At 47.0% G+C, this 47277-nt stretch carries 43 protein-coding genes, 9 tRNA genes and 1 rRNA gene (1 of these 53 running past the window's edge); 5 read left to right on the top strand and 48 right to left on the bottom strand.

Going from position 1 to position 47277, the window contains the following annotated elements; all coding sequences use genetic code 11:
• The 5 genes from gpmI to ACQ5BJ_RS16560 all read right to left on the bottom strand — a co-directional run.
• Positions 1 to 271, bottom strand: partial view of a 2,3-bisphosphoglycerate-independent phosphoglycerate mutase gene (gpmI, locus tag ACQ5BJ_RS16540; RefSeq protein ID WP_005545803.1) — the beginning only. The gene continues 1268 nt to the left of window position 1, outside the view; only the first 271 of its 1539 coding nucleotides appear in the window; it begins with the start codon at positions 269 to 271; the stop codon falls past the left edge of the window.
• A 1-nt stretch (position 272) separates the two neighbouring features.
• Positions 273 to 1025: a triose-phosphate isomerase gene (gene tpiA / locus ACQ5BJ_RS16545; RefSeq protein WP_005545801.1), complete on the bottom strand. Its 753-nt coding sequence runs from the start codon at positions 1023 to 1025 to the stop codon at positions 273 to 275.
• 60 nt (positions 1026 to 1085) lie between these two features.
• Positions 1086 to 2267: a phosphoglycerate kinase gene (locus tag ACQ5BJ_RS16550; RefSeq protein WP_005545800.1), complete on the bottom strand. Its 1182-nt coding sequence runs from the start codon at positions 2265 to 2267 to the stop codon at positions 1086 to 1088.
• 282 nt (positions 2268 to 2549) lie between these two features.
• Positions 2550 to 3554 (bottom strand): type I glyceraldehyde-3-phosphate dehydrogenase, encoded by a 1005-nt coding sequence (gene gap, locus ACQ5BJ_RS16555; protein WP_005545799.1) that lies wholly within the window; start codon positions 3552 to 3554, stop codon positions 2550 to 2552.
• A gap of 42 nt (positions 3555 to 3596) precedes the next feature.
• Positions 3597 to 4646, bottom strand: coding sequence for a sugar-binding transcriptional regulator (locus ACQ5BJ_RS16560; protein ID WP_430111561.1), 1050 nt, complete (start codon positions 4644 to 4646; stop codon positions 3597 to 3599).
• Between the two features lie 571 nt (positions 4647 to 5217).
• On the opposite strand from ACQ5BJ_RS16560, the gene ACQ5BJ_RS16565 reads away from it, so the two are divergent.
• The 3 genes from ACQ5BJ_RS16565 (at position 5218) to ACQ5BJ_RS16575 (ending at position 9029) form a co-directional block, all read left to right on the top strand.
• Positions 5218 to 5292, top strand: a tRNA-Arg gene (locus ACQ5BJ_RS16565).
• Positions 5293 to 5496: 204 nt separating this feature from the next.
• A complete protein-coding gene (gene clpP, locus ACQ5BJ_RS16570; protein WP_005545797.1) occupies positions 5497 to 6078 on the top strand; it encodes an ATP-dependent Clp endopeptidase proteolytic subunit ClpP in 582 nt (193 codons plus the stop codon).
• A gap of 638 nt (positions 6079 to 6716) precedes the next feature.
• Positions 6717 to 9029 (top strand): helix-turn-helix domain-containing protein, encoded by a 2313-nt coding sequence (locus ACQ5BJ_RS16575; protein WP_430111563.1) that lies wholly within the window; start codon positions 6717 to 6719, stop codon positions 9027 to 9029.
• Positions 9030 to 9134: 105 nt separating this feature from the next.
• Here ACQ5BJ_RS16575 and ACQ5BJ_RS16580 read toward each other — a convergent pair whose 3' ends face one another.
• The 3 genes from ACQ5BJ_RS16580 to ACQ5BJ_RS16590 form a co-directional block, all read right to left on the bottom strand.
• On the bottom strand, positions 9135 to 10733 hold the full coding sequence (locus tag ACQ5BJ_RS16580) for an extracellular solute-binding protein (protein ID WP_005545795.1): 1599 nt from the start codon (positions 10731 to 10733) through the stop codon (positions 9135 to 9137).
• Positions 10734 to 10900: 167 nt separating this feature from the next.
• Positions 10901 to 11815, bottom strand: coding sequence for a carbohydrate ABC transporter permease (locus ACQ5BJ_RS16585; RefSeq protein WP_005545794.1), 915 nt, complete (start codon positions 11813 to 11815; stop codon positions 10901 to 10903).
• 18 nt (positions 11816 to 11833) lie between these two features.
• Positions 11834 to 12790, bottom strand: coding sequence for an ABC transporter permease (locus tag ACQ5BJ_RS16590; protein ID WP_005545793.1), 957 nt, complete (start codon positions 12788 to 12790; stop codon positions 11834 to 11836).
• Between the two features lie 450 nt (positions 12791 to 13240).
• On the opposite strand from ACQ5BJ_RS16590, the gene ACQ5BJ_RS16595 reads away from it, so the two are divergent.
• Entirely contained in the window at positions 13241 to 13921 is a 681-nt protein-coding gene (locus ACQ5BJ_RS16595; RefSeq protein ID WP_005545791.1) for an alpha/beta fold hydrolase, read from the top strand.
• 65 nt (positions 13922 to 13986) lie between these two features.
• Here ACQ5BJ_RS16595 and ACQ5BJ_RS16600 read toward each other — a convergent pair whose 3' ends face one another.
• The 28 genes from ACQ5BJ_RS16600 to hprK form a co-directional block, all read right to left on the bottom strand.
• Positions 13987 to 15033, bottom strand: coding sequence for an ABC transporter substrate-binding protein (locus tag ACQ5BJ_RS16600; protein WP_005545790.1), 1047 nt, complete (start codon positions 15031 to 15033; stop codon positions 13987 to 13989).
• 90 nt (positions 15034 to 15123) lie between these two features.
• A complete protein-coding gene (locus ACQ5BJ_RS16605) occupies positions 15124 to 15942 on the bottom strand; it encodes an ABC transporter permease (protein WP_005545789.1) in 819 nt (272 codons plus the stop codon).
• Positions 15939 to 16790 (bottom strand): ABC transporter permease, encoded by an 852-nt coding sequence (locus tag ACQ5BJ_RS16610; RefSeq protein WP_005545788.1) that lies wholly within the window; start codon positions 16788 to 16790, stop codon positions 15939 to 15941. The genes ACQ5BJ_RS16605 and ACQ5BJ_RS16610 overlap by 4 nt, the downstream gene beginning before the upstream one ends.
• The gene (locus tag ACQ5BJ_RS16615) at positions 16787 to 17758 is read right to left on the bottom strand and encodes an ABC transporter ATP-binding protein (protein ID WP_005545786.1); all 972 of its coding nucleotides are present in this window, start codon (positions 17756 to 17758) and stop codon (positions 16787 to 16789) included. Before ACQ5BJ_RS16615 ends, ACQ5BJ_RS16610 begins: the two co-directional genes overlap by 4 nt.
• A 7-nt stretch (positions 17759 to 17765) precedes the next feature.
• Positions 17766 to 17906, bottom strand: a complete 141-nt coding sequence (locus ACQ5BJ_RS16620; RefSeq protein WP_157266721.1) for a hypothetical protein — start codon at positions 17904 to 17906, stop codon at positions 17766 to 17768.
• A gap of 434 nt (positions 17907 to 18340) precedes the next feature.
• Positions 18341 to 19108 (bottom strand): SIMPL domain-containing protein, encoded by a 768-nt coding sequence (locus ACQ5BJ_RS16625; protein WP_005545784.1) that lies wholly within the window; start codon positions 19106 to 19108, stop codon positions 18341 to 18343.
• Between the two features lie 235 nt (positions 19109 to 19343).
• On the bottom strand, positions 19344 to 19610 hold the full coding sequence (locus ACQ5BJ_RS16630) for an HPr family phosphocarrier protein (protein WP_005545782.1): 267 nt from the start codon (positions 19608 to 19610) through the stop codon (positions 19344 to 19346).
• Between the two features lie 119 nt (positions 19611 to 19729).
• On the bottom strand, positions 19730 to 20662 hold the full coding sequence (gene whiA, locus ACQ5BJ_RS16635) for a DNA-binding protein WhiA (RefSeq protein WP_430111569.1): 933 nt from the start codon (positions 20660 to 20662) through the stop codon (positions 19730 to 19732).
• 6 nt (positions 20663 to 20668) lie between these two features.
• Positions 20669 to 21655 carry a gluconeogenesis factor YvcK family protein gene (locus ACQ5BJ_RS16640; protein WP_005545777.1) on the bottom strand — a complete coding sequence of 329 codons (987 nt, stop codon included), beginning with the start codon at positions 21653 to 21655 and terminating at the stop codon, positions 20669 to 20671.
• Positions 21656 to 21667: 12 nt separating this feature from the next.
• Positions 21668 to 22564: an RNase adapter RapZ gene (gene rapZ / locus ACQ5BJ_RS16645; protein WP_163979413.1), complete on the bottom strand. Its 897-nt coding sequence runs from the start codon at positions 22562 to 22564 to the stop codon at positions 21668 to 21670.
• Between the two features lie 30 nt (positions 22565 to 22594).
• Positions 22595 to 23545 (bottom strand): ROK family glucokinase, encoded by a 951-nt coding sequence (locus ACQ5BJ_RS16650; protein WP_005545773.1) that lies wholly within the window; start codon positions 23543 to 23545, stop codon positions 22595 to 22597.
• 364 nt (positions 23546 to 23909) lie between these two features.
• Positions 23910 to 24875, bottom strand: a complete 966-nt coding sequence (gene trxB, locus ACQ5BJ_RS16655) for a thioredoxin-disulfide reductase (RefSeq protein WP_430111571.1) — start codon at positions 24873 to 24875, stop codon at positions 23910 to 23912.
• 39 nt (positions 24876 to 24914) lie between these two features.
• Positions 24915 to 26726 (bottom strand): tetratricopeptide repeat protein, encoded by a 1812-nt coding sequence (locus ACQ5BJ_RS16660; protein ID WP_005545769.1) that lies wholly within the window; start codon positions 26724 to 26726, stop codon positions 24915 to 24917.
• A 405-nt stretch (positions 26727 to 27131) separates the two neighbouring features.
• Positions 27132 to 27842, bottom strand: a complete 711-nt coding sequence (hisIE, locus tag ACQ5BJ_RS16665; RefSeq protein WP_430111573.1) for a bifunctional phosphoribosyl-AMP cyclohydrolase/phosphoribosyl-ATP diphosphatase HisIE — start codon at positions 27840 to 27842, stop codon at positions 27132 to 27134.
• Positions 27839 to 28597: an imidazole glycerol phosphate synthase subunit HisF gene (hisF, locus tag ACQ5BJ_RS16670; RefSeq protein WP_005545765.1), complete on the bottom strand. Its 759-nt coding sequence runs from the start codon at positions 28595 to 28597 to the stop codon at positions 27839 to 27841. The genes hisIE and hisF overlap by 4 nt, the downstream gene beginning before the upstream one ends.
• A gap of 20 nt (positions 28598 to 28617) precedes the next feature.
• Positions 28618 to 29361: a 1-(5-phosphoribosyl)-5-[(5-phosphoribosylamino)methylideneamino]imidazole-4-carboxamide isomerase gene (hisA, locus tag ACQ5BJ_RS16675; protein ID WP_005545763.1), complete on the bottom strand. Its 744-nt coding sequence runs from the start codon at positions 29359 to 29361 to the stop codon at positions 28618 to 28620.
• 46 nt (positions 29362 to 29407) lie between these two features.
• Positions 29408 to 30046: an imidazole glycerol phosphate synthase subunit HisH gene (hisH, locus tag ACQ5BJ_RS16680; RefSeq protein ID WP_268599518.1), complete on the bottom strand. Its 639-nt coding sequence runs from the start codon at positions 30044 to 30046 to the stop codon at positions 29408 to 29410.
• A 3-nt stretch (positions 30047 to 30049) separates the two neighbouring features.
• Positions 30050 to 30658, bottom strand: a complete 609-nt coding sequence (gene hisB / locus ACQ5BJ_RS16685; RefSeq protein WP_430111576.1) for an imidazoleglycerol-phosphate dehydratase HisB — start codon at positions 30656 to 30658, stop codon at positions 30050 to 30052.
• Between the two features lie 191 nt (positions 30659 to 30849).
• A complete protein-coding gene (gene hisD / locus ACQ5BJ_RS16690) occupies positions 30850 to 32163 on the bottom strand; it encodes a histidinol dehydrogenase (RefSeq protein WP_289356825.1) in 1314 nt (437 codons plus the stop codon).
• A 73-nt stretch (positions 32164 to 32236) separates the two neighbouring features.
• The gene (gene hisG / locus ACQ5BJ_RS16695) at positions 32237 to 32902 is read right to left on the bottom strand and encodes an ATP phosphoribosyltransferase (protein WP_289356824.1); all 666 of its coding nucleotides are present in this window, start codon (positions 32900 to 32902) and stop codon (positions 32237 to 32239) included.
• 20 nt (positions 32903 to 32922) lie between these two features.
• Positions 32923 to 34140 (bottom strand): ATP phosphoribosyltransferase regulatory subunit, encoded by a 1218-nt coding sequence (locus ACQ5BJ_RS16700; protein ID WP_430111579.1) that lies wholly within the window; start codon positions 34138 to 34140, stop codon positions 32923 to 32925.
• Between the two features lie 375 nt (positions 34141 to 34515).
• On the bottom strand, positions 34516 to 34914 hold the full coding sequence (locus ACQ5BJ_RS16705; protein ID WP_430111581.1) for an acyltransferase family protein: 399 nt from the start codon (positions 34912 to 34914) through the stop codon (positions 34516 to 34518).
• Between the two features lie 83 nt (positions 34915 to 34997).
• The gene (locus tag ACQ5BJ_RS16710; protein ID WP_430111583.1) at positions 34998 to 35516 is read right to left on the bottom strand and encodes an acyltransferase family protein; all 519 of its coding nucleotides are present in this window, start codon (positions 35514 to 35516) and stop codon (positions 34998 to 35000) included.
• Positions 35517 to 36287: 771 nt separating this feature from the next.
• The gene (locus ACQ5BJ_RS16715) at positions 36288 to 37517 is read right to left on the bottom strand and encodes a polysaccharide deacetylase family protein (protein ID WP_268599520.1); all 1230 of its coding nucleotides are present in this window, start codon (positions 37515 to 37517) and stop codon (positions 36288 to 36290) included.
• A gap of 156 nt (positions 37518 to 37673) precedes the next feature.
• Positions 37674 to 38183, bottom strand: coding sequence for an acyltransferase (locus ACQ5BJ_RS16720; RefSeq protein ID WP_430111585.1), 510 nt, complete (start codon positions 38181 to 38183; stop codon positions 37674 to 37676).
• 2 nt (positions 38184 to 38185) lie between these two features.
• Positions 38186 to 38833: a pyrophosphatase PpaX gene (gene ppaX, locus ACQ5BJ_RS16725; RefSeq protein ID WP_005545744.1), complete on the bottom strand. Its 648-nt coding sequence runs from the start codon at positions 38831 to 38833 to the stop codon at positions 38186 to 38188.
• Positions 38834 to 38838: 5 nt separating this feature from the next.
• Entirely contained in the window at positions 38839 to 39963 is a 1125-nt protein-coding gene (lgt, locus tag ACQ5BJ_RS16730) for a prolipoprotein diacylglyceryl transferase (RefSeq protein WP_430111587.1), read from the bottom strand.
• A 38-nt stretch (positions 39964 to 40001) separates the two neighbouring features.
• Entirely contained in the window at positions 40002 to 40940 is a 939-nt protein-coding gene (hprK, locus tag ACQ5BJ_RS16735; RefSeq protein ID WP_005545741.1) for an HPr(Ser) kinase/phosphatase, read from the bottom strand.
• A gap of 383 nt (positions 40941 to 41323) precedes the next feature.
• Between hprK and ACQ5BJ_RS16740 the strand changes: the two genes are divergently transcribed.
• Complete coding sequence (locus tag ACQ5BJ_RS16740; protein WP_268599523.1) at positions 41324 to 43147, top strand: fibronectin type III domain-containing protein; 1824 nt, start codon at positions 41324 to 41326, stop codon at positions 43145 to 43147.
• Positions 43148 to 43429: 282 nt separating this feature from the next.
• Here the strand turns inward: ACQ5BJ_RS16740 and ACQ5BJ_RS16745 are convergent, their stop codons facing one another.
• The 12 genes from ACQ5BJ_RS16745 to ACQ5BJ_RS16800 form a co-directional block, all read right to left on the bottom strand.
• A complete protein-coding gene (locus ACQ5BJ_RS16745) occupies positions 43430 to 44551 on the bottom strand; it encodes an ABC transporter ATP-binding protein (RefSeq protein ID WP_005545735.1) in 1122 nt (373 codons plus the stop codon).
• Positions 44552 to 44663: 112 nt separating this feature from the next.
• On the bottom strand, positions 44664 to 45785 hold the full coding sequence (locus ACQ5BJ_RS16750; protein WP_268620439.1) for a PucR family transcriptional regulator: 1122 nt from the start codon (positions 45783 to 45785) through the stop codon (positions 44664 to 44666).
• A 117-nt stretch (positions 45786 to 45902) separates the two neighbouring features.
• On the bottom strand, positions 45903 to 46088 hold the full coding sequence (locus tag ACQ5BJ_RS16755) for a hypothetical protein (RefSeq protein WP_157266717.1): 186 nt from the start codon (positions 46086 to 46088) through the stop codon (positions 45903 to 45905).
• 77 nt (positions 46089 to 46165) lie between these two features.
• Positions 46166 to 46241: transfer RNA gene (locus ACQ5BJ_RS16760), tRNA-Lys, on the bottom strand.
• Between the two features lie 5 nt (positions 46242 to 46246).
• Positions 46247 to 46332, bottom strand: a tRNA-Tyr gene (locus ACQ5BJ_RS16765).
• A 9-nt stretch (positions 46333 to 46341) separates the two neighbouring features.
• Positions 46342 to 46417, bottom strand: a tRNA-Phe gene (locus ACQ5BJ_RS16770).
• Positions 46418 to 46470: 53 nt separating this feature from the next.
• A tRNA-Asp gene (locus ACQ5BJ_RS16775) sits at positions 46471 to 46547 on the bottom strand.
• A gap of 13 nt (positions 46548 to 46560) precedes the next feature.
• Positions 46561 to 46636, bottom strand: a tRNA-Thr gene (locus ACQ5BJ_RS16780).
• A 6-nt stretch (positions 46637 to 46642) separates the two neighbouring features.
• Positions 46643 to 46718: transfer RNA gene (locus tag ACQ5BJ_RS16785), tRNA-Val, on the bottom strand.
• 23 nt (positions 46719 to 46741) lie between these two features.
• A tRNA-Met gene (locus tag ACQ5BJ_RS16790) sits at positions 46742 to 46818 on the bottom strand.
• 33 nt (positions 46819 to 46851) lie between these two features.
• Positions 46852 to 46940: transfer RNA gene (locus ACQ5BJ_RS16795), tRNA-Ser, on the bottom strand.
• A 112-nt stretch (positions 46941 to 47052) separates the two neighbouring features.
• A 23S ribosomal RNA gene (locus tag ACQ5BJ_RS16800) occupies positions 47053 to 47277 on the bottom strand; the annotation flags it as partial.

The following is a 47277-nucleotide window of genomic DNA, read 5'->3' on the forward strand; positions in this document are numbered from 1 at the left end:
CGCCTTCACGGATCGATTTCGTAATGCGAGTCAGGTCTTGATATACGATGCGGCCTGCACCAATATTCAAATGACCCACCTCGGAGTTCCCCATTTGACCTTCTGGCAAGCCTACCGCTTCGCCGCAAGCTGTCAGCGTCGTATGAGGATATTGACTCATGTAACGGTCGTAGTTCGGCTTGTTCGCTTGCGCGACTGCGTTGCCGACTACCGTATCGCGAAGTCCGAAGCCGTCCATGATGATAAGTGCTACCGGTCTAGGTGCGGACATCTTACTTCGCTCCTTCCACCAAGGAGATGTAGGAAGCTGGTTGCAAGCTTGCGCCGCCTACCAATGCGCCGTCAATATCACTTTCTGCCATGTATTCACGTACATTTTCAGGTTTAACGCTTCCGCCGTATTGAATGCGAACAGCTGCCGCAACTTCGTCATTGTACAAGCCCTTCACAACGCTGCGGATGTAGCTGATAACTTCATTCGCATCTTTCGCTGTGGAGGATTTCCCAGTACCGATCGCCCAGATTGGCTCATAAGCGATAACAGCTGCCTTAGCTTGTTCAGCAGACAATCCTTGGAATGCTGCTTCCGTTTGCACTTTGCACACGTCGTTCGTTTTGCCGGATTCACGCTCTTCAAGCGATTCACCTACACATACGATTGGCGTCAAGCCATGACGGAATGCTGCATGCATCTTTTTATTTACCGTTTCATCAGTTTCCGCGAAGTATGCACGACGCTCGGAATGTCCGATAATGACGTAGTGTACGCCAAGATCTTTCAACATTGCGCCGGAAATTTCGCCTGTGAATGCACCGGAATCTTCGAAGTGGAGGTTTTGCGCACCAATCTTGATGCTTGTCCCTTTCACTGCTTCAACCAATGCTGGCAAGTTTGTAAATGGTGCGCAGAGTACGCTCTCTACGCCTTCCACCTCTGCTTTGCCTTTCACTTCGGATACGAAAGCGACCGCTTCCGATACCGTTTTGAACATTTTCCAGTTCCCTGCGATAATCGGTTGTCTCACACGATTCACTCCTTTACGCATAAGGGAGCGGCCGAAGCCGCAATCCCCTTACTTGCTCTCTTACTTATCGTTCAATGCAACCACGCCTGGCAATGCTTTGCCTTCCATGAATTCAAGGGAAGCGCCGCCGCCTGTGGAGATGTGATCCATTTTATCTTTCAGCTTGAACTTCTCAACCGCTGCTGCAGAGTCGCCGCCGCCAATGATTGTGTAACCAGCAGTTTCCGCACATGCTTCTGCTACAGCACGCGTACCATGAGAGAACGGCTCGATTTCGAATACGCCCATAGGCCCGTTCCATACAACAAGCTTGGAATTCTTGATAACGTCAGCATAGATTTCACGAGTTTCTGGACCGATGTCAATGCCTTCCCACTCTGCAGGAATGCTGTCGATCGATACCACTTGCGTGTTTGCATCAGCGCTGAAGTCGTCTGTAACTACGATATCTACTGGCAAATAGAGGTTTTTACCAAGTTCTTTTGCTTTTTCGATGAAGCCAAGTGCAACATCAAGCTTCTCGTTGTCGACAAGCGACTTCCCGATTTCGTTGCCTTGTGCTTTGAAGAATGTGTACGTCAAGCCGCCGCCAATGACGATATTGTCAGCGATTTCCAACATTTTGTTGATAACGTCGATTTTATCTTTAACCTTGGATCCACCAACGATTGCTGTAAATGGACGCTCAGGGTTCGTCAGCGCTTTGCTCAGTACATTCAATTCTTTCTCCATCAACAAGCCGGACACGGCTGGCAAGTGATGTGCGATGCCTTCAGTGGATGCATGTGCACGGTGAGCCGCGCCGAACGCGTCGTTCACATACAAGTCCGCAAGCTCAGCGAAGGCTTTAGCCAATTCTGGATCGTTCTTCTCTTCGCCTTTGTGGAAACGAACGTTTTCAAGCACGATAACGTCGCCGTTTTCCATTTTTGCAATTTCAGCTTTTACGTTTTCACCAATCGACTCGTCCAACTTCTTAACGGGCTTGCCAAGCAGTTCGCCAAGACGTACTGCTGCAGGTGTCAGACGCATGGAATCCACAACTTCGCCCTTCGGACGACCCATGTGGCTTGCCAAAATAACTTTCGCACCTTGTTCCACCAAGTAGTTAATTGTTGGCAGCGTTTCTCGTACACGTGTATCATCCGTAATCACACCATTTTCCAATGGCACGTTGAAATCGACACGTACGAATACGCGCTTACCTTTAACTTCTACATCACGCACACTTTTCTTGTTCATCCCCGTGTTCCTCCTATCGTCGCTTACACCGGCACACGCCTCTCTCTGGTGTGTTGTTCGGTATGTTCTGTGTTCATGTTCTGTATGGGTTCCATCTAAATCTTTCTCTCTATTATATCGTATATCGTTCGTTAATATGTTCTGGTTTCTCTCTGTACTCTCTATCTCTGTATATCTATACAAATCTGTGTCCGCACTGGTTCTCGATATGCTCTAGGCACTATAAGGATCAAAAGAGGAGGCCTAAACGGTCACTCCTCTTTGATTGTAAGTGCTATGCGATTACAGACCTTTTTTTGCGATGAAAGCTGCCAAGTCTACAACGCGGTTGGAGTAGCCCCACTCGTTGTCGTACCAGGATACAACTTTCACCAAGTTGCCGCCGATTACCATCGTTGTCAAAGCATCGATAGTGGAGGAAGCTGGGTCGCCGTTGTAGTCGCTGGATACCAATGGCTCTTCGGAGTAGTTCAAGATGCCTTTCAATGGGCCCTCAGCTGCTTCTTTCAAAGCTGCATTCACTTCTTCAACTGTAACGTCCTTCTCAAGTTCTACTACCAAGTCCGTAACGGATACGTTAGGAGTAGGAACGCGCATGGACATACCGTTCAATTTGCCTTTCAATTCAGGCAATACGAGGGATACCGCTTTAGCAGCTCCAGTTGTTGTAGGAATGATGTTTTGAGCTGCTGCACGAGCACGACGCAAGTCTTTGTGCGGCAAGTCAAGAACGTTTTGGTCGTTAGTGTAGGAGTGAATTGTGTTCATCATACCTTTAACGATACCGAATTTCTCATGCAATACTTTTGCGAATGGAGCCAAGCAGTTCGTTGTGCAAGAAGCATTGGAGATAATTGTGTGGTTAGCAGCGTCATACTTGTCTTCGTTAACGCCCATAACGATTGTAATATCTTCGTTAGTAGCAGGTGCGGAGATGATAACTTTCTTCGCGCCGCCTTTCAAGTGCATTTCAGCTTTATCTTTCGCTGTGAAGATACCAGTGGACTCAACAACGATTTCAACGCCGTTAGCGCCCCAAGGCAAGTTCTCAGGGTTGCGCTCAGCGAATACTTTCACTTCGCGGCCGTTAACAATCAAAGCGCCCTCTTTAGCTTCTACGGAAGCTTCGAATTTGCCGTGAGTTGTGTCATATTTCAACAGGTGAGCCAGAGTCTTTACGTCTGTCAAATCGTTGATTGCAACGATTTCTACTTCTGGATTGTTCAATGCTGCGCGGAATACGTTACGTCCGATACGACCAAAGCCGTTAATACCAACTTTAACCATTGATGATTCCTCCCATTTCCTTCGCAATTTTTTTTATATATCTCAAGACGGCCTGTAAGGCACATCGAGACCACAATGTTTCAATACTTCCATAGCTGCTGCCTCATCAATGACGAGAATGTCTTCATGTCCTGCACGAAGCACAGCGGTAATGGATTCACCCTTACTTTGACCTCCAGCAACGGCGATGACAACCTCCGTACGAGAAATATCCTCTAGGCGAAGGCCTAGTGTCAGCATCGTATGTACGACATGTCCGTCTCGGTCGAAATAATACCCGAATGCTTCTGCAAGTGCTCCTTCCTGGAGCAACTGCTGGATCGTCTCCTCATTCGCCCGGCGACGCTTCGCCATGACGAGGGCCTCTCCAATGCCATGCACGACGATGCGTGCTTGGCGTATGACTCGCAAAATATCTTGGATGTTCGGTTCCTGCTTCAGCGACTGGTATGCTTCCTCACTCAGCAAGTCTGGCACATGCAAGAGCCGATACTGAGCGCCTACGCGCTTCGCCATCGTGGATGCGATTGTGTTCGCTTGATGTTCCAAGCTCTCCCCAAGTCCACCACGAGCGGGTACGAACCAGTTGCCTTTCAACGGTGTTGGACTCGTCAATTGATCTGCCATTGCAGCCAATGTGGAGCCGCCTGTCACCGCCACGACATCTTCCTTGTCCATTACGCTGCTGAGCGCTTTACAAGCCGCTTGCCCAAGTTCCTGTTTAACGACAGGCGATACATCCGAATTGCCGGGTACGACAATGACCTGCTTCAAACCAAATGCTTGGCGGATACTCTCCTCCAGCTGGCGCATTCCGAGCAGTTCACCCATCACGGATTCCAGCTTCCGGACAAGTTGCCGGCCTTCATCAGTGATTCGCATCCCCGTGTTATCCGAATCAATCAGGCCTTGTGCCTTCAATAAGTCGGTTTCTGCACGGAGCACACGCTCGGTCATCTGCAATGACGTTGCCAGCGTTCTTCTCCCGATGGAGTCGGACAACATGATTTGATGCAGGATGGTGTAACGCTTCTTCAACAGTTCAATGAGTTCAGGTAGAAGTCGCTTCTGTATTTCCAACCACTCACGCATTCTCTCCACTCCTGCTTCCCATAAGCAACCATTGGACTAAAAACGTCCCATCTCTACATTTTTTGTCCCACCACTATTCTACCGAATAATGAGGCAACTTGCAAGTAGCCAGAACCCCAGTACATACACCCAAAAATCAAAATTTTCATGCTAAGGAACAACTCTATAATGAGCAAGCAATATCAAAGTTATTCATAATTAGACAGCCTGTCCAAAGACATTCGAGCGCCTATGAAGTAATTAACCCAAAATGCGACATGTTCATACATTTTTTCTAAATCAATCTCGACATTTTTCAGTATAGACAGGAATGATGGACATCATGCTTGACCTTACAACGTTTACAAAAAATTTGAGCCTCCAGAGGAATAAAAAATGAAAACTGTACGGTCAGCGTTGTGAAGCGAGACCTAGCTTTTCATTAGAGTCCAAATATTATGCTGGCAAGTACTTTAACTTATAAGTAGAAGCGACTTGTTACCCCATCCATAGGAAAAGGAAATAATTCAGGGGCGCTCACTTGACTTTGTTATACGCTTTCTTATATAATAAGTTTTGCTCTTGTATGAATGCGCCCGTGGTCCAATGGATATGACGTAGGCCTCCGGAGCCTGAGATCAAGGTTCGATTCCTTGCGGGCGCGCCAATTACACTCCTGTCCTTATTAGGTACAGGATAAGAAGCTACGTTACGCATATATTTAGGTACATAAGCACGGAAGCAACATCTTGAATTTTGCAGAAGCGAAAGGATAGATGTTTTTTTCTCGACATAGTTTGACCATCTTTGACTTTTTGTTTTATGTCCTTTATATTGGATGTGTAACGACATTTAGTGAGGAGGGGTTATCTTGAGTTATGTACCCGTAGTTGTTGAACAAACGAATCGTGGTGAAAGATCCTATGATATTTATTCCCGGTTGTTGAAGGATCGCATCATTTTCCTCGGAACAGAAGTGAACGATCTGGTGGCGAATTCGATTATCGCCCAGTTGTTGTTCCTGGCTGCAGATGACCCGGAAAAGGATATCCATTTATACATCAATAGCCCGGGCGGTTCTATCTCGGCCGGCATGGCCATATACGATACAATGCAGCACATTAAGCCAGACGTATCTACGATTTGCGTCGGCATGGCTGCCTCCATGGGCGCTTTTCTGCTGAACGCAGGCGCTAAGGGCAAGCGCTTCGCGCTGCCGAATAGCGAAATTATGATTCACCAGCCGCTTGGCGGAGCTCAAGGTCAAGCTACCGATATCGAAATCCGCGCACGTCGCATCTTGAAGATGCGCGACAACTTGAACAAGATCTTGGCAGAGCGCACGGGACAACCGCTTGAGCGCGTGGAGCGCGACACAGATCGCGATTACTTCATGTCTGCCCAAGAGGCGTTTGATTATGGTCTTGTCGATAAGGTTCTTGGCAAAGAATAATTTCCAACATTCCTTTTCTACTACTTGAAGGCAAAGGTCGAGTCTGTGTTCTTGAACGCTGGCTCGATCTTTTTTGTCTGTATTTCCACACCCAACAATAAATCGTAGTCCAAGAAGAAACGGCTGTATCCATAAAAAAAGGACCGCATCGCGTAAACGCTGATGCGGTCTATATATGTTCTAGGGGTAAACTGTAAACCATGAGAAAGATGAAACGGATCACCTGGTGCAACGGAAGACTTCCGGTTGACCAAGGCCAGTAATCGCTGCCGGCAACCCTCCTTCGCAAGAACTCATCTGTCATTCGGTCCATTGTTAGAATACTAGAGTTACATTAAAGAAAACTGAACTGAACCTTAAAATAAGATAAAATGCGCTTCCTCACCTTAAAATCCCCTTCGATTGTCCTCTCCACAAAAATAGTTGTACGCGCCATGAAATCATTCCATTTCCCATTGGAATCGTTTACAATAAGAATATTGCTGATTTTTTCTGATTTCTCGCTTTACAGACGAGTCGAAACGTATACAATGATTACAAATCATCAACATCTCTTCTCGAATAGATTGTCTTCTTAATTTTTGCAAGATTCACTTCATAGCAAGATTACATCAGGGACTACTAGGAGGTTTGTCAGGATGAGTTGGAACTATTTTCGGTCGAAGCTGCTATTACAGTACATATGGTCGTATATATTGATTTTTCTCATCCCATTAGTGGTTCTTACTATCTTCATCTATCAAAATGCCGTCAACAATCTGCGCTCCGAAATTGAGCAATCGAACGTGAATCAGCTTAATCAGGTGAAACTGAATATTGATTCTCGCATGACGGAACTCCGGGATATTGCTTCACGCATTGCCTATGACGAACAATTGACCCCATATATGATTCGGCATCCTTATTACAGCCGTGACGCGATATCCGCGCTCGGCAAATACAAAGCGAATAGCTCCATCTTGGAAGAACTATTCCTCTATTACCGCAATACTCAAGCCATCTACTCTCCGAAAGGAATGACCAATGTTAATGTGCTCTTTGAGCAATATTATTTGTTTGAGGACTGGAATAAAAAGGATATTATTCACGAACTAGAAACAGAACTTTATCCCATAGTTCGGCCTGCTGAATCGGTCAACTTAAATATGAATATTACAAAGTCCATGCTTGCGTATATGATTCCGATTACACCAAACAGCTCTTCTCCGCATGGAACGGTGCTCTTCCTAATGGAGGAATCCAAGCTTACTGGACTGATGGATACCATCTTGAACGGGTTCAAGGGCAACACGTACATTTTTGATGAAAAGGGACGTGTACTTACACAGAACAACCATGGTGAGCCTATTCCGAAAAATGAAATTCATTTGCTTTCAGCGCTCGGATCCGGCATCCACAGCTTAAAGCTGGATAACAGACAACAATCCGTTGTGTCCGTCAAATCCTCCATGAATGGATGGACCTATGTAACGGCTATGCCGAGCGAGCAATTTTTTGGACGCGTATTCCATATTCAGACGTTTTTCCTGCTCGCCTTTGCCGTCGTCGTGTTAGGTGGCATTTTGGCTGCTGTATTCCTTGCCCGCAAGCAATATCACCCGATCCACGATTTGATGGAATTTGCCATGCTTAAGGCGGAAGCAACAGAGGCGACATCCACACAGCATGTACAGAAGTCACGTAATGAGTTGGAATGGATCCGCAAAGCCTTACACGACTATAGCGCCCGCGTCGATATTCAGGAGCCATTTGCCCGTAACCAATTTCTGCTTATGCTGCTTAAGCACGGGAAGCTGGATAACCCTGAATCGGAACATATCATGGACGTACTCGGAATTGAGCTGACAGGCAGGCATTATTTCGTAATCGCCATCTCATGGGATGAATACCCTGGCGTAACTGATGCACTGCATCATCGCCAACACATTGCCGAGTTGCTTGAGGAAATCGAAATCCCTGATTACGGTACCCATGCGTATGGCATCGAACTGCCGCATTTTGATCAATTTGCACTCATTGTAACCATGAACGAAGATACGCAAATCACGGTCGGGCATCGAATGGAGCAAATTGTCGATGCACTGCGCATTATCGTAATGGAGAGCACCCATCTTATCCCCTCTATCGGCGTCGGTACAGCTTACGAAAATGCGGTGCTGCTGAATCAGTCTTATATTGAGGCGGCTTCTGCACTCGAATATCGAATGGCGAATGGGAAAGGCAGCATTACGTACTTCGACAAGCTCTCTCATACTCCGAGCGATACGTTCTGGATTGCGAAGGATTCCCTTCTGAAGCTCACGCAGAGCTTGAAGCAGGGCAACGACACCATCGCTATGCAAATGATTGAAGCCATATTCATCAAGCTGAAAGCAGAGCGCCTATCCATCTCTCTGCTGCGCTGCATTTGTTTTGATATTATGAATACGCTGTTGAAAACAGCATCCGAGCTCGGCCTAAATGAATTGATTCGCGATATTCCCGGCTTTACTTCATTCGAATCGCTAGAGGAGCTCGAAAAAAAGCTACAGCTATTGGCCGCACACATTTGCGAACAGGTCGAGCGCAATACAGAGTCCGAGCAGATTTCGTTAATGGATAATGCCATTGCCTTTATCGATCAACAGTATACCGATTACAGTTTAAGCCTTGAAGGAGTTGCACAGAAGTTCTCGATTTCGTCCTCCTATTTAAGCCGTGCCTTCAAGGAGAAGACCGGAAGCAACTTCTCCCAATATATATGGCAGCGGCGCATGGATGAGGTCATCCGTCAGTTGCTCACAACAAGCGATCCGCTGAAGGATATCATTGTTAGGGTTGGATATTTGGATACTCCGAACTTCATTCGCAAGTTCAAGAAGGAAACCGGCTATACACCTGGCCAATACCGGAAGCTTCACGCCTCAAGCGAGCAAGCGAAAGCTGCCGCTGATGCGGATGATGAATCCTAATAGATATCGCTAAGAAATAGAGCACCTGGGCAGATACACAAGCCCAAGGTGCTCTATTTTCATCCGATTAGCTATCTTGCATTTTCATACTGTATTTCAATACGCTTACTTCGCTGTATTCCATTGATCATAGGCTTTTTGATAAATCTCAACGATCTTATCAGCACCCATTTTCTTCAGGGTCTCTACGTATTTATCCCAGTTCGCCAGAGATTCTTGGCCTGTCACGAACTTCGCTTCCATTTGCTCTACATACTTATCGAGATCGGAGCGCATGCTGCTCACTTGCTGCTGATCTGCTTCAGACAAGTATACGCTTGGGAATGGAACCTTTGCGATTGGGATAATCTTCTCATCGGTTTCTTTCTTCAGCCACTTCTCGAAGTCGCCTTGGAAACCGCGACCCACTTCTTCACTAGCCAGCTTCGGAACAATCGTACCATAGTCCGGTGTCAGCTTTGCACGGTATTCCTCACGATCGCCGCCCCCTGGTACTGGCAGCCATTTTTTCGTATGATCGTCCTTGTTCACATATTCCCACAGTATGCCCTCTGGGCCAAAGCTAAGCAATTCTGATCCTTCTACCGAGTACAAGTAATCAATCCAACGGATTGTTGCTTCTGGATTCTTGTTCTTATTCGTAATGGCAAATGCGCCTGTAATCAAGCCAGGGTGCTTCGCAGCTACCGGCTCGGACATTTCGCTCTTTACTGGTGCATACATTGGATCTGTCATGCTAGGCTCTCCGCCCAATGTAAAGTAGGCATGGTAGTCAGAGAACAATCCGATTTGATTGTTTTTCCCTTTCGCCTTCTTCTGCTCATCCGTTTGCGAGAATGTTTCCTTATCCAGCAAGTCTTCGTTCCACAGCTTGTTCAAGAATGTCAGGTAGCCTTTGTAGCCTTCTTCCATTGGCGTGTAGTGTACTTTGTTCGCTTTGTCAGCATAGATAACCTCATTATAGATGCCCCAAGAGCCAAGCAGCCACATACGAATGTCGTTCAATTTTACCGAGGCCAATGGCACTTCATCCTGCTTGCCGTTGCCATTCGGATCTTCTTCCTTAACACGCTTCAAGTACGTGTACAGCTCATCAATTGTCGATGGTACCTTCTCAATGCCAAGCTTCTTCAGGAACTTGCCGTTATACCAGAGCGGACCACGATACCAGCCTGCATCCAAATCAATGTTCGGCAAGGAGTAGATATGTCCATCCGGTGTTGTAATCGACTTACGAATATCAGGGTGATCATTCAAAATCTTGGTCAAGTTAGGTGCATACTGTTCTAGGAGTCCTTCCAGCGGAATCAAGGCACCTTGTGCGCCATAGTTTACTTCATCCGCAGTCTTTAGCTGACCAGAGAAAAATACATCCGGGTATTCTCCACTTGCGAATACCAGGTTGCGTTTCGTATCGAAGCTGTCGAGCGGCGCATTCTGAAATTCGAATTTAACCCCTGTCTTCTCCTCCATCTTCTTGAAGAAGTCCATGTCCTTCCAGTTTTGAATGCCGACATCCTGGCCCATCATCGTCAAGGTAATTGACTCTTTAACAATTGGATAGCCTTCCTTGTTCAAGTTCTCTACATTGCCTTGGCCCGCCTCTGCCGCAGGCTTATCCGAAGATGAACCGCATCCTGCGAGCATTGTGAAGATCAAGCTCATAGACAACAGCAGCGCACATGTTTTTTTCCATTTCTGCATGGCGATGATCCTCCCTTTGATGATTCGTATAATGTCCTTCTTTATAATAAACAAAGGCGTTGGCACCTTCGATTATTACCGTTGAAGCATTCAACCCTGTAACAAGCCACATCCGACGTACTTACATGAATCTTATATAGAGGCATACAATCAATACTCAATAATAATCAGCCTTTGACAGAACCGATCATAACACCTTGCACGAAATACCGTTGCAAGAACGGATACACAACGATGACAGGCAAGGTCGATACGATAATGACAGAGTATTTCACCAGAGCTGCAATTTCTGCCTTGTTGTTCAGCGCAGCAGCTACTGAGCTGCTTACCGCTGCTCCTGTAGTCTCTGCCGACATCTCTTGGAGAACCAAAATTTGACGCAGGATCATTTGCAACGGATATTTCACTTCGTCATTCAAGTAAATCAAGGCCCCAAAGTAACTGTTCCAGTGTCCTACTCCATAAAAGAGCGCCATAACCGCAATAATTGGAGCCGACAACGGCAATATAATGCGCAGGAACAACCGCAAATTCGTGCAGCCATCGATGCTCGCCGCTTCTTGGAGCTCCTTAGGTATCGTAGATTGGAAGAACGTGCGTGCAACGATTATGTTCCATACAGACGCTGCACCCGGCAGGATTAAGGCCCACATGCTGTTGATAAGCCCCAGTTCCTTAATGAGGAGATAGCCAGGAACCAGACCACCGCCGAAAAACATCGTGAATAAGAACATCCCCATAAAGAAGCCGCGACCGATAAAGTCAGAACGACTCAATGCATATGCCGCCGGTAGCGTTACAAAAAGATTCACACAAGTCCCGACAACCGTATAAAGAATCGTATTTGCATAACCGTTCCAAATCTTTGAGTTCTCGAACACTCTGGCATACCCTTCGAATGTGATACCTTTAGGGAATAGCCACATTTCGCCTGATGCTACATACTTCGGATCACTGATCGACGCACTCAAGATATACAAAACTGGATAAAGCACCAGGATTAGCGCAATCGTCAAATAGATATAGTTGCATACGATGAATATTTTATCCGCTCTCGTTTCTTTCACTGCAGCAGCTGCCATGTGCTGTTCTCCTCCTTCCTACCACAAGCTGTTTTCACTCGTGCGACGTGCGATTTGGTTAACTACAATGAGCAAAATAGCGTTCACGATTGAGTTGAACAAGCCAATCGCTGTAGAGAAGCTATATTGCGCATCGACTAGACCAGATCGATACACGAAGGTGGAAATAACGTCGGACGCTTCTTTGTTGAGCGGGTTTTGCAAAAGCAAGATCTTTTCAAATCCGACACCAAGAATGCTGCCCATGTTCAAAATGAGCAAAATCGTAATTGTCGGCACAATTGCCGGAATGTTAATATGCAAAATACGCTGGAATCGACTTGCACCGTCCACGATGGCTGCTTCATGCAGCTGCGGATCAACGCCCGATAAGGCTGCCAAATAAATGATCGTACCCCAACCTGTGCCCTGCCAAACACCAGACAAGACATACATCGTCTTAAACCAGGCTGGATCGGTTAAGAATGCAGCCGGCTCAAACCCAAAGAATTTAATAATATGAATGATAATACCAGTTGAAGGAGACAGGAACGTAATAATAATACCTGCCATTACGACAACGGAAATGAAATGCGGCGCATAGGTTACGGTTTGAACCGTCCGCTTGAATACCCCATCCTTAATCTCATTGAAGGCAAGCGCCAATATAATCGGCAGCGGGAAGCCTACCGCCAGCTCATACAAGCTGATGCTCAGCGTATTCCAAAGCAAATCCCAGAAGTAATAAGAATTGAAGAAACGTTCGAAATGGTCAAATCCAACCCATGGGCTCCCCATAATCCCTTTCGCTGGGATAAAGTTTTTGAAAGCGATTTGAATTCCGTACATCGGGCCGTAATGGAAAATGAGGAAGTACAAAAATGCAGGAGCAATAAATAAATACAACTCCCAATTCTGAAGCATCTTCTTCCACGTCGGTTTCTTCTTATTTGGAACCACGTTCATTGAAAGGGCACTCTGTCCATTTCCTTGCATCGTGTCCACTCCCTCCTTTCAAATGATGGCATGATTGGCATCGCCGATGCTGCACATGATTTTGACATGTCGCGCATTAACGATGGACGAAGCCGTGCTAGCGCTTTCATGAGATAATTGTAGGCATCCTTTACCAATAACGTAAATATGTCGTTTCCGCATTGTCGTTACATATCCTTTACAACCGCGCCATTGTGCGGTTTTTTGAACTCATCGCCTAGCCCGCAGTCACTCCAGTTGCCGCAAAATTGGTTAAATTTGATGTTGCCGATCACACACCAAATCTTACACATTGTCAGGAAAAACATGCCGTAAAACACCTCTTACAACTCTGGTAGATGAAAATAATGACTGGTTGACCGAACCAACTATTGCTTAAAGTGAGGCGCTATTGTATGATAGTTCTATAATTATCGAACTTATATTTGTGATGAAAGGAGCAAGATTCAATTGTCTACCTATCTTCTTGTTCACGGAGCTTGGGATGGCGGTTTTGTATGGAAGGAGGTAGCTGCTTTCCTCCGGCAAGCTGGCCATGACGTATACACTCCCTCACTTACCGGGCTTGGGGAACGGACGCACTTGGCACGTCCCGAAATTGACTTAGATACATTCATTCAGGATATTGTAGGGGTCATTACCTACGAGCAACTGGAAGATGTCATTCTTGTCGGTCATAGCTTCTCTGGCATGGTCATCACAGGGACGGCCGAACAGGTTCCTGATCGAATCAAGCACCTTGTGTATGTAGATGCTATGGTGCCACGTCATGGTGAATCGGTATCAACGTTATCTGCCCCATTTCTGGACACCCCCTATAACGACACGCCAGATGACAATACACCGGAATTTATTGCACCGCGTGACCCATCAGATCCGCTAAAATCGCCAATGCCGACTCGTGCTTATATGCAGAAGATCTCTATTTCTAATGGGCATGCTGCACAAATCCCCCGTACTTACATAGAACCGCTGGACAATCCAGATAGCTGGCCGATGACCGCTTTCTTCCGTGCAATGGCATTACGGGCGCGAGAAGCTGGATGGCGTCATTTGAGCATCGAACAAGGAGGACATTGGCTCATGAAGACACAGCCTAAGCAATTGTCCAAGCTGCTAATAGACATATAAATGCAAAAAAGCCCCTGATCTACAACAGATCAGGGGCTTTCTCTTATCATTTTAGATATGCTTGATTATCTTCCGCTCTTCAATTCCGTCCACATGCGGTCATACAACTGCAGATGTTTACCGACATCGCCAAGCCACTCCGTACGAGTCAGCTCGTCGTCAGACAAATTGATCATTTTGTTATCCAAATACTCTTTGCTATGGAACTCTTTCGCCTTCGTCACAGGGTTGCTGTAGCCGATGGACTCATAGTTCTTTGCGCTGTTCTCTGGATCAAGCATGAAGTTGATGAATTTCTGTGCCAATTCCTTATTTTTAGAGCCCTTTGGAATTGCGTAGTTGTCCGAGAAGATCGTGCTTCCTGTCTTCGGAATCATGAATGCAACATCCGGATTTTCTCCATGAATGACAGAAGCGTCGCCAGACCATACTGTGCCAATCCAGCCTTCTTCCGCAATCATCTTCTGCTTGATGTTGTCTGTATCAAACGCAAGCACGTTCGGCACTAGCTTACGCAGATCATCAACAGCTGCGTTAATATCAGCTTCATTTTCAGAGCTGTTCGACTTGCCCGCCTTCTTCAGCGCCATTCCGATGATTTCACGGTTGTCATCCAGAAGGAGTACCTTTCCTTTGTACTCATCCTTCCACAAATCCGCCCAATCGGTTGGAGCTTGCTTCACATATTTTGTGTTATAGGCAATGCCTGTAACACCCCATGTATATACGATGGAATACTTGTTGCCGGGATCAAATTCAGGGTTTTTGAAACGATCCGTGACGTATTGGAAATTCGGAATTTGATTTAAATCAAGTGGCTCCAGCAAATCTTGCTTAATCATGCTAGCCACCATGTAGTCGGACGGTTGAATTAAATCATAATTCGCGCCGCCGGCTTTCAACTTCGCCAGCAGTTCCTCGTTGTTGGCAAAAATCGCATAGTTAACTTTTACGTTATTCTCCGATTCGAATTTCTTGATCATATCCATATCGAAGTTATCTGCCCAGCTATACAAATTCAATGTTTGCTCCGGCTTAGAAGAGCAACCTGCCAGCGCAGTAAGTGCCAACATCCCGGCCAATACGACCGCGAACCATTTCTTTTTGTTCAATTCTTGTAACCCCTCTCTGATCCTGCAAAAGATCCTTAGAATGTATTAATATGATTCAAATTCACATGCTTACATCTGATAAGCGGTGAATTAGAACGGCAGCATAGAGCTTTTCTTTTCTCCGTTGCCACGGTTCAGCAACCATTGTGCAAGTACGATTAGCACGACGCTAAATATAATCATCAACGTACATAAGGCGTTGATTTCTGGAGAAATTCCCCGTTTTACCAAGCCGTAAATGTAGATCGGCAAGGTCGTTGAGTTCGGCCCGGCAACAAAGAAACTGATCATAAAGTCGTCTATCGACAGTGTGAACGCCATGATTGCTCCGGCAAGCACGCCTGGCCATATCGAAGGTAGCGTAACATGGCGGAATGTCTGCCATGGTGTAGCACCAAGATCAGATGCTGCTTCTTCAAGTTGCTTGCCCATGTTGGCAAGTCTGGAAGCAACAATGACATATACGTACGAAATACTGAACGTTATATGTGCAATGATAACCGTCATTTTGCCCAGCTCAATTTTAAACTGGCTGAATAATACCAATAGGGACAAGCCCATAATGATATCCGGCACAATGATTGGCAAGTATAATAGGCCTATTACCCCTTGCTTACGTCGGGAAGCCATACGGCGAAGTGCTATCGCCGCCAACGTGCCAAGTACGGTTGATATGACGGTAGATATCAATGCGATCGACAAGCTGTTGCTCAGCGCCTCCATTACTTGCCGATTATCGAACAAAGAGCTGTACCATTTGAACGTGAATCCGCTCCAATTCGAATTAATGCGCGAATTGTTGAACGAGTACGCAATAATCAAAAATACTGGGACATAAATAAACAGAATTAACAGTATCGAATGGAGCGCAAGCAGCGGATGCTGCTTCTTTTTGCTTGCCACCTTCATGCCCCCGCCTCCTTCGATGCTTCATATTTGGAGCGGAGTGCCCGGTTGAACAGACCGATGATGATCAATGAACTGATCACGAACACGACTGACAGCGCGGAACCGAATGGCCAGTCACGCGCACCTAGGAACTGATTCTGTATAATATTACTGAGCATTTGCGCCTTAGCGCCGCCCAGAATGTCTGTTACCACGAACATACCCGCCGTTGTTACGAAGACAAGCACGCTGCCTGTCATCATGCCAGACTTCGTCTGAGGCAACGTAATATGCAAGAACGATTTCCACTTAGTAGCACCCAAGTCGCTGGATGCTTCAAGCAATCTTTTATCCATTTGCTCCAATGATACATAAATCGGAAGCACCATATACGGAATGAACGTATAAACCATTCCAAGGAGCACTGCACCCTTGGTATAAAGCATTTGCAGAGGCTCCGCTATCCAGCCCAAATCAAGAAGCGTTTGGTTGACGATCCCTTGCGTACGAAGCAATAGCACCCACGCATACGTCCGAATAAGGAAGTTAATCCAGAACGGAACTGTAATGAGAATGAGTAGCAACTTCTGCTTTGCCGGGCTCGTCGTCGAAATATAATACGCAAGCGGATAGCTGAACAACAAGCAGATTATTGTTGTTAATACCGATAGCCACAGTGTATCCCAATAAATTCCCAAGTATAAGGGATCGAAAAATCGTTCATAATTGTTCAGCGTAAACGAAAAGACGATATTGCCGAGCTCGTCCCGCTGCATAAAGGACACAGCAATAACTGCAATCATCGGCACGACAAGAAATATCGTCAGCCACAATACGACCGGCGCAATGATGCCAAATGAGCGTTTCATGAGCCGATCATCACCTCATCCTGCTTATTCCAACTTACTCCGATGTGTTGGCCAATTTCCCACGTTCGCTCGTCCTTGAAGTCAAGCACAACCGATACGTTCGTTTGGTCATTATCCAAGTGAACGATCAGCTTGTGGATATTCCCCAAATAAACGATATCCTGAATAATTCCGGTACGCGGTGCACCTTCCACTTCTGCTGTCACATGAATCTTTTCTGGACGAACGGTAAAGAGGTTCTCTTCATGGAACACGTTGTTCTCTCCAACAAACGTAGCTGCAAACAACGTCTCCGGGCGTTCGTAAATATTTTTAGGAGAGTCGATCTGTTCGACACGTCCATTATTCATAATCACGATCCGATCCGACATCATCATCGCTTCTTCTTGGTCATGGGTTACATATACGAATGTAATTCCCAAGCTCCGCTGCAACTGTTTCAGTTCAGCCTGCAAGTTTTTGCGAAGCTGCAAATCAAGCGCGCCAAGCGGCTCGTCCAATAGAAGCACCTTCGGCTTGTTAGCAATAGCACGAGCAATCGCAACACGCTGCTGCTGTCCACCGGACAATTGATGCGGATAACGCTTCGCAAGCGCTGTAAGCTGCGTCAATCGAATTGCTTCTGCAATGCGCTCACGCTGCTCTGCCTGCGGAATTTTCTTCATTTTCAGGCCGAATTGAATGTTCTGCTCGACCGTCATATGAGGGAACAAGGCATAATGTTGAAATACAAGATTCAAATTCCGCTTGTTCGGAGGTAAGTTCGTAACATCTTCTCCATCTAGGCGGATATGGCCAGATGAAGGCTGTTCAAAGCCAGCTATCATGCGTAAAATGGTTGTCTTCCCACAACCACTCGGACCGAGCAGCGTCAAAAATTCCCCTTCGCCAATCGTAAGCGACAGAGGATGCACAACGGGTTGCCCGGCAAAATGTTTCTCCACATTTACCAGTTCAATCATTAGCATCAACCCCTTACATCGTCAGTCTGCCAATTGAGGTGGCTGTTCCTGCATGCAGCATGCCCGTCGTAATGGCAGCTGGCACGCTCTGCAGCACCACCCCAAAAGGGATGAACAAGAATGCGCGCAGTGTATAGGATACGTTCTTATTCATTAAGCAAAAAAAGCCATATCCATTGGTATGGCTTCTACGTCCCGTTCACGTTGGCGTTTTTGCATATCCAATATACATCGTTTTGTCTGACGATACAACTTATTTTAACGTAATTTCGACAAAAACATACATTTCGTTTCAACGGTTCGCCTTACTTCCACCACGGATCAGGCCATTAGGCACTTATTTGAAATATATTAATAGAAGAATACATCAGTATTCATTTCCCCTGTTACATTCTAGGGCTTTGTTCCTTAAAATACAACCCCTAATCCAACATCATCGTCACACAAAAAGGCACTATGCCATTTCTGACACAAGTGCCCCTTGGTACAACGCCATTTATTCTGATTTACTCGCCTTCTCTTTGGAAAATATGCATGGATTTAACAATAGGAGACTACACTCATAAAAGGAACATTTATACTAGATGCTTATTTCAATTGATACTGAATTTGTACCTGAGCATTCAGCTTAATAAGTCCACCCTGCAAATCTGTTGTTGCTGTATCCTTCTTCATTTCAGCTGCATTGGAAGTATCGTACATGACACGTACAGGGGACCAGTCTGCACCGGACTCCGCAATCGTAAGTGCTGCCCCTACTTCACGACCGGCAGCCTTCGCCAATGCAGACGCCTTCTTTGCTGCATGCTGTACTGCCTTCTCCAATACTTGTGCCTCATAGTCGGCACGCTTTTCGGTGTCGAATTGGATACGAGCAACTCGATTCACACCTGCATCAGTCGCGGCATCAACTAAGCTTCCTAATCGACTCAAGTCCCGGTATGTGACACGAACAGCATGCTGCGCTTGATAGCCAACAATTTGAGGCTCCTTGTTTTCTTCGTATTTATACTCTGGATTGACCGAAAAGTTTACCGTCTTCAAATCCTTCTCCTGAATGCCGTATTTTTTGGTGAGCACCTGCTTCACCTTATCATATAATGCCGCATTTTGTTTTTGTGCTTCTGCCGCTGTTTTTCCCCGTGTATCTACCGCGAGTTCTGCATAAGCCACATCAGGAGTAACTTCCAACTCGCCAACACCTGACACACTCACTGTATCCTTAATACTGAATTCGGCTGCCGCTGCCTTCACCGGTACAGGAGCTGCAACACCTGTACCTACAAGCAGCGCTCCTGTCAGCATTACTGCCATTGCCATTCTCCGCCATGCCGTTCTTCCTGCCAATTGCGTCATAACCATTCCTCCATCGCGTTATAGAATGTAAGATTGACTTGCTTCTTGCCTTCTAAACGTTGCCAAGGTAAATATTGTTGCAAATCAGCATGGAACTTTGGAATGATATTTTTCAATATATATGATAACCGCTCAATCTTTCACAATAAAAAAAGAGCCTGAACGGCTCTTCTCTTGGTATCAGTCACAGCTCCGCTGCTTCCACAATGGAATGGACAATTCATCAGCTATTGATTTAGCTGTCCAATTCTTCTTTGCTTACAAGCCCGACTAAAGCGCTTACAGCCTGATCGGCGTCCGCGCCATCCGCAGTAATGGTAATCGACGTGCCGGTGCTGATTGCGAGACTCATAATACCCATGATGCTCTTAGCATTAACTTTCTTATCTTCTTTTTCAACGAAGATATCCGAAGAATATTTATTCGCTTCTTGAACGAACAAGGCTGCAGGTCTTGCGTGCAGTCCAGTCTTCAAACGTACGACAATTGGTTGTTGAGCCATGCGAATCATACCCCCTATATTCCATGTAGTTTACATTACTCAAATTTACGCTAATTTGCTCTATTTCATCACATATTAGCATTATAAACGATTTCAAGCGAGGAATAAAGTTTATCTCGCTATCCGTTGCGCAATCGTTCAGCCATCTCATCTATCTTGCGCAGTCGATGATTGACACCAGATTTACTTACTTTACCACTCAGAAGCTCGCCTACTTCCTTCAGGTTAATATCCGGGTGTGCCAATCTGACCTCCGCTACTTCCCTTAGCTTATCCGGTAGCTTCTCTAATCCAAGATGCCTCTCCAGAAAACGAATATTCTCGATTTGACGAACGGCTGCACCAATCGTCTTATTCAGGTTAGCCGTTTCGCAATTGACGATCCGATTCACTGAGTTGCGCATATCCCGCATAATACGGACATCCTCAAACTTGAACAGTGCTTGGTGGGCACCAATGATATTGAGGAATTCGATGATTTTCTCGCCCTCTTTAATGTACAGGACAAAGCCTTTTTTACGTTCAATGAATCGGGCATTCAGCTGGAACTCATTCGCTAATTCAACCAATGCGCGGCAATGCTCCTCGTACATCGAGGATATTTCCAAGTGATATGATGATCCCTCTGGATTATTCACCGATCCACCTGCCATGAACGCCCCACGCAAATACGCACGTTTGCAGCAGTTATTTTCAACGATTTGCTCATTTATGCCGTCCGTGAATAAAAAACCTTCCGATACAATGTGCAAATCACGTAAAATCTCCTGCACACGCGTCGGAATGCGTACAATGTACACGTTGTTCTTTTTCAGGCGCATCTTTTTGCGGACAAGCAGCTCTGTATGAACTTGAAAATACGTTTTGACAAGTGTATAAATGCGGCGGGCGATCGCAGCATTCTCTGTAGAAATGTCCAATATTACCTTGCGGTTGGACGAGAGCTGCACAGAACCGTTCATGCGCATTAATGCAGACAGTTCCGCCTTCTCACAGCACGACTCGGATTCGATCATCGTTAATTCTTTTTTTGTCTGTGCTGCAAAAGACATTGCGGCTCACCTCTTTCGTATCATCCAATTTTCCACAAGCTGATAAATATGATGACTAAGCTTATCTGCGTCATGTCGCAGATAGGTGCGGAACAGCACTAAAGAATCTGCAATTACTTGATAGCCGCGCTTCGTCACTTCTTCCATATCTAAATGTACGGCCTTCGCGCCCTGCTCGGCATATTTATCCTGAACTTGCGGCGGGATTTCACCGTTATTCACGATCACATAATCGAACAGCTGACTGCCGACATGCAACTGTACAGCCTCTAAATGATCACCGACCGAATAATTATCCGTTTCTCCCGGTTGGGTCATCACATTACATACAAATATTTTCACCGCATTAGATTCTAACACTGCCTGGGCCAGCTTTGGTACGAGCAGTGTTGGGATAATGCTGGTATAAAGACTGCCTGGGCCAATCAAAATTGCATCCGCCTGACGGAGTGCCTCCACGGCCTCAGGCAACGCATCCACCTGTTCCGGTTCTAAAAAAACACGTTTAATACGCTGCCCCGCTTGAGGAATGGAAGATTCACCGGATACAATCGACCCATCTTCCATCTCTGCCTTAAGGACAACTGCCTGATTCGCTGCTGGCAGCACGCGGCCTCGAACCGCAAGTACGCGGCTTAATTCCCGTATACCCGCCACAAAGTCGCCGGTAATGTCAGTCATTGCTGCTAGGATCAAGTTACCCAAACTATGTCCTGCCAATCCAGACCCATTCTTGAAGCGGTATTTCAACATCTCTGACAGCGAGGGCTCCACATCTGCCAACGCTGTCAGCACACTGCGTATATCTCCTGGCGGGGGCATTTGCAGCTCGCTGCGCAATATGCCGGAGCTGCCTCCATCATCCGCCACGGTAACGATTGCGGTAATATCGAGCGGCTTTTCCTTCAACCCACGCAGCATGACCGACAGCCCTGTGCCGCCGCCCATAACCACAATACGCGGGTGAACTCGCTCTTCATCTTTACATGTCATAACGCCCCTCCACTAATGCCGATCTCTCTCAGCATCACGGTGACTGACACGAACAACCTCCGTGTCACTCGCACCAATTGTACGACCTAAATATTCTGCAATAGCCACTGATCGGTGCTTGCCGCCTGTGCATCCGATGCCGATGATGACCTGACCTTTCCCTTCCTTGCGATACTGCGGCATGAGAAAGTTCAGCAAATCAAGCAATTTAGTAAGGAAGGCCTGTGTTTCAGGCCATTTCATGACATAATCGTATACTTCAATATCCTGTCCAGTTCTCGGGCGGAGTTGCTCCACATAATGCGGATTTGGCAAAAAGCGTACGTCAAAAATAAGATCCGCGTCAATTGGCACGCCATATTTAAAGCCGAACGATGTCACATTCACCGACATCACGTTCTGATCGGCGTGCGTGAATCTAGCCGCAATTCGTTCCTTCAGCTGCACGGGCTTCAAATTGCTCGTATCAATGACTTGTGTCGCCCAACCCTTCAAATCTTCCAGCAGAGTGCGTTCCTGCTTAATTCCCTCAAGCGGCATGCCGCCTGGATTGAGAGGATGACGACGACGGCTCTCCTTATAACGGCGAACGAGAACAGAATCCGTTGCATCCAAGAACAATATTTCACAATGGATGGTAAAGTGATCACGAATATAATTAATCGATTCCGATAAAGCCGTGAAAAATTCCCTTCCGCGCAAATCAATGACAAGGGCTACCTTGCCGATTTTGCCCTTGGACTGCTCGATGAGTTCAGCAAACTTCGGTATAAGTACTGGTGGCAAATTATCCACGCAGAAAAATCCGAGATCCTCCAAGCTTTGAACCGCAATTGTCTTCCCAGCACCAGACATTCCCGTAATGATAACCAGCTTTGCTAAAGCTGTCATCTCTGATGATTCCATCATCGTTCGTCCTCTCCTCCTTACAAGATTCGGCTACGAACGCAAGAACAAGCCTGCCGCACCGATCATACCGGCATCATTGCCTAGCTCTGCTGGCACGATGGATACGCCGCGCGTAACCGGGTCAGGTGTTAATTTCATGAATGTTTCACGAATCTGCTCAAACAGGAATTCCCCTGCCTTCGATACGCCTCCACCAATTATGAAACGCTCTGGATTCAGCGTCACTGCTACAGCAGCCATTGCTTTACCTAAGTAATAAGCTGCACGGGATACGATGCGAACTGCGACCTCGTCCCCTGCCTTCGCAGCGTCAAATACATCCTTTGCTGTGATACTCTCTACAAGGGATAAGGAAGTACGATCCCCACGTTCAACTGCATCATTGGCCATACGAATGATACCAGTAGCAGAAGATACTGTTTCCAAGCAGCCCATCTTGCCGCAGCCGCATTGGATAGCCTCCAGATCCGGGATAACCGCCATATGGCCAAGCTCTCCTGCAAGACCTGAGAATCCTTGTACAATTCTTCCATTAATAATAATGCCTCCGCCGACACCCGTTCCTAGCGTGTAGCAAACACAGTGGTCAATACCCTTGCCTGCGCCGCTCCACACCTCGCCAAGTGCGGCAACATTTGCATCATTGTCAATTTTAACTGGCTTGCCTAGACGTTCTTCCAATATGGAACGGATCGGCACATCCTTGAATCCTACGTTGGGCGCCAAAATAATAATGCCTTCCTTTACATTCGTAAATCCTGCGACTCCCGCGCCAACACCAGCCACTTGGCTCCAATCGTAAGGAGATTGTTCCACGATGAGACGAACATATTTTTCGATATTATCCATGACAGTATCCGGACCCTTAGCTACTTCAGTTGGACCCTCAAATGTATGCAAAAGCTTGCCTTCTGCATCACAGATTCCAACTTTAATGGCCGTACCGCCCAAATCGACACCCACGTAGATCTGCTCAGACATGCGTCATCCACCTTTTATATACGTAATCGAATTATGGTACTTTCAGTACCCACTATACGCGAACCCACTAGTCAGGTCAAGAGAACGGAACCTCTAGTAAAACGTTGTCAGGCCGCGCCAGAAGTGCTTACCACTCCTTCTGACAACCCAATTGATCCATACGATCCAATGCTCGCCCGCAGGCTCGTTTCTCCTCTGTTCCGCATAAATATCTGCCCGATTATTCGAAAGAAAAGAGGGAGCCCGCAGGCTCCCAACTTTCCGAAAAGTGAGTACACTTCCAGCTATATCTCCAACAGCACTACACCTTCATTTTCCAGTGTTTTATTCCTATCGAAGACGTGCTTAACTGGAGGTCAGCACATTATTTATTCAAAGACTGGCTCCAGTCCTGTGTAATATGGCCTTCGAGGAATTTCTCACAGTCCAAAGCGGCTTGGCAGCCAGAGCCTGCTGCTGTAATTGCCTGACGGTACTTCGTATCATGCACGTCGCCAGCGGCAAATACACCTGGAACGCTCGTTTCCGTTGAACCTGGCTTCACGATGACATAACCTTGCTCATCCAAGTCGATGTGACCCTTCAGGAAATCCGTATTTGGCTTATGACCGATGGCTACGAACAAGCCGTCCGTCTCCAAAACTTCTTCTTCGCCTGTTTCGTTATTCTTCACCTTCAAGCCCATTACACCCATACCTGTGGAAATGACCTCGATTGGAGTACGGTTCAATCCCCATTTGATCTTCTCGTTGTTCTTCGCGCGATCTTGCATAATCTTCGAAGCGCGAAGCTCATCACGACGGTGAACCAATGTAAGCTCGGATGCGAAGCGAGTTAAGAAGTTCGCTTCCTCCATTGCGGAGTCTCCGCCCCCGACAACGATAATTTTCTTCCCTCGGAAGAAGAATCCGTCGCAAGTCGCACATGCGCTAACCCCTTTGCCCAAGTTTTCTTGTTCACCTGGGATGTTCAGGTATTTTGCGGATGCGCCAGTTGCGACAATCAACGTTTCCGTAACAATTTCGCCTACGCCTTCCACTTGAAGCTTGAAGGGACGGCTAGATACATCAACGCTGTTTACCCAACCTGTCTTGAACTCTGTGCCGAAGCGCTCAGCCTGCTTGCGCATATTGTCCATCAATTCAGGGCCCTGAATGCCTTCAGGAAATCCAGGGAAGTTCTCAACTTCTGTAGTTGTCGTTAACTGCCCGCCTGGTTGAGGTCCCTCGATCACAAGCGGATTCATGTTGGCACGCGCCAAGTAAATAGCTGCTGTATATCCTGCTGGTCCTGTACCGATAACAACTGATTTATATACTTTGTTCTCCATGGGGTTGGCCTCCCTTATGATCAAGTTTTGACTTTATCTTCATGTAAAGGATTGCTTGATTTTAGCTTCTACCTGACATGTGTCTTCCATTCGTTTCACATGCTTGGCAACCGTAGCTGCTGATACGCCATATTGCTCTGCTGCAACCTGATAGGATATCTCTCGACGCAGCATTTTCGCAATGATGAATTCAATTGCCGCTGCCCAGCTTGCCGCCTTGCCAATACGAGGTACTTCATCGGGATATAGACGCGTAATAAACTCCACCCAGAGCGTCTCTGCATCATGCATATGGAACAGATCATAACGCTCCCTCATGGACTCGCGCAATATATCAAGCACCTGCTGCCACTGCGCTTCCCACACCGGCAGACGATTCGCAATATGATTGTGGTGAACTTGGATGTGCTCACCCTTCCACTCTACTTCAATGGGCCCTTCCACTCCGTGCATACGGAGAACATAGACTGCCACCTGCTTCAAATAGGCATCCTGTTCAGGATCCAACAGCATAGAGCACAGCGCATCATTTGCCTCATCGTCACCAAGCATACTCATTGCCTGCAGCGCTTGAAGCTTCACATCTGGTTCGCCAAACCGCAGCGCCCAAAACAAGGAAGCACGTACTAGCGGATCTTTCTTCAACTGCTGCTCCCAATTCCCACCACTCTTTGATCTTCCAGAGCGCCCGCTATCCTGGGATGCAGCCTTAGCAGCAGCCCTACGGCTTGCCTCCTCATAAGGCAAACGATAATGGTAGGTTGGCATAGGATCAATGTCGCCTTGATCACGCTGCTGCAATCGCTCCATATAGTAAGTTGCGATGCCTGATTCAGGATCGAGTCTGCGGCATACTGCCCACCAGCGCGACGCTTCCTCATATCGACCTAAACGGCAAGCCGCTACGGCCGCATAATGATAAATGCTTGCTTCTCGCAGCATATTGCCCGCTACTAAACGCCGCAAATGCCGATAGGCAAGTTCATGTTCATCCAGCATCCCCATCGTGGTCGCAATCTTGAACAGATGCTCCCGATAGAAGGGCTGAACCTTGCTAATCATCGCAATCAGCTGTTGGACTACAGCTTCATTGCCTGCGTGGCGTTCGAATATCGCGAGGTTACACAGAGCGTGCAAATTCCCCTGATCTCTCTCAAGCACGGCATCAAGCGCCTTCCGAGCTTCATCGAACTGCCCCATATAATAATAAACTAACGCTAGGTTGTTCCGTGCTGCCAAATAATCTGGATCTGACTCTACAACCTGCTTCAACAATTTCTCTGCCTCGACGAATCGACCCGCCTCCAGAAGCAAGCGTGCTTCTGCATGGTTATCCTCTGCCTGCTCGGAGACTCCCATCTCTTCGTCGCTCAGCGCTGACGGCAGCTTCGCTGCTGACGATTCTGCCCTCACATTCTGCCCACCTCGGTGCTGTGATGAGGATTGCTTATTGGCCTCGAAACGGATCATTTCGAGCATTTCTTCCGCTTCCTCCGCATACATCCCCGTAAGATCTCGGGACAAATACGTTTCCAGCATCGCCTCCGACTGTTCGAACTGTTCCATATATGCAAAGTTATTCGCCATATAGTAGTAGCATTCGTTCATGTTCGGATCGAGTTTATGCAAGATGTGGTGCAATGTATCGTTTGACTCTTCGAACTGGCCCGCTTCTGCAAGAGTTCCTGCTAAGTTGCAATGCAAAATAGGGTTGTCCGGTTCGAATTCCACCGCCTTACGAAAATATGTCAACGCCTTGTCGTAGTGCAGCCGTTCCAACGATTGTACTGCACGTTCAGAGAACGCAGCAGCGTCCATTGGGAACATAACCACCTTATTCTGTTCTGCCATCGCCAAGGCCCCTCCTGACACTATATACTGTACACATACCCATCAGTATACCATAATGAAGCTCATTTCCCGCATCCCTTTCGCGAAGACTTTAAAAGGAGTCGTTTTGATCCCTTCATTCCTTCGCAATAGCAGGTCTAAGCCGCCATATGCCCCACAACCTCGCAAAGGCTGAAGGGACAAGAAGGAGCACATCTGAATGACATCAGCAATCAGATGTTTATTTTTATTTAATAATTATTCTTATCTTATTATAACTCAAATCTTTGTTTCCGGCAATCAATAAACCCTTATAATGGATAGTAACCGAATTGATTCGATCACAAACAAAAAGCAGACACTGCACTGCGCGCTCTTCACAGAACACACATCACAACGCCCGCCATTCCAAATCCAGCCTGTTATTCACGATTTTACTTTCCCCTGCTCATTATACGTATCTCGTCTTGGCCCACTGTGCCGTATTTCTAATTCGGATAATACATCTGCTAGCGCGATATCGCGCTCCCGGAGCAGCACAAGCACATGGAACAGCAGGTCACCAATTTCACCGACCATTTCCGTCTTGTCCCCACTCTTCGCTGCGATGACAACCTCCGTTGCTTCCTCGCCAATCTTCTTCAATATTTTATCGAGGCCTTTCTCGAATAAATAAGTGGTGTATGATCCTTCTGGCCGTTCAAGCTGCCTTTGTGCGAGAAGGTTCTCCAGTGCTGATAATACTGAAACGCCTGCAGGCGCTATTTTATCTGCTTCTGGTACCGCAGTTATCTTCTGAGCATTATCGAAGCAAGTTCGGCTTCCGGTATGGCAAGCCGGCCCTTTGGATCTCACCTGAACAAGAAGCGTGTCCTGATCGCAATCCACAGACATGGATACAATTTGCTGCGTATTGCCTGATGTTGCTCCCTTATGCCACAGTTCCTGACGGGAACGACTCCAAAATATGGTTTCCCCCGTCTTGCACGACAAAAGCAAGGATTCCCGATTCATATACGCTACCATTAGAACATCCTTCGTTTCTGAGTCCTGCACGACAGTCGGAACAAGTCCACAATCATTCCAACGAATCAGATTTGCCAAGCGTTCACCAGCTGCCATTACCTGTTGAGTCATCGTACATGTACCCCCTCTGCCTGAAGCGATGCCTTCACCCCCGAAATCGACACCTCTTTATAGTGGAAAATTGACGCCGCAAGCGCTGCATCTGCATGCCCTTCAGTAAATGCCTCTACAAAATCACCCGCGCTGCCTGCACCGCCTGAAGCGATAACGGGAATGCCGACCGCATCAGATACCGCACGCGTCAAGGCAATATCGAAGCCATCCTTCGTTCCATCCGCGTCCATACTCGTTAACAGCAGCTCTCCTGCTCCTAGCCGCTCTACCTCTTGAGCCCAAGCGACTGTACGCAAGCCAGTCGGTGTACGGCCACCATCGATATACACTTCCCACTCGCCCCAAGCTCTATTGTACTTAGCATCAATGGCAACAACGATACATTGCGATCCGAATCGCCGAGCTCCATCTGCTATCAAACTCGGCTTTTTGACTGCCGCTGTATTTATGCCAATCTTATCCGCACCTGCACGAAGCATGCGCATCATATCCTCGACAGAGGAAATGCCGCCACCTACTGTGAAGGGGATGGAGATCTCTCCTGCGGTCTGACGTACTACCTCCACCATCGTCGCCCTGCCCTCGACAGTTGCGGAAATGTCCAAGAACACCAGCTCATCCGCACCTTCCCGATCATACAGAGCAGCCAGTTCTACCGGATCTCCAGCATCACGCAATTGAACAAAATTTACTCCTTTTACAACACGGCCATCCTTTACATCCAGACAAGGAATTACACGCTTCGCCAACATCGCAGTCGCCCCCGTCCGTATTAGCTTCGCTCGGCTGCTCCCAGCCGTACCGCCTCAGTTAAATCAATACCGCCTGTATAAAGTGCCTTGCCAATAATCGCCCCTGCTACACCATCTGCCGCATACGCTGATAGTGCACGGATATCATCCATGCCGCTCACACCGCCTGAAGCAATTACCTGCTGTCCTGATGCCTTCGCCAGCTGTACAATTGCCTCGACATTCGGGCCCTTCATCATGCCGTCTCGTGAGATGTCCGTAAAAATGAACGTCTTCGCTCCTACCGCAGCCAATTCAGCAGCCAGTATATCCGCTTTCACTTCCGACGTCTCCAACCACCCGCGTGTGGCAACAAATCCATTGCGAGCATCAATACCGATCGCTATGCGTTCTCCATACTTTCCAAGTGCCGCTTCGACGAAATCGCGATCCTCTATCGCCGCTGTACCCAGTATGACCCTCGGTACACCCGTATCAAGCAACAGTTCAATATCCTCAAGCGTACGCAAGCCGCCTCCAACCTGAATCGGAACCGATACTGTCCGTGCAATTTCGCCAACCAACTGTGCATTCATCGGCCGTCCTTCCTTCGCTCCGTCCAAATCCACCACATGAATCCAAGATGCTCCATTCGCTTCCCAACGCTTTGCTACCTCTACTGGCTGCTCATCATAGACTGTTTCCTGTCCATAGTCCCCTTGTACAAGTCGGACACACTTTCCCCCGCGAATATCAATTGCTGGATATATCGTGAACGCCGCCATCTGTCTCGCCTTCCTTTCCCATCGTTCTTCATTGCTGCCTTGTCACTTATGTTGCAGATTTCCTGTCCACTCCAGTCAGTGCTAAAAATCTCCCCAATAGACACTGTCCTAACGCACCGCTTTTTTCCGGATGAAACTGCATACCATACAAGGAGCCTCGACCTACAATAGCCGTTACCTCTACGCCCCCATAACTGCACGTAGCAAGCACATCTGTACGCTCCTCCGCAACGACGCGATAAGAGTGCACGAAATATACGTGACCTTCTTCTATCCCCTCAGCAAATGGATGCAAATATGCTGCCTGCTTCCAGCGCAGCTCATTCCAGCCCATATGCGGAACCTTATAGGAGCCGCCCTCGAAGCGTACTGCACGGCCCGGCAGCATGCCCAATCCCTCATGATAGCCATGTTCATCGCTTCCTTCGAACAGCAGCTGCATCCCTAGGCAGATACCGAGCATCGGCTTGCCACTCTCCACGATCTCGTGCAGAGTGGGGATTAATCCACTAGCCCGCAGCGCCAGCATGGCGTCTCCGTATGCGCCTACACCCGGCAAAATGACACCCGCTGCTGTAAGCAAATCTTCACGGGAATTTGTCAGGATGAACTCATATCCCAATCGCTCTACAGCCTTGCTGACACTATGCAAATTCCCCATCCCATAATCGACTATGGCGATCATGAGCTACAGCACTCCTTTTGTAGAAGGGATGCCTTGTACACGTGGATCAATCGACGTTGCTTCATCGAGCGCCCGTCCAAGTGCCTTGAATACCGCCTCGATCATGTGATGCGTATTCTGACCATAATGAACGATGACATGGAGGGTGATTCTTGCCTCCAGCGCTAGCTTCCACAAAAACTCTTGTACTAGTTCTGTAGAGAATGTGCCCACTTGTACGGAAGGATAAGAGGCTCTATATTCAAAATGCGGACGGTTGCTCACATCTATCACCACTTGAGCCAATGCTTCATCCATCGGGATAAACACAGAGGCATAACGCCGAATTCCGGACTTATCACCCAACGCCTCTCTCAAGGCATGGCCAAGACAAATGCCAATATCCTCTACCGTGTGATGATCATCGATTTCAATATCGCCCTTGGCATTAACCTTCAAGTCGAAATGACCGTGCTTTGCAAACAAATCGAGCATATGAGTTAGGAAAGGAACGCCAGTATCCAGCTCGCTTTTTCCGGTTCCATCAATAGAAAATAACAATTGAATGTTAGTCTCGTTCGTCTTGCGGTCAATATCTGCTTGACGTGCACAATTGATCGCTTCCTGTACCATCAGAATTTCCACCCTTCTACTGAGGATTCTCGCTCCATTTTTATATCGAGGAATATTTCCGTTCAATGTGAGATTGCTGATTTACAGCATCATTTCACACCGCCAAAGATGTCTTCTCTCCACTTCCCCACTATCTCTAAACCGTACTTTATATCTCTTTATATCTCTATATCTCCATAAATACTATTACTCTATGATTCGTTGTGTAACTCTTTCTTGTCATAAGATTGTTCACGCAATCGAACCTCAATTGCACGAGCATGCCCTTCTAGTCCTTCATGACGGGCCAGCTCTATAATGGCCGCCCCGTTGGTCAACAGCGCTTCCTTGCTGTAGCGAATTAAGCTTGATTTCTTCATAAACATATCTACATCGACCGGTGAAGAGAAACGTGCTGTTCCATTAGTCGGAATAATATGGTTCGGCCCTGCAAAGTAGTCCCCAACAGGCTCGGAGCTGTATGCGCCAAGGAAGATCGCTCCTGCATTTTCAATGAGACCGAGCCACTCCATCGGCTCCTCTGTCATAATCTCCACATGCTCAGGAGCCATCCGATTTACGAGCTTGACACCCTCTTGCAAATCCTGTACCACCAGAATTGCCCCATACTGTTCAATGGAAGCTCGGGCAATTGGATATCGCGGGAGCTCCTGCAATTGGCGATCTACTTCAAAGGACACAGCTTGGGCCAACTCCATAGAATCTGTCACGAGCACTGCCGATGCCATCTCATCATGCTCGGCTTGGGATAATAAATCAGCTGCCACATAGACGGGATTGGCCCACTTATCCGCTAACACGACAATCTCAGATGGGCCAGCAATACTATCGATATCAACAGTTCCATAAACTTCCCGCTTCGCGAGAGCCACATAGATATTCCCAGGACCGCATATTTTATCGACCGGAGCAATTGTCTCCGTCCCGTACGCCAATGCAGCTATCGCCTGTGCACCGCCCACGCGGTAAATTTCCTTCACTCCAGCTTCAGCTGCGGCTACGAGAATATAAGGGTTAATCCCTTCCACTCCACCTGTAGCTGGGGGGGTAACCATCACAATCTCCTCTACACCCGCAACTTGGGCAGGAATAACGTTCATGAGAACAGAGGAGGGATAGGCTGCCTTACCGCCTGGCACATAGACGCCCACACGTTTCAGTGGACGCATAATCTGGCCTAACAGCGTTCCATCTGGTTCACACTCCATCCAAGATGTTCGCTTCTGTCTCTTATGGAATCGTCTGATATTGCTTGCAGCTTGACGAATTGCTGCTAAGAATGCTTGCTCCACTTGCTCGTACGCCTGTGAAATATCTGCCTCGGTTACACGAAGCTGCTCTTGGATCAGCTCTACCTTGTCATGCTCGCTTGTATATTTGAGAAGTCCGGTATCCCCTTCATATCGCACATCGCTTACAATACGCTTCACGCTGTTCAATTGATCCGGAGTTCCATAATCGACCTTCCGAGCCAGATTCCAATCTGCTGCCTGAATGATCCGCATCTCGTTCTCCCCCTCCTAAATCCCGCGCTGCTATAAGCATCATTCGACTTTCGCTTTCATATTGTGTGCTTGTTTATCCTAACGAAAATGCTGCTGACGCTGGCGTCTCCAATGACTGGGGCACAATACCCTGTAACCGGTCGCACAGCCCTTGAATTGCCTCGCTCTTCATTCGGTAGCTAACTCGATTGGCTATCAATCGGCTAGTAATGCCGAACATCTCTTCCAGCTCAATCAGACCATTCTCTTTCAGTGTCTTACCCGTTTCCACCATATCTACAATTCGATCCGCCAGGCCGATTAAGGGAGCCAATTCGATTGAGCCATTGAGCTTAATCACTTCCACCTGCTGGCCTTGCTCTCGAAAATATTGAGAAGCTACATTTGGATACTTCGTTGCTACCCGCAAATGGCTGACCGGCTTCCATGAAGGCAATCCGATAACCGACATCCGGCAGCGCGCAATTCCGAGATCCAGAAGCTCATATACATCCTTGTTCTCTTCCATCAATACATCTTTACCGACAATGCCGATATCAGCAGTGCCATACTCCACATAGGTCGGCACATCAACAGGCTTCGCCATGATGAACTGCATCCCCGCTTCCAGTACATCAATAATCAGCTTGCGCGAGTCATCTTCATCTTCTGGCACATAGAGTCCGGCTTGCCGAAACAGGGCGGATGCCTGCTTATAAATACGTCCTTTCGGCATTGCAACCTTTAGCCACTCCTGCATAAGTCGTTCCTCCTTCGTCATCAAGCCCGATTCGTAAAGGCAAGCATCTCGATTCCGCGATTGCCGCAAGCATTGGAATGAACTTCTGCCTTACCAACTCCATCACGTTGATCCTCACATACAGTGCCAATAAGTTGTGTCACTATGTTTTTGCCTTCCTTTCGCAAACGCGCAGCTTCTTGAAATGCTTCTTGACGGTGAAGCTCATCATAGCGAATGGTCATTACCTGCTCCCCTTCATCAGCTGCACCACAACTGCCAGAAAGTGCATCTACGATACGCGTCGTCTGCAGTGCGAACCCCGTCGCAGGAGCAGGTCGACCGAACTGCTGCAACAAATTGTCATAACGGCCCCCGCTCATGACAGGAAAACCCGTATCTGCCGCATAACCCTCAAATATCGTACCCGTGTAATAAGAGAAATCACCCAGCATCGTTAAATCCAATACGATATGCTCTTCCACGCCGTACGCCATCAGCACATTCCATACCTGCTCCAAATGCCGGATCGACTGCTGTATAGCTGACACATCAGCTATACCTCGAGCTGTCTCCAGCACCTCACGCCCCCCACGCAAATGCAATACTTTCTCCAGGTAATTTCTGTACTCCTGTTCAATAGATAAGCTATTCACAAGCTCTCGATAACCAACTACATCACGCTGCACCAGGCGAAGCTTCAACTGTGTCTGCACCACTTCCTGATTGGGAAGTGCGCATTCAAGCAGCCCTTGCAAAAAGCCATGATGCCCAAGCGCAACCTTAAAACGTTCAATACCCGCCGCCTCCAGACAAGCAATTGACAGTGCAATCACCTCAGCATCGGCATCGGGTGAGCCGTCTCCTATCATCTCCGCTCCTGTCTGATAGAACTCCGCTTCGCGTCCAGCCTCCTCCTCCATAGAGCGAAAAACGTTGGCATGATAAGACAAACGGATTGGGAACGGTTCCTTGCCCAGCAAGGAACCAACCACTCTCGCAATGGGCGCTGTCATATCAGAACGCAGCACCATCGTTGTACCGCGCTGATTTAACAGCTTGAACAGCTTGTGGTCAGAGGTAGAGCTCGCTGCACCTACCGTATCGTAATACTCCATGGTCGGCGTTATGATTTGCGCATATCCCCAACTATCCATCGTGCGGAGTGCCTTGCCTTCCACTACACGCAGCCGTCGCACGGCTTCCGGTAAATAATCACGCATACCCGATGGCTTTTCAAACATTCTCGGCTTTGTCATTGGATCACCTCGGAAAAAGACTTTAGTGAGTTAATATATTAACAAGTTACCTTATTAGCAAGTTGAAGAAATTTAATGGTAATATTATCACGTATTGTTTGCTCCGTCAATCCATTTTCAACCTCTCCTTAATCTACTTTGTTTGACTTGTTGACCCCTTCATTGTCAGCTTTTGCATAAGCAGAGAAGGACGCCCGTTCCTTGCATACTGCAAGAATACAGGGCGTCCTCCGTCTGATGACAATGTATGAATTTTTACCTTATACTATTGTTAAGATGCATTGCTGTGTCTAGCCACATCAATTGTTGCGACTGGCTTTTTGCGGTTCATCAAATAGCGCGGCGAAGCACCTAGTCCAAATGAAGCGCCAGGTATTATCGGATTGCCCCATATACGAATATCCACGACATCCCGAGCGCGAACAGATATCCGCCTCCAATGAATAAAGGATACAGCAGCGGACTCCCCTTATACCAAGGGAACTTCCGATATACGGCGAGAAATACAGGATGAATCAAATACATGCCGAATGACAAATCACCTAACTGAGACAAAAGCTTCCGCCCCAGATTCGGAAGAAGCCGCTCCAAATAGAACGCAAGCTGCATAAGTACAATCGCTGAAAGCATCGTGTGTCCATTCCAAAGCAGTTCGTAGATCAGAGAATGCATCTCTTTGCCTGTTGAACGCGTCCAATACCAGATCTGCACATGCAGCAGTGCAAATGCGAGCCATGACAACCAGATAGCAGCCGTCATCAGCTTATAACGCACCGAGCAAGCTCGTCCAATAGAATCAAGCTACGGACGTATATTGTGAAAATGTATCCCTAAGTAAGCACCTAAAAAATAAAAGCTTATGTATGACAGCGAAATACTCCCTTTCGCTGGAATTTGCACACCGTATTTGTTCCATACGACAAACCCCCATTGCAAGCAAGTCCAAGCGGAATAGCCCAAGCCACGATTCGCCGTGAACGGAACAGCAAGAGCAGCAATGGAAACAACAAATAAAATTGAATGCTGATGTACATGAAATATAGATGCGTATAAGTTGTCCCTGTTAACAGCTTGTTTACGAATAAAGGAGCCGCTTCGCTCCACGATTGATCCGAGTACAGTGTTACCTGTACAAAAGCAAAATAAAAAAGAGAACAAATTACATACGGAATACATACATAGAAAAATCGATTTTTATAAAACTTTCCCAACACACTGACCTGCAGCTTATCGCCTCCGTAGTTATAAAAAAGAACAAAGCTGCTTAACAAAATAAACGTAGGCGTTCCATACTTAAAGAAAATGTTAAAGAAGGTATATCCGTAAAATACGCTCGATTTCTTCATAATTGCTGCGGTTTCTGATGTAGCGTGCACACTAATGACACCAAGCATGGCAAGTGCCCGCACGATAGAAAGAGTAGAAATACGATCTTTTCGTGGCTCTATTGCATCCCTCCCCGCTACGTCAGGTCTTTGCCGATGCATTCATTTAACAAAGATAGACCCACGTACGTATTGTTTTCTAACTTGGAGGCTGTAAAGTTATCTGCTTTTGTTGGCTTTGTTTCGTTGTGCCTCCACCTTTTTTCGGCAGTGCCCCGATGAACATCCAACTATCTTGAAATATAGCGATGGGTGAAATTCTAAGAGTAGGTTTGTCTCCTTATTAAGTTAAGTCCATATACCATGACAAGTCTATTAGGCTTCAACTTTGACGGGCAGTCTAAAAACTCCAGAATAAAATAACAAGTGGTAAAGGGAAAAAGGGGAGAAGAATGAGCTGTAATCGTTTGGGGTAGAACTCCTTTAAGGAATATTCAATGAGGATAACCCTTGTCATCATAAGTATAGAACATGTCGAAGCCTTTCAGGCAGCAAGAAGGCCTACAGCAAAATTTGCTGAACATATAGAAAAAAGTTATAGACGAAAATAGGTCATTCGTATACTCTGCCTTAATCGTCTATGATGTTGCATGAATGCACACTATGTCCAACATCGCAATAGCTCTATAAGATAGATTAGGGTGAAGAATTCTTTACTTATTGCTCATATTATTTTATCTCCCCCATTACCGAGAGCCTAATGATGTCGAATTATAGAGGCAACTCGGCAATACAAATTATTAATTCCGACAACTTGTGAGGTTATTTCCCGGGAAACAACCTCACAACCTGTTGAACATCGTCAATCTTATATTTAATACCGAACACCTGATGAAGCTGAGCGAGCTGAAGATACCAAATGTCCTTTTTTTTCACCGGCCTCAGCTCAGAGTATACCGGCTCCTGATTCCATCGTACCGTATAAGAAGTCTTGGCACGCCCAAGCTGAGCATCCTTGCCCTTATTCCCCATTCGCTCTAACAGATCAGATGTTCTAATCTTCTGATTGCCTGCATTAATACGGAATCCATTCGTAGTCGTGCGTTGATTGATGCCCGGCTTCACAGTGAAAGTAACATAGATGCCCAACTGCTTGCATACATCAAGAACATCCTTGTTAAAAGCTCCATACGGGAAAGCAACCACACTGTACGTGTTGCCAAGCATTTGCTTCAATCGCATTTCTGCCCGCTGAAGATCCTGTTTGGCCCGAGCTGTAAATTCCTCACGCGTCTCCTTGCGATGGAGCTTTTTCAAATACTGAGGCTTGGACAACATCGGCCTCAAAGTGCCCTTCTCGTTAACCACCGTGTATGCATGGGAATTGTAGGTATGGCTGTAAAAGCTCATACCATTACGCTTCATCTCGCGCATTTGTTCCCAAGTCAGCTTTGGTCTTCCTACACTTTTTCGATTATCAATCGTTGACACAATTACAAAATTTGTCGCTGGAATATGATACTTCTGCATAATCGGGTACACTTCCGTATAGAACGATTCATAGCCGTCATCGAATGTCATCAAGACAGCATTCGGCGGAATCTGCGCCCCATAAAGCATAAAGTTTATATACTGATCCATGGATATAAAATTGTAATTGTTATGAAGCAGAGCCTGAATCTGCTCCTCTAATTGATTCGGTGAAATGAAGGTGACATGATCTGGATTCTTCTGAATATTGTGATACATTAGTGTTATCACTTCATCACGATAATGGAGCGGTCTGTATTCCCAATGTGATTTCAGATTATCCGTTGAAGACATCTCCAATTGTTTGTCTGTCGTACGCACTTGAATGCCAAAGGCTTTCTCTAGGGCGTCGGCTGGGACATACCACTCATTCCCCATCAACAATGCTTGCTCTTCAAAGCCATTATACCCATCCCATACAATACGGTGTGATTGCGCCTGTACTCCATCCGTATTCAAGAACAGCGTGCAGCATAGAAGAGCTATGAGCAATATGACACCTACAGTGCGTTTCTTTCGCATGTTGTACTTCCCTCTTCTTCCAGTAACATTACACCTATTTTAAACTAACCTACTTCTCAATTGTTGACATTATTGTTTCCATGTACAAATTGTTTGTAAATACCAAAAAAGTGGCAGGTGGGGAGCCCCTTTCCTACCACTTCTCGGCTGATTCTTCTATTGTGTGGATGGTTCTGTCAGGAGAGCTGCATCCCGAATGACCCGCATAGGATTGCCGCCTACCATTTGACCAGGCAATACGTCTTTGTACACGACCGTTCCCGCAGCGACAACCGCGTGATCCCCAATTGTGACACCAGGTAAGATCGTACTATTGGCCCCGATCATGACATGGCTGCCGATACGCACAGTTCCGAGTCGATATTCATGTGTCAAATATTCATGCGCCAAGATCGTGGAATTATAGCCGATTATCGTATTATCCCCGATCTCAATTCGTTCAGGGAAGAAGACATCCACCATCGCCATCAGACCGAAGGCTGTGCACTCTCCAACCTTCATACGCAGAAGCCTGCGATAGATCCACAGCTTCAGTCGCAGGGATGGGCTATACCGTGCAATTTGAATGCAGATGAAGTTCCACATTCCTTTCCAAGGACTGACCGTACGGTAGATTTGCCACAGACTATTCGGTCCTTCGACAGGATGCCGCTCCACATCTCTCACTTTTATTTCCGCTCCAATCCGACCAATGCGTACAAATCACGCATGTCATGAATAATATGGCGTGGCTCATATTGACGAAGTACAGCTTCTCCTTTCAGTGACCAAGCTACGCCGCATGATACAACACCAGCAGCATTCGCAGCTTGTATATCTGCAGGACTATCGCCGACCATAATCGTCTGTACTGGATCTGCCTTCAGTGCTTCAACAGCACGAAGCACAGGTTCAGGGTGCGGCTTCGGATGAGTCACATCCTGAACGGTAACAATCGTGCTCAAATAGTCGATTAGACCGAACATGCGCAGGGCCCGCTCTGTTGTAGCCCGCATTTTCGTCGTCACGACACCGAGCTGAATCCCTGATGCATGCAGCTCAGCCATCACTTCCTTCACATAAGGAAATTCACGTACAAGCTCGTCATGACGCGTAACGTTGTATTCTCGGTAAGCTGCCACCAGCTCATCAACCTGATCCTGTCCTGTAAAAATTCGAATTTGCTCTTCTAGCGTAAGCCCCATACTTGGGATAATATGTTCACGTGTGAACGGTGACGGCGTCTTATCTCGCAGTACGTGGAGAAAGGTCTCGATGATAAGCTCATTCGTATCGATAATTGTGCCATCCAAATCAAATAGTACCGTTCGTATCATTTATACTACTCCTTCTTGCTATCATGATCTAGTTGTTGGTTATCTGTCCCTTTATCCGCTACTTCCAATTCAGAAGAGTCCGGTGAGCCCTGCATGCTCTCCGCTGCTTCTTCCACAGATACTTCTTCGTTCTTTGCATTCTCGACTGCCATGGTCTTCTGAACAGGTGCCTCTACTTGGGGCAAACTCCCGGCAGCTCCTGTACCTGCCTCTACACGAATCGCGGAAGTCATCGGCGAATTATAAGGAACTCGCGCAGCTCCTGTCATACGACGAGCGATAATAAGAATAACGCCCGCTACAATTAAGAAGATGGCGAGCAACTGCGAGATGCGTACATTGCCATATGCAGGATCTAAATAGCCTGGCTCGAATACGACTGTCATTGGAGACCACAGTCCATCAATCAATGATACTACCCAGTCTGATCCTTGATACGCCAAGCTATCCGTACGCAGTCCCTCAATAAAGAACCGCCCAATCGAATACCAGATTAGATAACTGATGAATACTTCACCGCTGCGCACATTGCGTAGACGGCGGAAGCCGAATAGCAGCAGCACCCCTGTGAAGCTCCACAGCGATTCATATAAGAAGGTTGGGTGGTGGAATATACCTTGAACGTTCATTTGATTCACAATGAAATCAGGAAGATGCAAGGTGTTGCGCAAAAACGATTCCTCAATCGGCCCGCCATATGCTTCTTGGTTCACATAGTTGCCCCAGCGTCCGATAGCCTGTCCAATTAGAAGCCCAGGTGCACAGATATCCGCAATCCGCCAAAACGAATAGCCCTTCTTGCGGACATAAATCATCGCACAGATAACTGCACCAATTAGGGCACCATAGATGGCAATGCCCCCATTCCATATTTTAAAGACATCTACCCAATTGTCTTTATATTCATCCCACTTAAACGCCACATAATATGCACGCGCCCCTATCAAAGCGGAAGGCACACCGAACAATAGCAAATCCATAAAGAAGTCCTGGGATATGCCGAATCTCTTTCCTTCCCGCATTGCGAGCAGCAGACCAACCAATGCAGCGGTACCTAATATAATCCCGTACCAATGCACCTTCAGCGGCCCTAGCTGAATCGCTATCGGATCTAGCAGCATTGTTGCCATGCTTTACACTCCTTCATGTATATAGGTTACGCTTATGATCAATCAAAATCATCCATATCCTCGGCAATCGTTTCTGTCAGCTTGTTCGTAAACTGCAATGCCGCATTGTAACCCATACGCTTGAGACGATAGTTCATGGCTGCCACTTCAATAATAACGGCCAAGTTCCGTCCTGGACGAACCGGTACCGTAACGAGTGGAACATCCGTGTCAATAATTCTGGTTGTCTCCTCATCAATGCCTAAACGATCATATTGCTTATCTTGTTGCCAATTCTCCAAAGAAATGACCACGCTGATTCGCTTATTGTTACGAATGGCGCCTGCCCCGAACAATGTCATAACGTTAATGATGCCGATGCCGCGAATTTCAAGCAGATGGCGAATAAGCTCTGGTGCCGAACCGTGCAGTACATTGTCAGAAGTTTGACGGATTTCTACTGCGTCATCCGCTACTAGACGATGTCCGCGCTTAACCAGTTCTAATGCAGTCTCACTCTTACCAATCCCGCTGCCGCCAGTAATAAGCATTCCGACACCATATACATCGACCAATACGCCATGAATGGTGGCCGTTGGTGCCAGCTTCTTCTCCAGGAAGCTCGTAATGCGGCTAGACAGAATCGTTGTTGCGATGCGTGAGCGCAGCAAGGGTACTCCCTGCTCTTGGCATACGTCGATAATCTCCTGCGGAACATCGAGTCCTCTTGTTACGATAATGCAGGGCATCTCTTCCGAACAGAACAATTGCATCCGTTCACGCTTCGTTTCTGGGGAGAGCATCTCGAAGAAAGCAAGCTCCGTCTTGCCGAGCAGCTGTACACGTTCCTTCGGGTGATATTCAAAATATCCGGCCATCTCAAGCCCCGGTCGATGCAAATCATCAACAGTAATTGTCCGCTTCAAGCCTGTATCGCCAGCCAAAACCTCCAGATGGAACTGCTCCACCATTTCGGAGACCTTTACCTTTTTGGCCATCGTCGTTCACTCCTTCGTCTCCGGCATTGCTCACAATCGCTTACGTCCTGTTATGATGCTAATAATGCCGTATCTCTTTGTATTCATCGTATAGGAAAAGCTCGCTTTTTTCAACGTACCTCACTTCGCAAACACAACAACGGAATAATCAAAGAGAATATTTCTATATTTAGTTGAGGGGAAGCAGGAAAATCCCCTAATTTTCACGAATATTTCAAATTACTTACGGAAAAGGAGGTGGATGATATTTATCCGGATTCCTCACCCTTCGTTACTGCGAATCATAAAACCCGTTAAAAGTAGGAATCCGATCCTCACCTATAATGACTTCCCTGTCAGACCCATCCGTCCATCCCTTATCTTTGAACGAAGGAGGCATTCTCATGAATCGAAGTCCGTTACGATTGGTAATGAATCCGCTTCCAAGGTCGTTTACAGCCCTTGCTCTTGTATTCGTCCTCTTGCTGTCGATCTTTCCTTCCACAGTACTCGGAGCAGCTGCTCCATGGTCGCCGAGCACCGCATACAAGTCCGGAGATCTCGTCTCCTACAGTGGGAAGACATATGCTTGCCTCCAAGCTCACACCTCTCTTACTGGTTGGGAGCCGCCAAATGTACCTGCGTTATGGAAGCTGTCAGCTGATGATCCCGGCGACACCACACCTCCTACAGCTCCAACTAACCTGCGCGCAGCTTCGATTGGTACTGCCGAGATCGCATTAATATGGAATGCAGCTACGGATAACATCGGCGTTGTATCCTATGAAGTATACAATGGTTCACAGCTTGCAGGATCAACGAATTCCACTTCATACACTGTCAAAGCTCTAACACCTAACACTTCTTATTCATTCACCGTCACCGCTCTGGATGCAGCAGGCAACCGATCCACACCAAGCAGCAGCCTTGTCGTTCGTACGAACGCCGCGCCTGTCGATACTGATCCGCCTACAGCTCCTACCGGATTGCAACTGCTGTCAGCTACCCCAACCAGCTTAACGATAGCGTGGAATTCATCCACAGACAATATCGGCGTTACGGGATACGATATCCTGCTTAATGGTTCTGACGCTGCTTCCACAGCCAACACCACTTACACCTTGACAGGACTGAATGCCGCAACTTCCTATACCATTCTCGTTCGTGCATTCGACACTGCTGGCAATCGCTCTGCGGATAGCAATGTCCTTACGGCCGACACACCTCAAGTTCCGATTGGCTCCAGTTCGAAGCAATTAATCGGATACTGGCACAACTTCGACAACGGATCATCCAATATTCGATTAAAGGATATATCCTCACGCTACGATATTATTCAAGTGGCATTCGCTGAGCCTATCAGCGATAGAGCAACAATGGCCTTCACGCCATACAACGCAACGAAAGAACAATTCAAGGCTGATATCGCCCTGCTCCAATCGCAAGGGAAGAAGGTACTCATCTCCATCGGCGGAGCAAACGGCACCGTCGAGCTTACCTCTGTAACAGCGAGAGATAATTTCGTCCGCTCCATGAACGATCTTATTCAGGAATACGGCTTCAACGGGATGGATATCGATCTGGAAGGAAGCTCATTGGCCTTAACCGGTGCCGACACTGATTTTAAAAACCCAACAACACCGAAAATCGTCAATCTGATTAGCGCAATTCATTCCATCCTGTCAAACAAACCTACAGACTTCATGCTGACAATGGCACCAGAAACCGCGTATGTACAAGGAGGCATGGTCGCATATGGCGGGCCATGGGGAGCCTATCTGCCAGTAATTTATGCGTTCAAGGATCGCTTGAATATTCTGCATGTTCAACATTACAATACGGGCTCTATCACCGCATTAGATGGACGATCCTATAGTCAAGGCACGGCCGACTTCCAAGTTGCCATGGCTGAAATGCTGCTGCAGGGCTTCCCGGTCAATGGCAACGCTGCAAACCGCTTCCCTGCACTGCGCGAAGATCAAGTCGCGATTGGCTTGCCGGCTGCTCCAGCTGCAGCAAGCGGAGGCTATACCTCTCCAGCAAATATTGATAAGGCATTACAATATCTCGTTAAAGGCACTTCTTATGGAGGATCCTATCAGCTAATCAAGTCATCCGGTTACCGCGGCTTCCGTGGAGTCATGACATGGTCTATCAACTGGGATCAAGCAAGTGGCAACAGCTTCTCGCAACCTGTCCGTACCTCACTGAATGGATTGCAGCAATAAGGGAAATTCCGAATCTGTATCAGTAAAATAGATTTCACTCAACTGTCCAAAAGTATAACCGATTGAACTTAGAAAAGTTCGATGCGGCCATTTTCTCTCTTATAACATTCTTGTTAAGGCTACACATCTATCAAATTAAAACTGTATCGGGATATATATGGTATATGAAGTTCATAACTGCCTTTCAAAAAGTCATTAAAAGGTTGAAATAAAGACTCCGTGGGAAATGGAAGAGATAAAAAGGCTGGCCCCAAGGGACCAGCCTTTTTATTTTATATTGAATTAGTTCTCGAACAAGTTCAACTCGGAATCTTTGTCGAAAATATGGATTTTGTTCATGTCGATAGCAAGCTTCACGTTTTGGCCTTCTTTCGCGTTAGAACGTCCGTCTACGCGAGCGATAACCGTTTCCTTGCCTACACCTGTCAAGTACAAGAACATTTCATGACCCATGTTCTCTGTAACTTCGATAGCCGCAGTGAAGATGCTGTTAGGGGAAGCTTCCAAGAATACAGGCTCTTCATGGATATCTTCGGAACGCACGCCGAGAATAACCTCTTTGCCCACATATCCTTTTTCTTTCAAGATTTGTGCACGACCTGCAGGAACTGCTACATCCAAGCCAGTTGCCTTGAAGCGGAAGTTGCCGCCTTCTTCGGACAATAAACCTGTAATGAAGTTCATTGTAGGGGAACCGATGAAACCTGCAACGAACATATTAACCGGATGATTGTACAATACGTCTGGGGAAGCTGCTTGTTGAATGATACCATCTTTCATAACAACGATACGGTCACCCATTGTCATTGCTTCGATTTGGTCATGCGTTACGTAAATAACAGTGGTTTGCAAACGCTTAGCAAGCTTGGAAATTTCCGCGCGCATTTGACCACGCAATTTTGCATCCAAGTTAGAAAGTGGTTCGTCCATCAAGAATACTTGTGGTTCACGAACGATCGCACGACCCAAGGCAACACGTTGACGCTGACCACCGGACAAAGCCTTAGGCTTGCGGTCAAGCAAATGCTCGATGTCCAAGATGCGAGCTGCTTCACGAACACGCTTGTCGATATCTTCTTTTTTGAACTTACGTAATTTCAAACCGAACGCCATATTTTGATACACGTTCATGTGTGGATACAAAGCGTAAGATTGGAAAACCATCGCGATATCGCGATCTTTAGGAGCAACGTCATTCACAAGGCGATCGCCAATGAACAATTTACCTTCAGAGATTTCTTCAAGACCTGCGATCATACGCAGTGTTGTCGACTTACCGCAACCAGATGGGCCTACCAATACGAGGAACTCTTTGTCTTGAATGTCCAGGTTAACATCCTTAACTGTTGGATTTTCTGCACCCGGATACTTCTTGAAAATATGTTCTAAACGTACGCCTGCCATGTGCGTTTCCCCCTTATAGTTAGATAAAATGTAATCGGTTACTTTCGATACATTTATCTTACCGGAACCCTGTACAAATAACTATACACAATCTGCACAAAAAATGAATGTCCTATTTTGTTACTTTGTACAATAGCAATATGAGTTTTACCAACACAGCATCCGTAAACTGACGAACATCCAACCCCGTCTCATGCTTAATTTTATCTAATCGGTATAATAGCGTATTGCGATGAATATAGAGACGTTTTGCCGTTTCGCTAACACTACAATCATGCTGAAAGAACGTATCTAAAGTTGACAAAGTCTCCGGATCATTAAAGCTGTCGGCCTTTGTTACGACCCGCTGAAGGAACTGCTTGCGCACCCCATCCGGTATACTGTTAACAAGCCGTTCTAAATGCAGCTCCCAAGGAAGATGGATGTTGTCAGTGACATGAAAGGTACGTCCCAAATACATCGTCTCTCTGAGCTGGCTTACAACCGATGGCATTCCCTTCACTGGAGCAAATGGATAACCAATTGATAACTGACTATCCCCTACCCATTCACTCGCTAGTAGCTCATACAGCCCTAGACAGAATGAAGTTAGCTGTTCCTCCATCGTTTCCTTGGATTCCACATCTTCGTCTGCTTCACTGACTTGAATCAGCTGCTCTGGGCATAAAATAAGCCATTCCTTGTCCGATAAAGGTAGCAAAATTAAGTCCCCACCAAAGTAGGATTTAAGCAGCTTATATAAATGCTTGTATCCCGGATTCTCCCGATGAGCATGCTCTGCCACCAACAGAAAGGGTACACTCTGCGTAAACATTTTTGTTTTCCATGAGAAGGAATCCGGAATTTCCGCGGTCGTATCGCCATCCTTCATATGCTCAATAATCCATTGACTTATAAGATAGGCCTGCTGCTCATCCGTTACATGTGCACTATTCATTGCAGGTTTCGACTGATGCTGCATCCATAGAACAAGCCCAAGCCATTGGAGATCTTGCGCTGATAATGTGCTGCCATCCAGCTTCATAACCTCTGTTGTCGTTTTGCCAGGCTTCCATAATAGAAACCATTGACCATCTCGCTTTACCGTCGCAAGGGGGGATGACGGTAAATTATCCTTCTCTTCCACCGCTGTTGATACCCACTCTTCCCACTGTGCCGTTGGAATGTGTAACGACTCTAAGCGCATACCCGTTAGTCGCTCGATCTGCAGTTGCAATGCTTGCTTATCCATCATCGCTCTCAACCCATTTCGTCCAGCATAAATTACTTCCATTGTACCATATCAAGATGCAAAAAAACCGATTAGGCTGCCCCAACCGGTATCTATGTAGCGACTATGCTTTATGTGCTATTAGGCAGACTGTTTCTCTTGCCTTATGCGAATCAAATGATCTGCGATTGAAACGGTAACTATGCTACAACCATAAATAATACCAGCCGTCCATGGCTTACCGATTGCGTCAAACCATTTAGCAATACCAAACCCGATAAAAACTGTCGCTACAAACACGACCGCTCGTATTAACCATTTCATCATGCTATATTCACCTTCATGTAAAATATACGTGAACATACAAAAAAACCTCAGCTTTCGCTGAGATCGATTGAAAAAACTGGTGAGCCATGAAGGACTCGAACCTTCGACACCCTGATTAAAAGTCAGGTGCTCTACCAACTGAGCTAATGGCTCGCAAATGGTGGAGGATGATGGATTCGAACCACCGAACCCGGACGGGAACAGATTTACAGTCTGCTGCGTTTGGCCACTTCGCTAATCCTCCATTTTGCAATGGTGGCTCGGGACGGAATCGAACCGCCGACACAAGGATTTTCAGTCCTTTGCTCTACCAACTGAGCTACCGAGCCATATTCAATTAAAAAAAGTGGGGGTTGACCTCCACTTTTACTTGAGATAAAAATGGCGGAGCTGACGGGATTCGAACCCGCGGTCTCCTGCGTGACAGGCAGGCATGTTAGGCCTCTACACCACAGCTCCAGGATGGTTAAAATGGTGCCGGCGAAAGGAGTCGAACCCTCGACCTACTGATTACAAGTCAGCCGCTCTACCAACTGAGCTACACCGGCATATTATGGTGGACGCTGACGGGATCGAACCGCCGACCCTCTGCTTGTAAGGCAGATGCTCTCCCAGCTGAGCTAAGCGTCCATGTTTTTGTAAGAAAGGTAATATGGTAGCGGCGGAGGGAGTCGAACCCACGACCTCACGGGTATGAACCGTACGCTCTAGCCAGCTGAGCTACACCGCCATATTATTAATTATTGTATCACCAGAGTATAACTGGCGGAGAGAGAGGGATTCGAACCCTCGCGGCTGTTACACCCTAACGCTTTAGCAAAGCGTCCCCTTCGGCCTCTTGGGTATCTCTCCAATTCGTTAAGGTGCGTAATACGCTTGTCCACCGTATTATACGCGATTCATGATACAATTACAAGGCTTGAACCTTGAAAACTGAATGCGAAAGTTCGTGTTTTGAATCAAATAGGATAAGCCCTCGACCGATTAGTATTGGTCAGCTCCACACATTGCTGTGCTTCCACCTCCAACCTATCTACCTCGTCGTCTTCAAGGGGTCTTACTAATTGGGAAATCTCATCTTGAGGGGGGCTTCACGCTTAGATGCTTTCAGCGCTTATCCCTTCCGCACATAGCTACCCAGCTATGCTCCTGGCGGAACAACTGGTACACCAGCGGTGCGTCCATCCCG

This window comes from Paenibacillus sp. B1-35 (assembly GCF_050474385.1).
GTDB lineage: Bacteria > Bacillota > Bacilli > Paenibacillales > Paenibacillaceae > Paenibacillus_B > Paenibacillus_B alvei.

Coding starts and splice junctions, on each gene's coding strand:
- ACQ5BJ_RS16550 (WP_005545800.1), bottom strand. CDS start 2,267: ATGAACAAGAAAAGTGTGCGTGATGTAGAAGTTAAAGGTAAGCGCGTA.
- gap (WP_005545799.1), bottom strand. CDS start 3,554: ATGGTTAAAGTTGGTATTAACGGCTTTGGTCGTATCGGACGTAACGTA.
- ACQ5BJ_RS16560 (WP_430111561.1), bottom strand. CDS start 4,646: ATGCGTGAGTGGTTGGAAATACAGAAGCGACTTCTACCTGAACTCATT.
- ACQ5BJ_RS16575 (WP_430111563.1), top strand. CDS start 6,717: ATGAGTTGGAACTATTTTCGGTCGAAGCTGCTATTACAGTACATATGG.
- ACQ5BJ_RS16580 (WP_005545795.1), bottom strand. CDS start 10,733: ATGCAGAAATGGAAAAAAACATGTGCGCTGCTGTTGTCTATGAGCTTG.
- ACQ5BJ_RS16585 (WP_005545794.1), bottom strand. CDS start 11,815: ATGGCAGCTGCTGCAGTGAAAGAAACGAGAGCGGATAAAATATTCATC.
- ACQ5BJ_RS16590 (WP_005545793.1), bottom strand. CDS start 12,790: ATGCAAGGAAATGGACAGAGTGCCCTTTCAATGAACGTGGTTCCAAAT.
- ACQ5BJ_RS16605 (WP_005545789.1), bottom strand. CDS start 15,942: ATGAAGGTGGCAAGCAAAAAGAAGCAGCATCCGCTGCTTGCGCTCCAT.
- ACQ5BJ_RS16610 (WP_005545788.1), bottom strand. CDS start 16,790: ATGAAACGCTCATTTGGCATCATTGCGCCGGTCGTATTGTGGCTGACG.
- ACQ5BJ_RS16615 (WP_005545786.1), bottom strand. CDS start 17,758: ATGCTAATGATTGAACTGGTAAATGTGGAGAAACATTTTGCCGGGCAA.
- ACQ5BJ_RS16620 (WP_157266721.1), bottom strand. CDS start 17,906: ATGAATAAGAACGTATCCTATACACTGCGCGCATTCTTGTTCATCCCT.
- ACQ5BJ_RS16625 (WP_005545784.1), bottom strand. CDS start 19,108: ATGACGCAATTGGCAGGAAGAACGGCATGGCGGAGAATGGCAATGGCA.
- ACQ5BJ_RS16630 (WP_005545782.1), bottom strand. CDS start 19,610: ATGGCTCAACAACCAATTGTCGTACGTTTGAAGACTGGACTGCACGCA.
- whiA (WP_430111569.1), bottom strand. CDS start 20,662: ATGTCTTTTGCAGCACAGACAAAAAAAGAATTAACGATGATCGAATCC.
- ACQ5BJ_RS16640 (WP_005545777.1), bottom strand. CDS start 21,655: ATGACATGTAAAGATGAAGAGCGAGTTCACCCGCGTATTGTGGTTATG.
- rapZ (WP_163979413.1), bottom strand. CDS start 22,564: ATGATGGAATCATCAGAGATGACAGCTTTAGCAAAGCTGGTTATCATT.
- ACQ5BJ_RS16650 (WP_005545773.1), bottom strand. CDS start 23,545: ATGTCTGAGCAGATCTACGTGGGTGTCGATTTGGGCGGTACGGCCATT.
- trxB (WP_430111571.1), bottom strand. CDS start 24,875: ATGGAGAACAAAGTATATAAATCAGTTGTTATCGGTACAGGACCAGCA.
- ACQ5BJ_RS16660 (WP_005545769.1), bottom strand. CDS start 26,726: ATGGCAGAACAGAATAAGGTGGTTATGTTCCCAATGGACGCTGCTGCG.
- hisIE (WP_430111573.1), bottom strand. CDS start 27,842: ATGACTCAACAGGTAATGGCAGCTGGTGAACGCTTGGCAAATCTGATT.
- hisF (WP_005545765.1), bottom strand. CDS start 28,597: ATGTTGGCGAAGCGTGTAATTCCTTGTCTGGATGTAAAGGATGGCCGT.
- hisA (WP_005545763.1), bottom strand. CDS start 29,361: ATGGCGGCGTTCACGATATATCCAGCAATTGATATTCGCGGGGGAAAG.
- hisH (WP_268599518.1), bottom strand. CDS start 30,046: ATGATCGCCATAGTCGATTATGGGATGGGGAATTTGCATAGTGTCAGC.
- hisB (WP_430111576.1), bottom strand. CDS start 30,658: ATGGTACAGGAAGCGATCAATTGTGCACGTCAAGCAGATATTGACCGC.
- hisD (WP_289356825.1), bottom strand. CDS start 32,163: ATGCGGATCATTCAGGCAGCAGATTGGAATCTGGCTCGGAAGGTCGAT.
- hisG (WP_289356824.1), bottom strand. CDS start 32,902: ATGCAGGAGTGGCTAAAGGTTGCAATGCCGAAAGGACGTATTTATAAG.
- ACQ5BJ_RS16700 (WP_430111579.1), bottom strand. CDS start 34,140: ATGACAAAGCCGAGAATGTTTGAAAAGCCATCGGGTATGCGTGATTAT.
- ACQ5BJ_RS16715 (WP_268599520.1), bottom strand. CDS start 37,517: ATGCGAAAGAAACGCACTGTAGGTGTCATATTGCTCATAGCTCTTCTA.
- ppaX (WP_005545744.1), bottom strand. CDS start 38,833: ATGATACGAACGGTACTATTTGATTTGGATGGCACAATTATCGATACG.
- lgt (WP_430111587.1), bottom strand. CDS start 39,963: ATGGCAACAATGCTGCTAGATCCGATAGCGATTCAGCTAGGGCCGCTG.
- hprK (WP_005545741.1), bottom strand. CDS start 40,940: ATGGCCAAAAAGGTAAAGGTCTCCGAAATGGTGGAGCAGTTCCATCTG.
- ACQ5BJ_RS16740 (WP_268599523.1), top strand. CDS start 41,324: ATGAATCGAAGTCCGTTACGATTGGTAATGAATCCGCTTCCAAGGTCG.
- ACQ5BJ_RS16745 (WP_005545735.1), bottom strand. CDS start 44,551: ATGGCAGGCGTACGTTTAGAACATATTTTCAAGAAGTATCCGGGTGCA.
- ACQ5BJ_RS16750 (WP_268620439.1), bottom strand. CDS start 45,785: ATGATGGATAAGCAAGCATTGCAACTGCAGATCGAGCGACTAACGGGT.
- ACQ5BJ_RS16755 (WP_157266717.1), bottom strand. CDS start 46,088: ATGATGAAATGGTTAATACGAGCGGTCGTGTTTGTAGCGACAGTTTTT.